Genomic DNA, 57671 nt, shown 5'->3' on the forward strand with positions numbered 1-57671 from the left:
AATGCAATAAGATTGTCGTTATTCATGGTGTATCCTCGTCTGGTCTTTTTCCTTATCCAGCAGGATACGCCGTTTCTTCTCCTTTACTCATACACCACAAATAAACATAGCTCGTTCTTGATTGGGAGCGTAGTTGATTACCTGCCTATCTTTAGTTGAACGGACAAAAGGGCTGCATTTCTCAGCCAATTATCAGGTTGCTTGCTGTTCCTCTATCCTTTCCTAAAATGAATTCTCCTCACCCTACAGTAATTGTCGGAGCGGGCTTTACGGGGCTTTTTACAGCGTTGCATCTGCGCCACCAGCATGATCTTCGCTCGGTCATTCTAATTGATCCGCAAGAGCGGTTTGTCTTCAAGCCTCTATTGTATGAGCTACTGACAGATGAATTGACAGAAGATAGCGTTTGTCCGACCTATAAAGAGTTGCTGCAAGGTAGCAATGTCAGCTTTGTACAGGACAAAGTAGTGGCGATCGACCTGGGAGCAAAACATCTCATGTTAGCTTCTGGCTCAGACTATACGTATGCTCATCTTGTCCTGGCCGTTGGTAGTATTCAGGGATACTTGGGAACAGAGGGTGCACAGGAAAATGCTTTTGCCTTTCGGACACGAGAGGATGTAATTGCCCTGAAACACCAGTTACGAGAGTGCTTACAAAGCGCCAGCCAGATGAAAGATGAGGTGCAACGGCGATCGCTGCTGACATTTGCTGTAGTTGGAGCAGGCCCAACAGGGGTAGAAATGGCGGCAACACTGGCGGATCTATTGCCTTATTGGTACGCTCAACTGGGCGGCGACATGCGTGAAATTCGCATTGTCCTGGTCAATCATGGCAAGACAATTCTTGCAGGCGATGTTAATGCCGGTTTAAAGGAGAACGCTCTCCATGCTTTCAGAACTCGAACCGTGCCCGTTGAATTGATATTAGGTGTAAGCGTGAAGTCCGTTGATGCAGACCATCTGGAGTATCAACCTGCTGGCAGCACTGAGACAAAAATGCTGTTGGCCCAAACTACCATTTGGACAGCAGGGACTGCAGTGAACCCGCTCATTCAAACTCTCAAGTCCCAGATTCGTGCCGATCATCTAGACAAACATGGTCTACCGCTCGTCAGCCCAACTCTGCAACTGCTAGATTTTCCAGAAGTGTTTGCCGCAGGAGATTGCGCGGACGTGCAGCAGCAACCCCAGCCTGCTCTGGCACAGGTCGCATACCAACAAGGCGCGAGTATTGCGCATAATCTGATCATGCTGACCAACGGTGCATCCCCTAACCCAGCCCGTGTGAGTCTTCGCGGTACTCTAATGAAACTGGGATTAAACAATGGAGTCGCAAACTTATTTGACGAAGTGCAGGTGACAGGTAAACCCGCTGATCTAATCCGTAGTGCTGCGTATTTGGAACTACTGCCCACACCACTACATGACTTTAAGGCAACTACTGAATGGCTAAAGCAAGAAACTTTTCATCGCTACCACCGACCTAAATTGGAGTCGGAAACCGCTATAAAACACCCTCTCTCTCCTGTCGAGAAACGAGAGCGATCGCTCATCAAAGCGTTAGCTGTCGTCGCGCCAATCATCTTCCTGATTGCTGCTTATTTTGGTTTACGAACACCACCCTCCGAAGAACTCAGACAACCACAGTCATCAACTACGCAACCTGTTCCATAGTTCTATTACCAGGAGAACACGATGCCTCTACCGCTGTTGAATGACCAGAACCTTCCCTATCCAGATACTATTCATCCAATTATTGTTCATTTTGTAATTGCAATGGTATTTTTTTCTTATTTTTGTGATGTTACTGGTTATCTTAGCCGTAATCACCGTATGTTTGAAGTAAGTTGGTGGAATCTAGTTGTAGCATCAATTGCGGTTTTTGCTGCTGTAATTCTCGGTGAGTTTGAAGCAGGATTAGCACAACCCTATTCGGTTGTTCAACCTGTATTGAATTGGCACACCGTCAATGGCTGGTCAATTGCCGTGATTCTAGTTGTGATTACGGCATGGCGCGGCATCATTCGAGTGCGTGATCCACTAAAAGTACCCGTGGTTTACCTGGGTACAGCTACATTTTTGATGTGTCTCGTTTGTTTACAAGTTTATCTTGGTAGCTTGGTGGTCTGGGTGTATGGGCTGCATACAGTTCCTGTCGTTGAGGCAACGAGACAAGGGCTTCTAAAATGAATCCACAGTTAATTGACCAGTTAAAGCAATTGGGAATGGAACTAGGAATAAATGGATTACCCTATCGCTTTCCACTGCATCCTAACTTTGTTCATCTAACGTTAGGTTTATTTATTATTGCAATTGCTTTTGATTTTGCAGGCTCGTTGTTTCCATTAGAGCGCTCAGTGCTAAAGTTTTTCTCCATGCCAGTCAGCCGGTCTAACTTTTTTGACGTAGCATGGTACAACGCCGTCGCCGCATCCGTCATTACGTTTTTTACTGTGGCAGCAGGCTTTTTCGAGATGCTGCTGGCAAATCCTCCTGTAGACGTGAAGAGTGACTGGGGGTTGGGAGCGGGAACGACCATGCTGTTACATGGCGTTGGCGGAGTGCTGTTGCTCACTTTCATTGTGGCGATGACAATCTGGCGAGGATACCAACGATTTCGCTGGCGCAAAAATCATCCTCAACAGGTGCAGTGGAGCTATCTGCTGGTCGGCGTTTTCATCTTGGGTTATATGTTTGTTCACGGCACCTTGGGGGCGCAATTAGGAGCCGAGTTTGGTGTACATGGCACGGCTGCTGGGCTGATTCAGCAAGGTAAAAATCCCAATCAAGTTCTTCAGCCTTAAATGTGATTATCATGCGAACTTTTAACATTGTGCTATTGGCAATTTATGTTGGCGTGATCATTCTTACCAGTCATGCCATGGGACAGCAAGCCTATGATTGGCTCCCGATCGCCGCTGCTGTAGAAGCCGAACCGGTGGGCCATTTGTTTAGCTTTCTGGTGACACTAGGAACGATCGTCTTTCTAGCTGTATTTGGCGTACTGGTTTATTCAATCCTGTTCTACCGAGCCGCTAGCCAGGACACGAGTGACGCACCTCCCATTCGAGGCAATCTAAGGTTAGAGATTACCTGGACGGTGATTCCAATCCTGTTAGTGATCTGGATTGCCACTTATAGCTACAATATTTACCAGCGCATGAATACGCTCGGTGCCTTGCCCCTAGTCCATCTACATCTTTTAGGAACTCCCGCCTACGCTGCTGATACAGTCACTAGCGAAACGCAGCCTGCTGAACAAATTGAAGTAATTGCGAAACAGTGGTCTTGGTCGTTCCGCTATCCTAACCACAGTGTTACCAGTACGGAATTACATCTTCCCGTTAATCGACCCGTCCACTTAATGTTGCAGTCCGAGGATGTCGTACACGGCTTCTTTGTACCTAACTTTCGTATCAAGCAAGACATCATTCCGGGCCAGACGATCGCATTCAAATTTACTCCAAATCGCATCGGTCAATATCAACTACACGACTCTCAATTTAGTGGCACTTATTTTGCCCTCATGGAAGCAACTGTGTTTGTTGATTCTCCTGAACGTTACAGCCAGTGGTTGGCTCAAACCACGGTCCGTCCGCCTGTTGCGGCAGTGAATCTCGCAATATCTGAACACACTCAATCTCCCGCAACCCCAATGAGAAGCAATTGGCGCACTGTTCCACCTGCCCAGCCTTCCCTTGTAAACAAATAGCAGTGAACAATCAACATAAAAAGGTAAGTGATGACGAACATTCCTGTTGAAGGTACTGGTAATTCGCTCAAACCCGAACAAGTGAGCTGGAAACGCTATTTCAGCTTTAGCACCGACCATAAGGTAATTGGTGTTCAGTATCTCGTCACTGCCTTTCTCTTCTTCCTGGTGGGTGGCTTGTTTGCCATGATTGTGCGTGCCGAACTGCTCACCCCACAATTGGATCTCGTCGATCGCTCCTTATACAACGGGCTGTTCACGATGCACGGCACGATCATGATCTTCCTGTGGATCTTTCCGGCAAACGTGGGACTAGCAAACTATCTGGTGCCGCTGATGATTGGAGCGAGAGAGACAGCATTTCCAGTGCTGAATGCAATTGCCTTTTGGCTCATTCCAGTTGTAGGGGTCTTGCTGTTGTCCAGCTTTTTTCTGCCCAGCGGTGCAGCTCAAGCAGGTTGGTGGTCATATCCTCCCGTAAGCATTCAAAATCCGTCGGGGCATCTGATCAACGGGGAGTTCATCTGGCTACTAGCGGTCGCACTCTCTGGAGTATCGTCCATCATGGGTGCTGTAAATCTGATCACAACGATCGTGCAGATGCGGGCTCCAGGGATGACCTTCTTCCGGATGCCAGTTTACGTCTGGACGACATTCAGTGCTCAATTGTTACAACTGTTCGGGTTGCCTGCCCTGACAGGTGCACTGGTTATGCTGCTGTTCGACCTCTCCTTTGGTACAGATTTTTTCACCCCTTTCAATCAAGGTGATCCGGTAATCTACCAGCATTTGTTTTGGTTTTACTCTCATCCTGCGGTGTACGTCATGGCATTACCAGCCTTTGGCGTCTTCTCAGAAGTGATTCCTGCCTTTGCCCGCAAACCGCTATTTGGCTACAAGACTGTCGCTGTTTCCTCTCTACTGATTAGCCTCATTAGTACTTTGGTTTGGGCCCATCATATGTTTGCTAGTGCCACTCCCAACTGGATGCGAATCTTGTTTATGGCAACATCAATGATGGTGTCAGTACCAACGGGAATCAAAGTGTTTGCCTGGACTGCAACCGTTTGGCGAGGTAAGTTGCATTTCCAGACCCCGATGCTGTTTGCGTTAGGAGGTGTGGCAATGTTTCTGTTCGCAGGCATTACCGGAGTGATGCTGGCTGCTGTACCCTTTGACATTCACGTTAACAATACTCACTTTGTTGTTGGTCACTTTCACTACGTGGTGTTCAACACTGTCACAATGGCACTTTATGCTGGGATTTACTTCTGGTTTCCCAAAATTACCGGGCGCTTGTATTCTGAGGGGTGGGGCAAGCTGCACTTCTGGCTCACCTTCATTGGCGCAAACCTCAACTTCTTTCCCATGCATCCACTCGGCTTACAGGGAATGGTGCGCCGTATCGCGTCCTACGATCCGCAGTATACAGGATGGAATGTGGTTGCCAGCCTGGGAGCTTTTTTGTTAGGAATGTCTACCTTACCCTTTATTGCCAATATGGTCAGTTCCTGGTTACAGGGACGCAAAGCACCAGACAATCCCTGGAATGCTACCGGGCTAGAGTGGACAACCTCTTCACCACCGCCGATCGAAAACTTTGAGGAGATCCCAACCGTTACTTCAGAACCCTATGGTTACGGAGAATCTCACTGACGGATCGTCGACCTGTCCTCTATTTAGGGCATGCTTTAAAGCTCATTGGAAGGGTTATTTTTTCGTGTACTCGCACACAAAAATAACCTTTAAAGCAGACCTTAGATATCGTCATCAATTCTGTCTCAGGAACCCGTGATGCGAAACCCGATCCACTCAGGAGAGCCATCTTCAGATAATGACCACCTAATTTCCAAAGGGGATAATCTGGCTTTTGGTTTTCCGGTGTTTCTTCTATCGGAAAGTATCATCTTTGTTAGCTTTTTTGTCACCTATGCGCTGCTGCGTTGGAAAAATGCCAACTGGTTTCCACCGGGTGTTTCTGGATTAGACATTCCCAGAGCAACCATCAATACCGCAATTCTGCTATCCAGTAGCGTTGTAATTTATCTTGCTGAACGTGCCCTCGATCGACATCAGCTGATCAAGTTCCGTCGTTTGTGGTTACTAACTGTGCTACTGGGTATGATTTTTCTAATTGGACAAGCGATCGAATGGCGCAATATGCCCTTTGGTTTGGATTCAGGATTAGCAGGCGCGACCTTCTATCTGCTGACTGGTTTTCACGGGCTGCACGTTTTGACTGGTGTGCTCTTGCTGCTATACATGTATTTCCGTTCTCTGGTTCCCGGCAATTATAATGCTGGTCATCAGGGCGTGAGCGCAGTTTCCCTATTCTGGCACTTTGTTGATGTAATTTGGATTGTTCTGTTCCTATTGCTTTACATCTGGTAGCTATTTCCCATTCATCAAAGTTCAATTGGCTCTAACTCTTAAGTTCCTGTTTAACGTTGCAATCTTGGGTAGTTAGAAACCAGTTCATATTACATACTGCAATAAGTTAATATTCTCGCAAGTTTCAATATAAGAGCTATCAGTACATTTAAAAAATTAGAATTTCAGTTGCAGTAAAATCTCAACGTTGATTGAATATCTGCGTCTATAGGCGTGAAATTTATATTTCTGATTCGGCTTACTTCACATTAACAATAATCTAGGAAGTAAATAGCCATGCGTGCAGTTCGATTCGATCGCTTTGGTTCACCCTCAGAGTTACCGGTTCAGGATGTACCTAAATCCGAACCTCAAGAAAACAAAGTTTTGATCGAGATTCAAGCTGCCTCAGTGAATCCGAGTGATGTCAAAAATATCCAGGGCGCAATGAAAGGCATTAAAGCACGAGTGGTGAGTATGCCGTTTTTACAAACAAAAGGCTTTGAAGCTGACAGCTTCAAAAGACTCTTGATACCCGTCATCGTTTCTCTATCTTTAGGAATTCAAAACCAGTCAGTTTAAATTTTCGGCTGACGCAACTCATGTTAATTCAACAAGGATATGAACCAATGGTTACTGTACAAGTATCGCAAATAAAGAATTCTTTGCAAGCGTTACAATCCTACGGGCAGTCTGTCTGGTTAGACTATATTCGACGTAGTCTAATTACCAGTGGTGAACTCCAGCAGTTGATTGATGAGAATGGTTTGCGAGGTGTGACTTCGAATCCTTCAATTTTTGAAAAAGCGATCGCAGGCAGCACCGATTACGATACAGCTTTAAGTGTAAGTGAGCATACCCAAGATCGAGATGTCATGTCTCTGTACGAGTCGTTTGCCATAGCCGACATCCAGACAACTGCTGATATTTTGAAACCGATTTATGACCAGACCAATCGCCGGGATGGTTACATCAGTTTGGAAGTATCACCTTACTTGGCAAATGACACCGAGCGAACGATCTCAGAAGCCCGCCGTCTGTGGCGAGAAGTCGATCGCCCTAATTTGATGATTAAAGTACCTGCAACACCTGCGGGAATTCCAGCGATTCAACAACTGATCGGTGAAGGCATCAATGTAAACGTAACACTGCTGTTTGCTAAAGAGGTTTATGAGCAGGTTGCGAATGCCTACATCACAGGTTTAGAGATCCTTGAGGCAAAAAGAGGAGACATTAGCCGTGTTGCCAGTGTTGCCAGCTTTTTTATCAGCCGGATTGATACGGCCGTTGACAACTTGATTACGGCTCAACTCAAAGCTACTACAGATGCAGCGCAACGTGATTTACTCAAAGGCTTATTAGGTAAAGTGGCGATCGCCAATGCCAAGCTCGCCTACAAGCGTTACCAGGATATTTACAGCTCTAGCCGATGGCAGAAATTGACCCTGCAGGGCGCGCAGACCCAGCGGTTACTATGGGCAAGCACTGGTACGAAGAATCTCCAATATAGCGACGTGCTGTATGTAGAAGAATTGGTTGGTTCTGATACCGTGAATACCATTCCACCTGCTACGCTCTCCGCTTTCGGTGATCATGGTCATCCGAGGCCCAGTCTAACCGAAGGATTGGATGAGGCTCGATCGACAATCATAAAACTACAGCAAGCTGGAATTTCTTTGCAGCAAACTACAGATCAATTATTGGCACAAGGAGTAGAGCTTTTTCAAAGCGCCTTTGATCAATTACTGACTGCGGTTGAAAACAAGCGAACGGACATTCTTAGTACAAAGCTTAATCGTCTGACTTACAAACTATCTGATGCGTTGAATACCGCTGTTCAAACCTCCCTGAACGATTGGCAAGAGATCGGTAAGATTCGCCGCCTTTGGGCACAGGATTCAACGCTGTGGACAGGCACGGATGAAAATAAATGGTTGGGCTGGCTTGGTATTACGGAAGACCAACTGGCACACATTGACCACCTGAAGCAACTGGCGCAAGAAGTCCAAGATTTAGAATTTACTCATGTGTTGTTGCTGGGAATGGGCGGCTCGTCGCTTTGCCCAGAGGTCATGAAGCTCACCTTCGGCAACGTGCCAGGCTTTCCAAAACTGCTGGTTCTCGATTCCACTGATCCAGCTCAAATTAAAGCGATCGAAAACCAAATTGAGCTGCCCCGAACCTTGTTTATTGTGTCAAGCAAGTCTGGCAGCACACTGGAGCCAAATATTTTCAAACAATACTTCTTCGATCGCTTGCAACAAATTCGAGGGGCAGAATCGGCAGGTAACCGTTTTGTTGCCGTGACTGATCCTGGCTCTAAACTGCAACATATTGCTGAGGGCGATGATTTTCGTCATGTCTTCTTTGGGATGCCCAGCATCGGTGGCCGTTACTCTGCTCTCTCAAACTTTGGCATGGTGCCTGCGGCAGCAATGGGTGTGGATGTTGCTAGATTTCTGGATACAACTGAAGTCATGGTACATTCCTGTGCCTCGTCGGTTCCAGCGAAGGAAAACCCTGGCGTTGTGTTAGGAACAATTCTTGGTGTCTTGGCAAAGCAGGGACGAGACAAAGTAACGCTGATTACGTCACCAGGCATTGCCGACTTGGGTGCATGGCTAGAGCAACTACTAGCAGAGTCCACAGGCAAAGACGGGAAAGGATTGATTCCGGTCGATCAAGAGCCATTAGGAACTCCAGAAATGTATGGGAGCGATCGCATCTTTGCCTACATCCGCCTGGAATCTGCACCTGACGTTACTCAAGATACAAAGGTTGCAGCATTAGAACATGCAGGGCAACCTGTGGTGCGAATTTCAGTTGCTGATCCTTACCAGATCGGTCAAGAGTTTTTCCGCTGGGAAATTGCCACAGCAGTAGCAGGTTCCATCATTGGCATCCACGCATTCAATCAACCCGATGTGGAAGCCAGCAAAATTGTGACTCGTCAACTGACAGAGGAGTACGAAAAAACTAGAAAACTACCGCCCGAAAGTCCGTTTTTTGCAGCCGATGGCATTCAACTATTCACTGATTCAAAGAATGCAGCCGCATTAAAACAGGCTGTCGGAGAATCTGCAACGATAACCGATTATCTGCGTGCTCACTTAAATCGGCTCCAGGCAGGCGATTATTTTGCACTGCTAGCCTACATCGATCGCAATGACGCCTATCAAAAGCAGCTACAAGCCATTCGAGCAACCATTCGGGATGCTAAAAAAGTTGCAACCTGTCTTGGCTTTGGTCCGCGTTTCTTGCACTCCACCGGACAGGCTTACAAGGGTGGACCCAACAGCGGCGTGTTTCTCCAAATCACTTGTGATGATGCCATAGATATTTCTGTTCCTCAGCAGAAATACACGTTCAGCGTTGTAAAAGCCGCTCAAGCACGGGGAGATTTTCAAGTATTGGCAGAACGCGATCGACGAGCACTACGGTTTCATCTCGGCAAAGATGTTGAAGCGGGGTTAGCGGCATTGCGAACAGCGATCGAGCAAATTCTGTAGGTAATTCTGTACAGATAAAGTTGTTGATCAGGAATAGGTGAACACTGTCGTAATACAAATAAATCTTGCTCATCAACAATCCGTACTCGATGCAACCGAAAACCACATTGGAGAAATACAAATGCAACTTGGAGTGATTGGTCTAGGACGAATGGGTGCGAACATTGTTCGACGACTACTGCGAGATAAGCATGAATGTGTTGTGTTCAACCGTACACCGGACAAAGTGAAACAGTTGGAATCAGAGGGAGCAATTGGGGCATACACAATCGATGATCTTGTTCAAAAGCTCGACAAACCTCGTGTCATCTGGTTGATGGTGCCCGCCGGAGGTCCGACTGAACAAATGATGCAAGAACTGGCTGCAAAACTCGACTCAGATGACATCTTGATCGATGGTGGCAACTCTTACTACATCGATGATATCCGGCGAGCAAATGATTTGGCACAAAAGGGCGTTCACTACCTGGATGTGGGAACCAGCGGCGGAGTGTGGGGGTTGGAGCGTGGGTATTGCATGATGATCGGGGGACCGCAAGTGGCGGTTCAGTATCTCGATCCTATCTTTAAGTCATTAGCTCCTGGACGAGGTGAGATTCCGCGAACTCCCGGGCGGGAAAAGGTGAACAGCACAGCTGAGGAAGGCTATTTACACTGTGGAGCCAATGGAGCAGGGCACTTCGTCAAAATGGTACATAACGGCATCGAATACGGTTTGATGGCAGCCTATGCAGAAGGATTAAATATTCTGCATCACGCCAATGTGGGTAAACAGGAGCGAGCAACGAATGCCGAAACCGCTCCATTGCGAAATCCTGAGCACTATCAATACGACTTGAATCTGCCCGATATTGCAGAAGTTTGGCGACGGGGCAGCGTCGTTGCTTCCTGGCTGCTGGATCTAACGGCGATCGCCCTCCTCGAACAACCCGATTTAGCAACCTTTGGGGGTCGTGTGTCGGACTCAGGGGAAGGACGCTGGACGATCACTGCTGCTATTGACGAAGGCACTCCTGCCCCTGTACTCAGTGCAGCTCTGTACCAGCGGTTTAGCTCACGGGGTGAGAATGATTTTGCAGACAAACTGCTATCTGCCATGCGCTTCCAGTTCGGTGGACATCTGGAACAACATGCGGAGGCAAAATTATGACGGTCGTCACCGTACCTAATCCTCAAACAAAATCCCCAACTCGTCCGGCTACACCCTGTGCGATCGTCATTTTTGGAGCTGCTGGGGACTTAACCAAGCGCTTGTTAATGCCTGCTCTTTACAACCTGCGACGTAGTAATCTGCTGCCGCAGGAGTTCGCAATTGTGGGAGTTGCTCATACTCCTATGAGCCAGGATGACTTTCGCAGCAAGCTTAATCGAGATATTCACGAATTTGCAACGGTTGATGTAGATGATCAACTCTGGCAACAGTTTGAGCAACGATTGTACTATCTTCCCGGCGAGTTTCAGAATGCTAAAACTTACCAGCAGTTGCAAGAGCTGTTGACTCAGGTTGATCGAGACTGTGGTACACAAGGAAATTACCTGTTCTATCTGGCAACCTCCTCTAATTTTTTTTGTGACATTATCACTCAGCTCGGTACTGCCGGATTAGCGCGTGAGGACAATAAATGCTGGCGACGGGTAATTATTGAGAAACCATTTGGACATGACCTGGAGTCTGCTCGCACCCTAAATCAGAACATTAGCCATGTACTCGAGGAAAGCCAGGTTTACCGCATCGATCACTACCTGGGTAAAGAAACCGTCCAGAACATTCTGGTATTTCGTTTTGGTAATGGGTTGTTTGAACCGATTTGGAATCGAAATCATATTGACCATGTACAAATTACAGTGGCGGAAACAGTCGGTGTAGAAGGCAGAGGCAACTTCTATGAAGGGACAGGAGCAGTACGAGATATGGTGCAAAATCACCTGTTTCAACTGCTGACCATGGTGGCGATGGAACCTCCTGTCTCATTTGATGCTGATGCTGTACGCGATGAAAAGTCAAAGCTACTGAAGGCAGTTCAACCCTTTACGGCTGAGGCTGTGCAAAAACAGACCGTGCGAGGGCAGTATGGCGAGGGCGCAGTGAATGGAGAGATGGTACCTGCCTATCGATCGGAACCGCGTGTTGCTGCTGATTCCACCACTGAAACCTATGCAGCCTTAAAGCTCACTATTGATAACTGGCGATGGGCAGGTGTGCCGTTTTATCTGCGAACTGGAAAACGCCTGCCCAAGCGAGTGACTGAAGTTGCGGTTCAATTCAAACAAGTTCCTTCCCTCTTATTCCGAGATACATCGATTGATCACCTAACTCCCAATTTTCTAGTACTCCGTATTCAGCCGGATGAGGGCATTAACTTTCAGTTTGGTGCCAAGATTCCCGGCCCAACGATGCAGATGGGAGCCGTCAATATGAACTTCTGCTACGCCGATTACTTTGGCACAACCCCCAGTACAGGATATGAAACGCTACTCTATGACTGCATGATTGGCGATGCTACGTTATTTCAGCGATCGGACAACGTGGAATTGGGTTGGAGCATTGTATCGCCCATTCTTGACGCCTGGACAGCAACATCGCCTCAAAACTTCCCCAATTATGCCGCTAGTACCTGGGGTCCTAAAGATGCTGACGAACTGCTCTATCGTGATGGTCGGCGGTGGCGATCGATTAACTCATAAAAATAATCAGTGGAGACGTACACTTATGTCACTTACAGGCAAAAAGGTTGTCATCATTGGAGCGAGTTCTGGGATGGGGTTGGCTACTGCCAAAGCCGCAGCAGAGGCAGGTGCTAAGGTAATGCCGTTCTATTTTTGATGCAAAATGGTTTCACCACAGGAACAGTGCTGCATGTTGATGGTGGACATCGTTTGATTTGACGCAATTGTCTCTACTTTTTCCTATCTGATAAACACTTATCTTCAATCAATGAAGTAGTGTTTGTCGTTTATATTCTATTTCTAATTCCTCAGCAATTCTCGTAGAAGCATTGAAGGAGTGAACGCCAGATGGATCTTAAACTCACAGGTCACACGGCTCTGATCAGTGGCTCCACAGCAGGGATTGGATTAGCGATCGCGACTACCCTCGCTCAAGAAGGAGCAACCGTGATCGTCAATGGACGGACAACAGAACGTGTGAACAAGGCGATCGCTCAAATCAAACAAACTGTGACGGGTGCCAAACTTCAAGGGGTGGTAGCAGACCTCGGAACCCAGGCAGGAGCTTCAGAATTGTTTGAGCAAGTTCCAGAAGTCGATATTCTGATCAATAATCTGGGCATCTACGGCTCTCAAGCGTTTGGAGAAATTTCCGATGACGAGTGGATGAAGTTTTTGGAAGTAAACGTCATTAGCGGCGTACGGCTTTCGCGACATTATTTACCGTTGATGCTGAACAAGGCCTGGGGACGTATTATTTTTATCTCCAGTGAGTCTGCCCTAAACATTCCAGCAGAAATGATTCATTATGGCGTCACGAAAACCGCACAACTCGCACTTGCCCGTGGCCTGGCAGAGACAACGGCTGGCACCAATGTCACCGTTAATTCAGTGCTTCCTGGTCCCACTCGTTCGGAAGGGGTCGAAGGCTTTATTCAAGGATTGGCAAAAGATCAATCCATTACTCCCGTGCAGGTAGAGAAAGAATTCTTTGAGAAAACGCGGCCCTCGTCGCTGATCAAACGGTTCGCGGCACCGGAGGAAATAGCGGCGCTGGTTGCATTTGCCGCTAGCCCATTATCGTCTGCTACGAATGGTGCAGCCTTAAGGGTTGATGGTGGTCTAGTGCGATCAGTTGTATAAGTTTCATTCACTCAATTGCGTACCAACAATCAACAACCATTGTTTTATTATGAGCTCAATAAATTCTTCCAAGTTACCTAAAATTTCACTTCTGCTAGCAGATGTAGATGGCACACTTGTAACAAAAGAGAAAATACTGACTGATCGCGCTCGTGTTGCTGTTCATAAGCTTCGGGATGCAAACATCCGTTTCGCTATTACCAGTGGTCGTCCGCCCTTAGGGATGAAGATGATCGTGGAGACCCTGAAGTTGACTGAGCCGAGTGCGGCATTTAATGGTGGTCTGTTTGTCTACCCTGACTTCTCCACGTTGGAGGAGAACGTTTTGTCCAGCACCATCACTCAAGATGTTATTAAGATGATCGCTGCTCATCATCTAGATGTTTGGATTTATCGCGGTAAGGATTGGTATGTACATGAACGGCACGGTTCTCACGTCGACCGTGAAGAGTGGACGGTTAAGTTCTCTCCAACAGTTGTTTCTAGCTTCGACAATTTATTGGATAGTGTGGTTAAGATTGTTGGTGTAAGTGATGATTTGGATGCTGTCGCTAAGTGCGAGGCAGATATCCAGCAGGCGTTTAGCCAGCGCGTTCACTGTCAGGCAAGAGCCAGTTCGAATGGCAGCGAACAGGTTTCCGCAGCTCGATCACAGCCTTACTACCTGGACGTGACGCATCCTCACGCTAATAAAGGAGCAGTGGTCGATCGCCTCTCACAACTACTGGGGATCCCTAGACAAGAAATCGCCACAATCGGTGATATGCCCAACGATGTACCCATGTTTGAACGCAGCGGATTGAGCATCGCTATGGGTAACGCAAGTGCAGAGGTGCAGAAGCAGGCCCAGTACGTCACAACATCCTATGAAGATGAAGGATTTGCCAATGCGGTTGAACAATTCATTCTGGGAAATAATGCCATAGATGTCCCAGGAAACCGTCTTCAATCGGCGGTTTAGCGTTGAAATGAACAAAGCGGTCTGCCCCTGTTGTTCTAGCCTACTGCTGCGTCACATTCGCCATCATCAGCTGCATTGGTTTTGTCGAAGCTGCTGGCAGGATATGTGATGAGAGAAAAAGAGAAAAAATCGTACCAAGCAATATTTTTAGGAGAAATACAATGGCTCAACTGACTCAACGTGTCAAAGAAATTCTCAGTTGGTATGGCAGCGACAATCCTGGAACGCTGACCAACCTAGCGCGGTTACTGAATCATGGCAAGCTAGCTGGTACTGGCAAGTTCGTAATTCTGCCGGTAGATCAAGGCTTTGAGCATGGTCCAGCTAGTAGTTTTGCGCCCAATCCACCAGCCTATGATCCTCGCTATCACTTTGAACTGGCGGTCGAAGCGGGATGTAACGCCTACGCCGCACCACTAGGATTTTTGGAAGCGGGAGCACGAGAATTTGCAGGCGAAATTCCCCTAATTCTAAAAGCCAACGATCACGATATATTGCTAGATGAGGCAGACCCAACACAAGCGCTTACTGGCAGCGTAGAAGATGCGCTGCGGCTGGGTTGCGTAGGTATCGGCTTCACCATTTATCCGGGTTCAGCTCATCGATTTGAAATGTACGAGCAGGTTCGAGCCTGTGCCGAAGAAGCAAAGCGACATGGATTGGTCGTGATGATCTGGTCCTATGCGCGGGGATCAGGGTTGAGTAAGGTGGGAGAGACGGCGATCGACGTCATTGGCTACGCAGCCCAGATTGCAGCTCAACTGGGGGCTCACATCATCAAGGTAAAATTGCCAAATGAGCACGTTGAGCAGGAGGCAGCTCGTAAGGTGTATGAGCGGGAGCAGGTTCCGATCGCGACATTAACCGAACGAGTCCATCATGTGGTGCAATGTGCCTTTAACGGACGGCGGATTGTCATTTTTTCAGGTGGACCGATCGACGCTGATGAAGCCTTCCTCAATGAAGTTCGGGCTATTCATGCCGGACATGGATTTGGCTCGATTGTCGGCCGCAATTCTTTCCAACGTTCCAAACCAGACGCATTGCGATTGCTGAACGCAATCATAGATATTTATAGTGAACAGAGTACATCCATTCGCACGCCTGTCCTAACGTAATCATTTTTCGGGCTGTTTTGATCGGTTTACGATTAATCAAAACAGCCTGGAAATTAGGCTGTCTGGTTTAAGAGATACAGCGCTTTTCAAACACTTAAAATCTGGTTGTTTTTGTGAGAGCCGCGCTCCGCGCGGTTCTCACAAAAACAACCGTGGCTGACTCAAGCGCAAAGCGCTGTATCTTAGATCAGTTTCAATGGCCCCCTGAGTGCCGCCGGGCGATTCCATCGGACAATATCAACCCGATCGCTTACCTGCTCAAATCGTTCGCTTAACCCCAGGAAAAGTGGTATGGATGGTCGATCAAGTAGCAAGTTCCCTGTCCACCGCTGTTTCATCAATTTCTGGCTGAATTATGCGACCCATTCAATCCTCTAAATCAACCGTGATTGCAGCGTCTCTCTTGTCCGCTGACTTCGGTCGGTTAGGAGAAGAAGTGCAAACCGTGGATGCAGCAGGTGCGGACTGGATTCACATTGATGTGATGGATGGTCGCTATGTGCCTAACATTACGATTGGGCCTTTAGTTGTAGAAGCAATTCGACCGAAGACGGCAAAGCCATTAAATGTTCATTTGATGATTGTTGAGCCAGAGCGGTACATTGTCGACTTTGCTCAAGCAGGTGCGGATCACATCTTAGTACAAGTCGGGGCCACTACTCATCTTCACCGTACCCTGTCGCAAATCAAGGAACTGGGTAAAAGAGCAGGTGTTGTGCTCAATCCTGGTAATCCTTTAGAGGCGGTCGAGTGGGTGCTCGATCTGTGTGATGTGGTGCTAATTATGACCGTCAATCCTGGTTTTGGTGGGCAACATTTTATTCCAACCATGCTGCCCAAGATCCGTTGCTTACGGCAGATGTGCGATGAACGGGAACTTGATCCGTGGATTGAAGTGGATGGAGGCGTGAAGCCAGATAATGCGTGGCAAGTGTTAGAGGCAGGAGCAAATGCGATCGTAGCCGGATCAGCAATTTTTGAGTCAAAAGATTATGCAACAACGATCGCGGCCCTACGTCACAGCAAACGGTCCGAACCAGCCATAACGGACGGATAAAGGGATGATAAATCTACAAGGAAAAGTTGCCTTAGTCACCGGTAGTAGCCAAGGAATTGGCCAGGCAATTGCGATGCGTCTGGCACAAGAAGGAGCCGATATTGTCATTGATTACCGCTCTCATAGGGACGGGGCAAACGAAACGCTGGCGAAGGTAGAGGCAGCAGGGCGTAAAGGGCATATTATCCAGACAGATTTGAGCTTGGTCAACAACGTTCGCCAGCTGGTAACTGAAGGAGTTCAGCGCTTTGGCAAGCTCGATATTCTGGTAAACAACGCTGGTATAGATGGGAGAAATGTTGACTTCTGGAACATTACCGAAGCAGACTACGATGCGGTACTCAACACTAACCTCAAAGGCACATTCTTCACCACGCAAGCCTTTGTGCAACATTTAGTTGAGACGAAACGAGCCGGTAAAATCATCAACATCAGTTCTGTCCACGAGGAGATGGCGTTTCCTCACTTCACACCTTACTGCGCCAGCAAAGGTGGAGTGAAGATGATGATGCGAAATCTAGCAGTAGAATTGGCACCCCTAGGAATCACAATCAACAACATTGCCCCTGGAGCAATCGAAACTTCTATCAACACCAAACTATTGAATGATCCAGTGAAACTCAATTCGCTTAAACAGAATATCCCCCTTGGGCGGTTGGGGACACCGGAAGATATTGCTCCAATGGTCGCGTTTCTCGCTTCCTCTGCCGCTGATTACATCACTGGGGCAACTTTCTTCGTCGATGGGGGGTTGATTCGGAATTATCATGAGCAGTAGGAATTGGTATGACGCAAGAAGAAGCAAGGTTGGCAGCCGATCGCGAACGCACCGCCTACTGGAAACGTTGGGGGCCGTATCTGAGTGAACGGCAGTGGGGCACCGTGCGCGAAGACTACAGCACCAACGGAACGGCCTGGGAATACTTTCCCCACGACCATGCGCGATCGCGGGCTTACCGTTGGGGAGAAGACGGGATTGCTGGCATTTCGGATACGCATCAGCGGCTATGCTTTGCGATCGCCTTGTGGAATGGTGAAGATCCAATTCTTAAAGAGCGATTGTTTGGGTTGACGGGGAATGAGGGCAATCATGGAGAGGATGTCAAAGAGTACTACTTTTACCTCGACAATACTCCTACGCACTCCTATATGAAGTATCTCTATAAATATCCACATCGTGCGTTTCCTTACACTCAGTTAGTGGAGGAGAATCGTCGTAGAAGTCGGCAAGATTTTGAATTTGAACTACTGGATACAGGAATATTTGAGAGTAACAACTATTTTGATGTATTTGTTGAATATGCCAAAGCATCATCTGAGGATATCCTAATCCAAATTAATGTTATCAACCGGGGAACTGAAATTAGAACGCTGCACTTACTACCGACTTTGTGGTTTCGCAACACCTGGGCTTGGGGTTTTGAGAAGGAAGAAAAACCTTGGTTGGCTGTGAGCCAAACAACCGATCATCTCAGCGTTATTGAGGCATTTCATCCCACGCTGGGAAGGCGATGGTTTTACTGTGAGGACATCCCCAATCTATTGTTTACGAACAATGAAACGAATTACGAACGTTTGTTTGAAGTAAGCAACGCTTCGTCTTATGTCAAAGATGGCATCAACGATTATGTGATTCACAACCATAAGGATGCGATTAATCCTAGCCAAACCGGAACAAAATTCTCGGCTCATTATCAGCTTGCCATCGCGCCTGGTGCAATGCAAACGGTACGGCTTCGATTGAGGGACTCTTACTCTGATCCCAGCAACAGCAGGACAGAGTTGTTCGGGCAGGAATTTGGGGCCACCTTTCGCAATCGTCAGCAAGAGGCAGATGAATTCTATCAGCGTATTAGCCCTTCTTCACAGTCTGAGGAGATGCAAAATATTCAGCGGCAGGCCTTTGCAGGAATGCTTTGGAACAAGCAGTTTTATCATTACGTGATACATGATTGGCTACATGGCGATCCAACAAATCCTGCACCGCCGGAACGTAAATATGGAAGGAATCATGAATGGACGCATCTTTATAACGATGATGTTCTCTCAATGCCCGACAAGTGGGAATACCCCTGGTTTGCTGCATGGGATTTAGCCTTTCATTGCATTCCTTTAACCCTGCTCGATCCGGAGTTTGCTAAACGTCAGTTAAGTGTCTTGACGCGGGAATGGTACATGCATCCCAATGGGCAACTGCCTGCCTATGAGTGGGCATTCAGTGATGTCAATCCACCGGTTCACGCCTGGGCGGCCCTGCAGATCTACGAAATTGAGCAGAAAATGTATGGTCGAAGCGATCGCCCTTTTCTAGAGCGAGTGTTTCAGAAATTACTGCTCAACTTCACCTGGTGGGTGAATCGCAAAGATATCGAAGGCAAAAACGTATTCCAGGGTGGATTTTTAGGGTTAGACAACATTGGAGTATTTGATCGCAGTGCATCGCTACCTGATGGTGGTTACATTAATCAGGCAGATGGAACAAGCTGGATGGGCATGTACTGCTTAAATATGTTGGAGATTGCCTTAGAACTGGCAAAAGAAGATTCTACCTATGAAGACGTTGCCAGCAAGTTCTTTGAACACTTTCTCTACATTGCCGATGCTATTGACGGAGTGGGTGAAGCCGAACTATCCCTCTGGGACGAAACAGATGGGTTCTATTATGATGCACTGCATTTGCCTGACGGACAGCACTTTTTGATGAAGGTGCGATCGGTTGTAGGGCTTGCTCCGCTATTTGCCGTTACAACTCTAGAACCGGAGACCCTGAATCAATTCCCTGGTTTCAGAAAACGAACCGCATGGTTTATGCAAAATCGTCCTGACTTGACCCGAAAAGCTATCTGCCTGGAGACAAGAGGGGGCCAATCGAGAAGCTTGCTGGCGATCGCAGGACAACATCAATTGCGACGAATTCTGCAAAAAATGCTGGATGAAGCTGAATTTCTTGCCCCTTATGGTATTCGATCGCTCTCCAAATTCCATGCCAGCAATCCCTACGTTCTCCAAATTCATGGCAACGAGTACCGAGTCGATTATGAACCTGCGGAATCGACAACAGGTGTTTTTGGAGGCAATTCTAACTGGCGTGGACCTGTTTGGTTTCCCATGAATTACCTGGTCATCGAGTCCTTGCAGAAGTACTATCACTATTTGGGGGATGAGTTCAAAGTAGAATGCCCAACTGGCTCTGGTCAAATGATGACGCTCTGGCAAGTCGCAGCTGAGCTATCCCAACGGCTGCTTCGGACATTCTTAAACGATGTCAACGGAGAACGCCCTATCTATGGCGGAACAGAAACCTTTCAAACCGATCCCCATTGGCATGATCTGGTTCTATTTTATGAATATTTTCATGGCGATAACGGTGCAGGCATTGGAGCGAGTCACCAAACGGGTTGGACTGGGCTAGTCGCAAAACTGATCCACCAATATGCAAAACATGGCGAGAATCCCACAGCGTAGAATAAAGTCGAGTTAGGGGTTACAAGAACTTCACTCTGGCAGAATTTCAATTTGATAACTGTAGCCCTGCTCTGCCAAAAATAACTGCCGATGCCGGGCAAACTCCTCTTCGCAGGTTCGCAGCGAAACGAGCGTATAGAACTGGGCGCTACGACCATCCGATTTGGGACGCAATACCCGACCGAGCCGCTGCGCCTCTTCCTGTCGCGAGCCGTACTTGCCCGACACTTGAATCAACACATCAGCATCGGGTAAATCGAGCGCAAAGTTGCCTACCCGCGAGAGGATCAAGCCCGAAATCTCACCCGATCGAAACTGTTCGTAGCGGCGATCGCGCTCAGCCTGCGATGTTTTTCCCGTGACAAGTGGTAGTCCGGTTTGGGCAGCGAGTTGATTGAGTTGATTGAGGTATTCGCCAATAATTAAGATGCGATGTCCGCTTTCCTTCTCCAAAAGCGATCGCACGACTTCTTCTTTACGAGGATTTTCCGCCGCAATGCGAAACTGATGACGTTTCTCGGCAACGGCATATTCCATCTGTCTTGCCATAGTTTGCGGCACGCGAATTTCGGTGCATTCAGCAGCAGCAATAAAGCCCTGTCCTTCGAGTTCGCGCCAGGGCACATCGTACCGTTTGGGGCCAATTAGGGCAAACACATCCCCTTCTTTGCCATCTTCGCGGATTAAAGTCGCTGTCAACCCCAGGCGACGGCGGGCTTGCAGTTCGGCCGTAATGCGAAAAACTGGGGCGGGCAGCAGATGCACTTCGTCGTAAATAATTAAGCCCCATGATCGGGCATTGAATAGCTGAAAGTGGGGAAACTCGCCATCTTTGCTGGAGCGATAGCTGAGAATTTGATAGGTCGCCAGTGTAATCGGAGCCGTTTGTTTTGACTCGCCGCTGTACTCCGCGATCGCTTCTGGCGGCAATGTCGTTTTATCTAGCAGTTCACGCTGCCACTGCCGCACCGAGGTCAGGCTGCTTGTTAGCACCAGGGTATTTTCCTGAACCTGCGCGATCGCCGCCAGTCCCACCATTGTTTTTCCAGCTCCGCAGGGCAACACAATGACGCCGCTGCCACCCTGTACCCGGCCGGCCTGATAAAAAGCTTCCGCCGCTTCCTTCTGGTAGTCGCGCAAAATAAATGGCATTCCCACTGTTGAAATCGTTCGCAGCTCCAAGTGCAGAGCATCACCGGTAACATAACCCGCCAGATCTTCCGCCGGATAGCCTGCCGCCAGCAATGCCTGTTTCAAAACACCGCGATCGCCTGCCTCTACTGCAAACACACAGTCTGCAAGACGATCGCCCAAATACTTCGCCACCTCATCACTGCGGCTAAGGAGTTCCGCTAAGGGCAAATCAGCAATTTTGAGCAACAGACGATCGCTGTCTCGCTCAATCACCGTCAGACCGTAGCGGCTGCCCAATGCCGTAATTTCTTGCGCCACGGCATCGGGCATGGGATATTTTGCGTAACCCCGCAGCGCCGCAATCATGTCGACAACAGGCATTCCGGCAGCGCGGGCATTCCAGATGCTCAGGGGCGAGATCTGGTAAGTGTGAATATGCTCTGGACTCTTGATCAATTCTGCAAACGGGGCGATCGCAGCACGGGCAGCATCGGCATGGGGCGAATGCACTTCCAGCAGGACGGAGCGATCGCTTTGAATAATGAGTGGATTTTCGGGAACGTAGGACATGATTCAACCCAACCCCGGCAAGCTATAGCCCATTTTCTTCAAACCGTTGCGAAACTTGGTTTCCGTCTCGGCCGGCACGACGAGGTAGCACGCCCCACCTGTACCGATGGCTTTGGGCTGGTCAGCGAGAAAACAGTAGGCTTTGGTGCGCGAATCGCTGGCAATTTGGGCAGCCAGGGCAGCATCGGCACAGCGAATCAAACGGGCAGCTCCCAGGTCTTGCAGGCTGGTGGTGCGGGTTTGCAGGTCGGCAAGAAACTGTGTGACGGGTTGTGGTAAGGGTTCTCCGCTGCTGGCCATGAGCCAGTCCTGTAATTCCTTCACGGTGCGTCCCTGGGCGATCGCATCCAGCAATTTTGCCTGATCTAGTTTCCACACCACATCGGACACGGACACGAGAAAACTATTGAGCAGTAGGCGATCGGCACGGGACAATTCGCTGACCGCAACGACCTCCAGATTTGGTAGAACGCGCAGAATTCGCTTGGGGGTGGGGGCGGCAGGCTGGTAACGATCGCTTAGCCCCAAAAGATACGCACCTAGCGGCGTGAGCCGAAAGTAAGCAAGCCCGTCATAGCGGCTGAAAGTGGCTTCGTGATAGTGGTCCATAGGCAAGATGAGAAAGCCCTCATCTGGGTGCAGATACGCAACATCAATCAAGCCTAAGGTGGCAACGTATTCAAATAGAAAGCACAGAATGTATCGTGCTTCCAGAAGCATCCAACTGTTGTAATAAAAGGAACCGTAATCTTCGAGCGATAAACTCTCCGGGTTGCGACTGACTTGGAAATCGTAGCCTGCGGCGACCATGTAGCGCAAAAAGGCAGAAAACTCTACCCAGCGATCGATCGCACAGTCTTTAAGGGCACTAACAATCACGTTCCGTCGTCCTGCGACGGCAGTAAGGCTACGCTTGGCCTTCCCGGTTTGACCTTTGATGCTGTCAATGCGGCGCAGTTCATCCAGAAACGTCGTTTTAAGCCACTGTTTCCATAGGGTTTGCAGCGTCTTCTCGGATGGTTCATTCAGTGCTTTTTGTCCGGCTTTGGTCAATGCCAACCGTTTTCCGTTCAGTTCAACTAGCTTTCCCGCCTGCAATAGCATCGTCCAGGCAAACGGCTTGATCGAGCCAATGTCATATTCGTAGTCCCAGCCCGCAGGCGATCGTTTTGCTGCCCAACCGCTATAGTAATCGCCGTCTTCCAGAACTTCGGCGATCATGTTCAGCGTTGCCCCTGTCGGAAAGAAGGTTTTGTCACTCACCGCAACTTTGCCCAGGTCCACCAGTCGCAGTACGGTCTGAACATCGCGTCGGGCAATCGCTTCAGTTTCTCGAACGGTAAGGGGAAATTCGACAGTGGTTTTGTACTGTTTCCGTTCGCGGTTGTCATATGTCATCAAGGTTCGGGGTAGGCTGGACGGCAGAGTTTCAAGGCTGTCCATTTGCGTCGGTTCTGGCGGTGGCACAAAGGCTTTAAGCTGCGCTTTGAGATCCTTCGGCATCGTGCCGCTATAGAAAAATAGCCCCAAAATGGTTGGGCGGAAGGAATAGTAGGAGGGGCGATCGTCCTGCTGCCACTTGGCTTCTGCGCCATATTTACTCACAAACCGCTGCTGCTGATAGCGATCGTTCCGGCTGTGAACCACTTCAGCGATCGTGGCTTGCTGGAGGCGATCGCACTGCTGCCACAGCCTTTGGAGCGCTTTGCCTTGCAGTCGTTGCGACACATAGCTTACGAGCTCAGCTTTGCGCGTGGGAATGGTACCACTGGGCAACAGCTGCGCCAGTACCTTCAACTGATCAACGGTACAGTTGTTGAGGGCTTCAAGTAAAGTAGGAATTTGTTCCGGTTGGCTATAGTAGGGCATTGCCTTGTCCCTGCGCTGCTTTTCATTAGAATACAGATTTTCATGAGAAAACGAAGAGGTTAAGCAGCAAACATAGCCTGACAATCTTCAAGATGTTAGCAGGAATAAACCTGAGCATCGTCACTCCCCTAAGACTGAAACTTGTTGGTTCTATCGCAATATCTCTAAGTGATACACTTTCTGTATAAATCACGTTCTCTTACAGCAGCACGGTCTACAGAGGTGTATCTTATGGGTCTTTCTCTGTCACATTCACGTCCAACTTAACTGATGGAGGATTCAGATATGGATAACAATCCCAGCATTCTCTCACACGTTTCGATTGGCACCAATGATTTTGAGCGATCGATCGCCTTCTATGATGCTGTGTTGCCAACGTTGGGCTGTAAGCGGTTGATGGAGCATCCGGGAGCGATCGCCTATGGCAAACAGTATCCCGAATTTTGGGTGGGAAATCCATTTGATAGGCAACCTGCAACAGTTGGGAATGGCACTCATATTGGCTTTATCGCGCCCACTAAAGAAGCCGTCCACGCCTTCTACGAGGCAGCATTAGCGGCAGGAGGCAAAGACGAAGGTGCCCCCGGTGGTAGATCTGAATACAGTGAGCCCTATTACGGCTGCTTTGTGCGCGATCCGGATGGACACAAGATAGAAGCCGCATTTTGGGATGAGCAACTTGAGCAGGAACTCAACCAGCGCAATGTTTGACCAGCGTATGAGCCGTCTTTAACTTGCAGGATAAGACTATGGAATTCCATTGAGGTCGCCTGATTGATCATGTTCTATCAGGCAGGACTGGCAGCGGCCGGTCGAGACAATGGTGCGTACCCGGTGAACTATTCGAGTAGGTTCTGACCTAATATGCACAGGCATCTGCCTTTAGAGAGATATTTAATGCGTATGAATTCGGTTGATAGCCTCAAAAATTAGGAGAACTTTCTCCGGAATTTCAGAACTAATGAGTGTAGTTCTAACGGCTCGTAACTCCAGGTTGAAGTGTATGATTCAAGGGATGCAAAGAGCTTCGCTTCGCTCATTTTGTTTGTTTTTTCTGACTGTTTTACTCACTGTTAGTTGTACAAGCATTAACTCCAATAACGGGGAAACAAACTCCAATAGCCAGACCCGTGCGCCAAGCGAAATCACAACATCCGACACCGATCGCAACAACGAGTTACGCGATCGCATTGAACAAATTTCTCAAATGGCTCAAGGGCGGGTTGGGGCAACAGCCACCGTGCTAGAAACTGGAGAGTCAGTATCTCTGAATGGAGATCAACAATTTCCAATGCAGAGCGTTTACAAGTTTCCGATCGCAATGGCGGTTCTGGCTCAAGTCGATCAAGGAAACCTGGAGCTAGACCAGACGATCCGAATTGAAGCCAGCGATATTGTTCAAGATAGCCAGATTCTGGAGGAGAATTCCCAAGGAAAGGAATTCCGTTTAGCCGAATTGTTGCAGTATATGGTTTCTGAAAGTGATAGTACGGCTTGTGATGCGCTATTACGGCTCATCGGTGGACCACAACAAGTCACGGCGTATTTAAGCAATCTTGGCATTAATGATATCGTTGTCGCGAACACAGAGAATGAGATTCAGTTTGGGCAAGATCCAACCTTGCAATATCGTAACTATGCAACGCCAGATGCAGCCGTTCATTTATTACGTGCTTTTCATGAAGGGCAAGGGCTTTCAGATTCTAGTCACGCCTCCCTGCAAGAATGGATGACAGAGACCTCGACTGGTCCAAACCGGATTAAGGGACTGTTGCCTGAGGGAACCGTTGTCGCGCACAAAACAGGAACTTCAGCGACGGTCGATGGAGTAACGGCTGCAACTAATGATGTGGGAATTGTGACGTTGCCGAATGGGCAGCATTTAGCGATCGCCGTCTTTGTTTCAGATTCTAGAGCAAGCGGTACAGTCCGTGAAGAAGTCATTGCAAAGGTGGCAAAGGCAGCTTGGGACGAATGGAGTCAATAAGCTTTCTTTAGCGTTTGCAAATTTTGCTCAGTTGCGGTCTGCTCATGCTGATTTACGACATTCAAAATCTGGTTAAGGTTTATCCAGGGCAATCTCAGCCTGTCAACGATCGCATTACCCTCCAAATTCATCAGGGTGAACTTTTCGGTATCTTAGGCGATAACGGGGCAGGTAAAAGCACGCTAGTACGCCAGATGGTTAATTTATTGCCGAGTAGTTCAGGGACGATCGCATTTCTGGGTAAATCGATTACGACCATTCCCAAAATTGTGCAAATGAACGTAGGCTACATGCCTCAGGAAAGCGGAGCCGTAAAAAATCTGACGATCGCAGAGAGTTTGTACTTTACTGCCCATTTACGCGGCATGAGTCGGCGAGAAGCTGGTGAGGAACGCGATCGGCTGCTGCACCAATGGAAGATGACCGAATGGCGCCATCAACCTGCGGCTCGGCTTTCCGGTGGACAATTGCGACTCCTAAGATTAGCGGTGGCAATGGCGGGTTCTCCTCCTGTCTTGATTCTGGATGAACCCACCAATGATCTAGATCCACAACGACGTAAATTAGTTTGGGATAACCTGCGGCAACTCAATCGCGAACAGGGAACCACGATTATTCTGATTACCCACGATGCGATCGAGGCAGAAAAAGCGATTCAGCGAGTCGGAATTTTACGCGCCGGAAAACTGGTCGCGATCGGCCGCCCAAGTGACTTGAAGCAACAGGTCGATCGAATGCTGCGTCTGGAGCTATTCTTTGAGCCTGATCGTCCTCCAATCTTGCCTCCAAACTTGGTGTGCGATCGCCATGCTCCGGGGCACTGGCGCATTTTTCTAGAATGGGATCAAGTTGAGCAAACGCTGAACGGTCTTGATCTCAAGCAGGTTGACGATTTTCGCCTCTATTCTGCCACTTTAGAAGACCTGTATTTGCACTATGCAACTCAACCGTAGACCTCTACCACTCTTGCTGCAACTGTTCGATCTGCTGTGTATGGAGTTGAGTAACTGGCGGTGGTCATGGCAGGTGATGGTATTAACGGCAACCATCAGTCCCGTGTTGAGCATTATTGCGTTAGGCAGTTTTGTCACTAGAAATGATGCTGAATCACTCCATGCCATTCTCGCAGGAAGTTTGGTGATGTCTCTCATGTTTGGCAATTTGGATAATGTGTCTTCCCGATTTGCCTATATGCGGTTCTCTGGGGCGTTGGACTATTACGCTACATTGCCGATTCGGCGATCGCTGCTCATGGTTGCCGTTGTTCTAGCATTCTTTGTGTTGTCACTACCATCTTTGCTGGTGACAATCGTTTTTGGTGCATGGTTTCTGCATTTGTCTTTGACCATTCACCCGTTGATTCTACTGATCATTCCGCTCTGTGTCTTGCCATTGGCTGGTGTGGGAGCCGCGATCGGGGCAAATTCCCCCAGCCCCGAGGTCGGCGGGGGATTAACGCTATTGGTAACTATGCTGGCCCTGTTTGTTGGACCCGTTTTATTGCCTGCCAGTCGTCTCCCAGAAATCGTTCAAACGATCGGATACTTTAGTCCGGCGACCTATGCGGCATCAGCGTTAAAACAAACGTTGTTAGAGCCTATGACACAGCGCGTCGTGATTGATCTGGTTGCGCTGATAGGATTTTCGGTTCTTACTTTCTGGCTAGTGTCTCGCAAGTTAAAGTGAATGATAAAGGTTAATTTTTCAAACATGATTTAAGAACTTGAGGAACCCCTGTTTTATTCCCGCGACGGAGAATCGCATCAATAGGATCAATCCCTGTTGCTTGAATCAAAGAATTGTTGGAATTGAATTCAATTGGCATACACTCTAATTCTGTAACAGGGCTTTAGGAGATTTCCAGATAAGAACTTCCCCATTATTTGGGAAAAAGGCGCGGCGAAGCCGCGCCTTTTTCCCAAATAATGGGGATATTGTTTCCCAGAAATCTCCTTAGCGATCGCCTCAGGGATTGATCGTAAACTTGAAGACGGTTCCCTGGTCGTGGTTGCCACCCATCAAAGTCGTGCCATAGAATGTGCCGTTCTCAACTTCGACCAAGCTGTTGGGCTGGCTACCGTTGTTTCCTCTAAAGTAGCCCAGTGGAGTCATTTTTCCCTGGGGGGTGAGACGAAAGACTATACCCGGATCAGGCGGTTCAGGACCGATCGCCGTGCCGTAAAAATTGCCGTCGCTGCCCTGAATCAGGCGATTAAATAGAAAATTGCGATCGAGGGTGGCGATCGTTGTTTTTTGTCCGTCGGGCGTTAAACGAAAGAAATTCCCGAACAGCGTCACCCCATAAAAGTTGCCGTCCTGTGCTTCCACTAAGCGGCTCGGATAGGCATCCCGGCTCAGGTTTTCGTTTAACCCTGCGAATCGGGCGAATGGCTCTAACGCCTGATCATTGTTCAATCGAAAGATAGTAGCCGCACCATCTGCCATGTATTCTGTGCCATAAAAATTACCGTGAGTAACATAGAATTTGCCGGATCGATCCTGAATGAGATCCAGTGCCCCTGGAAATCGATCGACATTGAAATGAATCAGGGTGGTCAGTTCTCCTGCAGGTGTCAGCCGAAAAACAGTGCCTTGCTGATGGTCGCCGCCCGTGTAGGTCGTGCTGTAGAAATTGCCGTCCTGTGCCTGCATCAGGGGACGTTGAGGACTGGAGCCATTTTTGTGATCGAACACGGCCAGCGTCGTCAATTCTCCCCCCGTGGTGACACGAAAGACTGTACCGAATCCCTGCCCATTTGCACCACCGCCCGATGTTGTGCCATATAGATTGCCATCGCGCCCCAGAATTAGCTCGGCTTCAGGGTTGTAACCTTGAGTTTCACCGTGGAGATGCACGATCGGCTGAATCTGTCCGTTAGGGGTGAGGCGAAAGATGACGCCAGGTCCAATTCGTCCACCTTCGGTGATGCCGTAAAAGTTGCCGTCTCTGGCTCGCACCAAGCCAAGGGGATTGCTGCCGTTGTCACCTTGAAAATGGACAATTGTCGTTACTGTTGCCGCTTCAGAATTCGAGGATGAATTCGATTCAGCAGACGGAGGAGATGGAATAACATTGCCAGGTTGACAGGCAGAAAGACTGATACACAGACCCAGCAGAATATAAAAATGACTTTGGAGTACAGAGCTTTTTTTCACAAACTAATATTACTGAGAGAACAACGTCGAGATATTCCCGCGAAATGGGGGTTCCGTACAAGTTGCTCCATCTTGACAAGAGAGATTCGCTTCAAAGGAACGATGATCTATCCATTTGAAGCTGCTTAAATCAACCGTTGCCGCTGTTTGCTCAAACATTTTGGATTCTCCCGTCTGTAAGTCGAGCGCGACAAACCAGGACACACCTTCCATAGATTCAACAAACAGGGCATACCGTTCATCACCCGTCCACTGCACCCAATTTAGCCCACCATATTTCGCAATATCAATTTTCCGAGCAGTTCCCGCCTGGCGATCGGCCAGAAACACCGACCAGCACAGTCCCGATTCAGCCGTCGCATCTTCACAGGCCTTCACAATATTAAATCTGCCCGATGGAGACACATCAGAAACAATCAGCCGTTGAGCATAGGTGATGTCACCATTACTCACATAGCTAACGGGAATCTCGGTCAGCAAAATCTTGTCTTGATATAACAGCCTGCCGTCTTCGGTGAATGCTAGCCCCTGCGCGGATTCGCCCTTTAAAATCTCGGCCCATTCCTGTACTCCTGCCATCTTTGGTAGCGCTGGGGAATCGGCGGGTGTGGGAGCGGAGGTATCAACGGTTTCAGGACTGGGTGAAGGGACTTGAGATTGTGGCTGGGATTTTGTGGCGGTGCATCCGGCGATCGCACTAGTCACCATCCAGCATCCAATCACACAGGCAATGAATTGTTTTTTGCTACAATTAAAGTTCATCTGATTTCGCTCAACAAGTTAGAGTAAGTCAATACGGCTATCGTGAATCCAGCAGTTGCCATCAGGATTGTGAAACCAGGATTCACCATTGTTATCCACCTGACGGCGATCGATTTCAATGAAGGAATTGCCCGAAAAACGAGTCGCCACTCTACCCCAGGGCGCAACGCGGCAGTTTGATTGCTCCTGCTCATTGCCTGCAATTTTTCCCATCCGGGGAAAGACATCGGCATCATCGGGCAAATTGTCGCGTTCGTGGTAAATATTATCTGAAGGAACTGGGTTAGAGTCGGGCGATCGTTGAGCTACAGTCGGCATCTGCACGGCGATCGCAACACCTAAAGCCGCGCTGCTCCAGAGAAATGTTTTAAGCAAGGAGCTGAATGTTTGCTGCATGATTTCAATCCATGTTACTCAAATTTACTCAGAAGATCAGTTGGGAAGCCTCAGCATATATGATTTCAAATTTGAAACTGAGGTTTCCGATTTAATAACAATTGCCCTTTCGAGTGCCTCAATCTGGGCTGTAGATTAGTCTTCTCCTAACCTTTGTCTTACAACCAAGATAAGCAAACTGCCCTACTACTTTGGGTTTTGTGCAAGAAATTACACAGGACTCCTCACCTTCAACGCTTAGATTTGATAGGAGCCTTGGAAACATCGGGAAAAGTTCAGGGGGCATTTGAAGTAAGAATTGTGTGGGCTTGAGGCGGTTTAGAAAGCATGAGAGAAGCCGAATTTAAGGTTGTTTTTGAAGAGCTGACACCAAAGCAACGTAAGGTCTTACAGCGGTTCTTGGCAGCCGAGACCGACGAAGCAATTGCCTCTGCTCTGTATTTAGAACCCTCGACCATTCGTCGTCATATCGCTAATATTTGTAAAGCCTTTGGATTAAATAATGCGGAGGGAGAACATTATTCCTACCGAGATGAATTAATTGAGTTGTTCGCGCACCATCGACCCGAACTCGTGAATCCAGAATTAGTTTACCGGGGGAAGTTGGCGAATTTAGAATTCCCCGGTAGTCCCCTCACTTTGAAGTCACCGTTTTATGTGGAACGCCCTCCCATTGAGGAACAATGCCTTCAGGAAATTTGCAAACCAGGCAGCTTAGTTCGGATTCGTGCTCCACAGTACATGGGTAAAACCTCTCTACTGCATCGAATTCTGGCGAGGGCTAGCGAGATGAATTACGCGACAGTGCGACTCAACCTGCGGCAAGCAGAGGCGGCAGTTGCGGCTGATTTAGACACCTTTTTGCGCTGGTTTTGTGTGAACCTCAGCCGCAAGCTAAATTTACCCGGACAACTCGATGAGTATTGGGATGGCGATCGCTTCGGCAGCCTGGTCAGTTGCACGACCTATTTCCAATCTTGCATATTAGAGCAATTGCATCAAAATTTAGTTTTGGGACTGGATGAGGTCGATTGGCTCTTTGAATTTCCCCCCGTTGCTCAAGGATTTTTTGCCCTGCTACGAAGCTGGCACGAGGAAGCCAATAACTTAGACATATGGCAACGCCTGCGCCTCGTTGTTGCACATTCAACTGAAGTTTATATCTCGCTCAACCTCAACCAGTCTCCCTTCAATGTGGGGTTGCCCATTCGACTACCCGAACTTTCGTTGATACAGGTACAGGGATTGGCAAAGCAGTATGGTTGGCACAGTTCAACTCAAGCTGTGCAATCGCTGGTTTCAATGGTTGGTGGTCATCCCTACCTGTTGCAGTTGGCATTCTATCATTTACAACAGGGGATGCCGTTGGAGCACTTGCTGCAAACGGCTCCAACTCAAGCGGGGATTTATCGGGACCATCTCCGTCGCCACTGGCAGATGTTGCAAGACCACCCAGAGCTACAAACGGCCCTTGATCTCGCCATGGTCGAGGAATCCCGGGGAATTTCTCTCGATCCCGTTCTCGCCTATAAGCTTGAAAGTTCGGGCTTGATCAAACTGGAGGGAAATCAAGCCAGGCTCAGCTGTGAACTCTATCGACAATACTTTAGCGATCGCTTATAACCTATTGAATCCTGTTCAAGTTCCTGCACAAACCACGCAGAAGGTTGAATGCGTCTCTAAGGTGAAAGTGCATACTTCATTCAGGTTTGATCACAATGGTCAGTTACGAGTATCAAGTAGGTGGAAGCCTGCGAGTGGATGCACCAAGCTATGTTGAACGGCAAGCTGACCATGAGCTGTACGATGCTTTGAAAGCAGGACAGTTTTGCTATGTGTTTAACTGTCGGCAAATGGGTAAATCGAGCCTGCGAGTGCGGGTCATGCACCGTTTGCGATCGCAGGGATTTTGCTGTATTGCGATCGACATGACCCGCATTGGCAGCGAACACCTGACGCCTCATCAGTGGTATGAACGGGTGATTTCAGAACTCTGGCGGGGAGCTAATTTATTAGGCAAAGTTAATCTCAAAGCCTGGTTAGATGAGCATCAAAATCTTAGCCCTGTACAATTGCTCGATCGCTTTATTGACCGTGTTTTACTGGTACAGCTAGTCGATCAACCCATTGTCATCTTCATTGATGAGATCGATACGGTTCTCAGCCTGGAGTTTTCAATTAACGACTTCTTCGCACTCATTCGCTCGTATTACAACCAGAGAGCTGACCAACCTATCTACGATCGCCTTACCTTTTGCTTATTGGGTGTAACAACACCTTCAGATTTGGTAAAAGACAAAACGAGAACGCCATTCAACATTGGCGAAGCGATCGCTCTTCATGGCTTTCAGTTTGAGGAAGCTCAAGCGTTAGTTCCCGGGTTAATGAATCATGTCAATGATCCATCGTCCGTCTTGAAAGAGATTCTAGGATGGACCGGAGGACAACCTTTTCTAACGCAAAAGATTTGTCGTTTGATTGTCACAAAACAAGACCAAAGATCTTTCAAGTTTTCAGCAACACAACTGATTCAAGAACACGTTGTACACAACTGGGAATCTCAGGATGAACCAGAACATCTGAGAACCATTCGCGATCGCCTTTTGCGAGATGAAACGCAAGCAGGGCGATTGCTTGGGCTTTACCAACAGGTGCTAGCCAGTACGGATGAGAGCCTTCCTTCACTGGTATCTCAAATTCCATCCGATGACTCACCAGAACAGGTGGAACTGCGGTTATCGGGATTGGTGATCAAAGAAAAAGGTTTACTTTGTGTCGCCAATCGTATTTACCGAAACACCTTTAACAGTCATTGGGTTGAAACAGAATTGGGGAAACTCCGCATTTATTACGACTCGCTGCGAGCCTGGTTTGCGTCTCACTGTCGGGATGAATCGCATTTACTGCGAGGACAAACCTTGCGAGAAGCAATGGCATGGTCAGCCGGTAAGCACTTGGGAAATCAGGATTATCAATTTTTAGCGGCCAGTCAGGAAGCAGAAAACCGCAAGATTCAGCTTGAGAAGTTAGAAACCCAAATTCAGCTTGAAACGGAACAGCAAGAAAAAAAAGCCATTGCGCGTGCGAGAGAAATTTTGGCATCGGCGCATCAAAAAGCTCAAAAACGGATCCGAATTGGGTCTCTCGTGCTCACCGCTTCTTTAATAGGGGCAGCGATCGCTGCGGCATTCACCAACACTGCATTCCAAAAACAACGAGCCGCCCAGATCGGCACGCAACTGGAGCGAGAAGGAGTCAGCATCTTACGCCAATTTGAAACCAATCAAGTGGGTTCTTTAGTCGCTGCCATGGAAGCAGGGCAAACACTAAGGACATTGGTTAAAGCAGATCAACCCGTTACTGATTATCCTGCAACTAGCCCAGTTTTGGCGCTCCAGACAATCCTGGACACCATTCATGAGCAGAATGTTCTACGACTGCCCGGAGGCTACCGGGTGGCACGTTTCAGCCCGGATGGAGAACTTTTCGTGACAGCTGCCGATCGCAATTCTCCTAAGTTATGGAATATGCGAGGAGAGCTGATTGCTCAACTGAACAATCATGGGGAGATTATGTATGCGCTGCAGTTTAGCCCGGATGGAAATTATCTGGCGACTAGCGGTTATGATGGCATCGTTATTCTGTGGAACCGCCAGGGTCAGCAGATTCGATCGTTTCAAGCCACAACCAACGAACCCATTTCAGATGTCCAGTTCAGCCCGGATGGAAACTATTTAGTAACGGCTGGTTTCCAAACGGCCACCATTTGGACAACAGAAGGAAAGCAAATTGCAAAACTAAAAGGGCATGAAGGTTCAGTACATCGCGTATTGTTCAGCCCGAGGGGCGATCGCCTTGTTTTAGCCGATGAACGCGGCAAACTTTATCTGTGGACGCTGGAGGGGCAGCGTTTAGCATCCATGCCTGGGCATGACGGTAGCATAACGACATTGCAGTGGAGCCCTGATGGTGAGCAATTGCTGTCGATTGGTGGATTTTCTAACTCGGTCAAGCTCTGGGCATCCAGTGGACAATTACTCAGGCAATTACGAACTGCTAAAAGCTTTATCACAGCGCAATTTACGCCAGATGGAAATCGCATCGCTACGGTGATCAATGATGGCACTGTCGATATCTGGAGTGTACAAGGTGAGATGATTCGTACACTCAACTCCTCATCCAACATGATAGATGTACACTTCGATGGCAATGGTCAAGTGGCGACCGCGGACATGAATGGCAGCATTCGCATTTGGAACTTAGATGGAGCCTTAATCACAGAGCTAAAAGGTCATCAGGGTAGCATTCTTGACCAATGGTTTAGCCCCAATGGCGATCGCCTGGTAACCCTTGGAGTGGATGGAACGGTTAGAGTCTGGAATTTACAAACGGCTCCACAACGTCGAATCCAACTAATTTCTGGTAGAACGAACCAGGCAGAGTTAAGCCCAGAGGGAGAACTTTTTGCAACGATCGATGATGATGCGATCGCTCGGTTATGGAATGTGGATGGAAGGTTAATTAAAGAGTTCAGAAGACCGCTGAACCCATTGCAAAAAACACCCTATGTTTCACAATCAATCGCAAGATTTAGCCGTGATGGACGTTTTTTAGTGACAGTTAGCACTAACAATAGCATTCAGATCTGGAATCGAGAGGGTGAATTAATTACAAACATCCAAGGGCTGTGGAGTCAGGTAATTGATCTGCATTTTAGTCCTGATGGGCAGCAATTCGTTACGCCAACCATCGATGGGCCTACCTATATTTGGAATTTTCAAGGGCAAAAGTTAGCAGAATTAAAGGGCGATCGCGATCACAATTTAATTTCACGAGCGCAGTTTAGCCCCAGTGGAGAATTTGTTGCGACTCTCTCACCAAACGGAGAATTACGTCTATGGACAGCCACAGGAACCCGCATTACCGGCTGGCAGGTTTCCTCTCAAAGTGCCCATGTCTTGCAATTTAGCCCCGACGGCCAATCCATTGCGACAGCGGGTGAAGATGGAAGCATTCGATTGTGGAATCTCAAAGGACAATTGCTTCAGGAATTCAAAGGGCATGCTTCAGTGACGCAATCGGTTCAATTCACCCCAAATGGTCAGTATCTAGTCACCGATGGCGTAGACGGAACCGCTAAAATTTGGTCTATTCAAGGGCAACTCGTCACGGAGTTGAGAGGGCATCAGGGACCCATTTATCAACTCAAGGTAAGTCCAGCAGGCGATCGCGTTGTAACCCTAACAGTGGATGGGATCCTTCGATTGTGGACGCTTCAGGGCCAGCTTCTGGGTGAGTTCAAAAATCCGCAGGGCATAGCTGGCTTTTGGTTTAGTGGGGAGGGTCAGCAGTTAACTGCCGTCCGACAGGATGGCACAATCAAGACGTGGAATGTTGATGACTTGGAGCCTCTTATGAAACAGGGATGTGATTGGCTCCAGAGTTACTTTGTCAGCCACCCAGACGCGCTTCAAAGGCTGTCAATTTGCCAAGCGACTACTCCTCTAAATAAATGAGCAATGTTGATCGGATTCCAGCTATGTTAACCTGAGTTCGGGTTAAGGGCGTTTTCGAGTGCCGCGCGTTGCGTGGCACTCGAAAACACTCATTTTGGCGTGCGCAAAGCGCACGCCAAAATGAGCACTTCAGCTTATCCTGAACTGAGGTTAATTAAGTTTCAACTCAAACAGAGCCTCGACTGCTGAGCGGTAAGCGGCCAGTTATAGCCTCTGCTATTGCAAGCATTCTGGCTTCTTGTACCATTTGCTGGTTTTGAAATCAGTCAGTATCGACTCTAAGGGTTCTCGTTTTATCCGTAGCGATAGAGGGTCTGCTGAGCTGCGATCTGCGCGCCATCCCTCCGTACGGTGGTAGCGATAGATTGGGCACGAGCAGCCACATCGGATTGAAGAGCTAGTTTGAGGGCACTCGTTAATGAATCGAGAGTTGGTGTGCCAGGCGCATGCGCGGTTCCGATGCCGAGGTGGTGAATTCGTTGGGCCCAGTAGTGCTGATCGTACATCTGCGGAATAACGACTTGGGGAACGCCAGCAAGCGCAGCGGCAGTTGTAGTTCCCGCGCCACCATGATGGACAACGGCAGCAACCCGTTTGAACAGGGCCTGTTGATTGACCTCATCGATGATCAAGCAATCGGGTTCATCATCCACCAGCCATAGGTCAGCCCACCCACGAGAAATGATCGCACGGTACCCAACTGATCGAGCGGACATGACCATCACCTGGCTGATGTTTTCCGGTGCACGGACGCTGCCAAAGCCGAAGTACACAGGGGGTTCGCCAGCGTCGAGGAACACCTCCAGTTCGGGGGACAGAGGACACTCATCCGGCAGAATCCAAGCACCCGTCTGAAACACCGACTGATCTGCAGAGTTAGGCCAGGGTGCCAACGTTGGGTCGGCTGCCAACCAGGGGCGATCGGTCAAGATGTGGCTGCGCACGTCACTGACCGGGACGAGACCGAGGGATGCCCGATGCGAGTTGAGCAGGGTACCCCACATGTCATTCCAACGCTGGGCATCCTGCACCCAACGTTCGTGGTAATCGACATCTGCAGGCGTCAGTGTGTCTCCTAACATGCCCAGTACGGGTGGCGCATGATATGGCGATGGTAGAACAGCCGGGCAGTAGGCGGCAAAGACATACGGGATGCCCATCTTCTCGGCCACCGAGGGAGCAGCGATCTGGAGGGCTGTTGCTCCTACAATGAGGTCGCAGCCTTGGGCTACCACTGCAATCGTTTCAAATTGTGTGGCAACTGTGCCTTCCATCATCTGACGCCGCTGTTCGGGAGTGGGTAGAACTGCCGTTGGGTTGACTTTCCCGGTTGATCGCAGTTGAGGCCCGATAGACGTGACGGGTATTCCTAGCCCCTCAATCCAGTTGCAGGAGTCGGGCGGCACGCACAGATGAACCTCCTGGTCGAGGGCTCTTAATGCCAGCGCGAGCGATACCAGTGGTTGAACATCGCCTCGCGTTCCGATGGTCGATAACAAGACGCGCATCAGAATCTCCTTTGGTACGAGTTGGCTGGTTGGCGAATTGCAAGCATGACCCACACTGGAGCTTTGCCGCAAGTTCCTTTGTTGCAGCCCAAGATCGTTTTGAAATCGCTAAAGCACATAACCCCTGAATCTAGCTGTACAGCAGCCTGTGTGAAGCCGTGAACACGGAAGAGCCTTGGGTTGTTGCATCAGTTGCAACGATTCGTTAGAAAACCGGCGGGGCGGGTGTGCTCTCCCCACTTCCACTCTCAGGAGCAGGCAACGGTGCGCACAATCCTAAGAGTGTGCCATCTGGGGCACGGACGTAGGCAACCTCCTGCCCCCAAGGCAGCACGTAAGGCTCAGCGAGCACCTTCGCTCCTGCCGCAACAGCGCGCGTGAACGCACCGCGCACATCATCTGTCGTGAAAGCCACCTCAATGTTTGAGACGCGCGTCCCCAAGTTTGGTCGTTCATACCCGACTGGCATCAAGCGCTCGCCCGTCACGTGTGCCGCTACTGCCAACGTGCTCGCTCCGCACCCCGTCAACTCCCCAAACTGATAGTCAGGGTCGTAGAAGCGACGCGTCAGCCCAAGCGCACGCTCGTAAAACTCAAGGGCGGCTGGCACAGCGCCATCATCCACATAGACCACTATGCTCGTTAATTCCATCTGACCTCCTCGTGAGTAGCAGGTTATCCCTCCTGTACAACCAGCTAACAACCAAGCTCACCTGTCACAGGAAGAGAGCAAGGCACGAGCAGATTGTAGGGAGTTGTGCAGCATCTTGTTCTGCCTCATGTTAATCCTTTACGGCAATTTTCAAGTGACTCAGATCTAGTCAATTTTGTGAGAGCCACGCTCAGCGCAGCTCTCACAAAATTGACTGTGGTTTACTCAAGCGGGAAACGCTGTAATTGAGCCATCGTTAAATGTTGCCCCGTTTGAGGAGGTTTTGCATCAAAATGCCAAACCACAGTTCAATTTGGTTGGGCCAGGAACAATGCTTCGGTATGAAATGGAAAACAATGCAAAGGATTGGGGTACTCAAAAACGCCCTTCTGATTGCTATGGAATTGAGAATACCGCGTGGTGGTTGATGATTGCAATTGGCAATTGTATTGGCATTACGGCCGCTTCAGTAAAGTGAAGCGATCGCCCCCTCGCCCGTCAGATACAACCTGAACAAGAATACCATTGCCGACGCGATCGCCTGTTGGCAGAAATTGCACCTGACCATTCGCTCCCGTAGCGGTAAAACCAGCCTTTTGCAACACCTTCTGTAACCCATCGCGAGTTGTATTTTCTTGCAAACCAGCAATGACAGCCTGGGCTGCATCATAACTCATAGCCGTGCGCCAGTTGACTCTACCTGCCCAGCGCTGTTGAGCCTTAGTGGCGAAAGGTTCTGAAGGAAACCAGGGAACGGATAGGATGAGCCCTGAAACATGGGAACCGCCCTCTTGTAAGGTTTGCATGGTGTAGAGAGTGGGGCTTCCAAACAGCGGTAATCGGGTTGAATTGTTTTGCATGAGGGCGATCGCACGATTAATCCGATCAATATGGGGGGCAAAGACAATACCTTGGGCTCGACTACGAATAATGTCACGCATAACCATTTGAGGATTAAACGTAGGACTTGCAAAATCGCAAGCGACAGAGACAATCTTTCCTCCTAAACCGGAAAGCGCTGGCACAAACTCCTCATAGAACGATACATTATCTGGAGCTTGAGAATCGTAGCAAATCGCTATAGTTTGCAACCCCTTTTGTTTAACCATGTGTTCTGCTAGAGGAGTTGCGATCGCCCCAATATTAGGAACGGTCCGGAAGATATAATCACCAAAACCCGATAACGAGTTGGCAAAACTAGTCGGAGAAACCATCACCAATCCTTCTTTTTCATAAATCGGGGCAGCCGCTAGAGAAGCATCGGTTGCATTATGCCCAATCACCGCTAAAATTCTCCGATTGTTTGTGAACGCTTCGGCAATTTGTTCGGCAATTTGCGCGTCGTTATCATCATTTGCAATTTGGACTTGCAGCCCTACTCCCTTGATACCACCCTGGCTGTTAATTTCATCCTGAGCTTGGGCAACTCCCCGCAGTATTTCCTGAGCCACATTAGGGTTGCTGCCGATGGGTACGCTTACCGCGATCTGAAGGGTAGGGCGATCGCCCACTTTGGCGTTATTCAAATAGATTAGCGTTTCCGGGTCATTAGGGCGCTGCTCTAGAGCGATTTGAAAGTGCTTAGCAGCAGTGGCATAGTCTTTTCTAGCAAAGGCTTCAACCCCCTTCTGTTGATCAGATGTATTTCCAGATGTCAGGAGCAAACGTTCACCAAAGCTCATGCGGCTCATGACCCGAGAGGGTCTAGAGGCGATCGCTTCAAGGAAGGACCTGGGGAATGTTCCTTCCCACGACTGCAACCACGGCACCAATCGAGGCACAGCAATAAAGAGTATGAAACCGAGCACGATGAAAACGATGGGCGGAGGAGTCCGCCGCTTAGAATGAGTTGCCATTCCATTGCTCCTATCATTCAGATGTTGAGTCGATTTGTTGCAACCGCTGGTTAATCTCGTCGTCCAGGGTGAGTTTTTCCAGGTCGGAGTTAAGTTTTTCCGTTGGGCTTTCCGAAAGTTCAGCTAAAGCATTGGTTCTCAAATAACGCCGTTGAATAGAGGATTGAGCGGCTTCAAATTGCGATCGAGCTGATGTCACTTCAAGGCTGTTGTTAATCTGTGTAATGGTTTTCAGCGCTTCGTTTACCTCTGACAAATCCTTGAGATTTTGCATCTCAAGTTTGTAAGTTTCCAGGCGTTGCTGTTCTCGTTGCAAGCGTTCACGATGAGTTGTCAGGATTTGCTCTGCTTGCGAAACCTGTTCCCCCAGGATGGGTAAGAGCCGTTCAATTAAAATAGCCTTTCCCATTGCTAGACGAGCCGCTTCGACGTTGTTTTGGCGCTGTGCCAGGAGCGCCTGTTGTTGGATACCCTCCAATTCCTTCTGTTTGGCGTTATATTTCTGCTGTGCCCGTTGATAACTGGCAGTCATCTTTGCCACCGATTCGGTGAGTTGCTGCACAGCCTCCTGCATGGAATAGAGAGATTCCTGGGCTGCTTCTACGGCAATTTTGCCGCCGGACTCGATCGGAATTCCCCACAACCAATTCCACAAAGCAATCAGCGTTTGGGCAGCGCGATCGCCCAGCAACCAATAAACAACACCTCGTCCTGTCTTGTCACCCAGAAGCCAGTAAAATAATTGCTTCATATCGTCAATTAGATCCTTTTGTCATGACTGGTCTGTCGTTTTGACAGGCCTTTTAACACGTGCTAGTACAGCAAAACGAAAGTTTTGAAAGGGGTGAAGGGGTCCCACCCCTTCTTGGGGGCGAAGCCCCCAAACCCCAAGTTGCAAAATTTGGTGTTTGCAACACTAAATACGCAAAAAGACCGACTTATAGACACAATTGTCTACAGGTCGGTCATGTCAGAATTGCACTTGATCAGAACCGAATAGTTAAAGTTGATGTTTGGATTTGAGAGCCTACTCAGGCAGGTTGGGCGATCGCCTGTTCCTGCTGTATCCAACGCTGAATCTCCTGCTCATTAAGATGGAAACAGTAAGAAGGCGCACCACCAATAATGATTCGCGTTGTATTGCGACCACTACGCTCACAGGTAACTTCCAGACAGCCACATCCTGTCTCTGTCCAAGTTCTTAGCAGACGTTGTTCGAGACATTGTAGAACTTGTTCAGGCTGGTCTTTCATCTCAGGTTGGGGTTTGAAAGGACGCCTAGTCATGCGTGTTTTCCATGTTTCAATATCCTCGCTTGTAAAAGCGAAAGAGTATTGTGTTGAGTCGCACAGGAAGACTAGCTGGCGTGTGTAGGAAATACCACGCTGGCTTGTGATGGAGAAGAAGCCAAACCCACTGTGCTGCAAGGTTTCCCTCAAAGTAGTTTGCAAGGTCTGAAATAGGTCATCGATCGTTCCAGGTCGGGAATACTTCACGCATCACCTCACAAAGGGGCAAACACTAAAGGCAAGTCATTTTGAGTAGCGCTATTCTTTTGAGCCTAGAAGCATCCTAGGTAACATCATCAAAGATGTCAAGTAAGTAATGACTAAATCCTATTTATAAAATGACTAAGTGCTGTCTTGAGGCTCCCCGACCCTTCGCCTATACCGACGAAGCGTGAAGGATGACTGGGAAATACCAGTAATGGGTAGGTTTCACCTTGAAAAACTCTTTCTTGGGTGTGAGTTTTAAGAGAAGTAGCAAGTAAAGCTAGTGTATAGTCTATTTAAGGGCTATTTGTCTGCGAATGTTATTGCCCTACCAAAACAGCGGTTCTATGGCTAAACCCTCCCTAGCTGCCTCTCAGATCGGCATTCAACTTGCGAAGCAATCCATGACAAAAGCAGGATGGACTCAGAAAAGACTGAGTACGCTCGTTGATTGCAGTCGGCAGCCCATTACCAACTTCTTCAAGGGAGAACCAGTCGCCCAACCCATTTTTGTCAAAATTTGCGATCGCCTCAATCTCAACTGGCAAGAAATCGCTGACTTCTCTGCCCTTACACCGACAGTTTCAACGATAACGAATGTCTCATTAGAATCCTTTGATCATGATCCAATCGCGTTAGTGCAGAACCTGCGACGGCAAACCTACGCTGCCCTTGAGGAGCGGTGCGGCACGATGCGAATTCTGGATATGTCCTACCCCATTGGCATTGAGGACATCTATACGGATGTCAATATTCTGGAGCAACTCAGTGGGCGCAGGCGCAAAAAGCTAGATGACCTGCTGGAAAGTTGCGATGTTGAGACGTTCGATCGCCTGGGTTTTGGGCAGGCCACTGAAGAACGAATTTCTGGTATAGAAGCAGTTCAGAAATATCGCAGGCTGATTATTTTAGGTAAGCCTGGAGCAGGAAAAACAACGTTCCTGAAGCATTTAGCCATCCAGTGCAATGAGGGAAAATTTGAATCGGAACGGTTGCCTATCTTTGTTACTCTAAAGGATTTTGCAGAAACTCCCGACCAACCTGAGTTATTACAATACATTTGTCATCGGGATTTTCATGATGATCCAGAGGCTTCGCAGGCGATCGCCGCCATTTTTCAGCAGGGTCGAGCGTTGGTTCTGCTAGATGGATTAGATGAAGTTCGCGGTGAGGATCACGATCGCATTGTGCGAGACATTCGCACTTTTTCGGAACAATATTACGACAACCACTTTGTTATTACCTGTCGTATCGCCGCATGGGAATATACCTTTGAAAAATTCACTGAGGTCGAAATTGCTGATTTTGATGAGGTACAAATTGCGGCATTTGTAGCTAAATGGTTTAGCCAAAAACCCATCAAACCTGAAAGTTTTCTTCGGGCATTGAATCAAAACCCTAAAATATATCAATTGGCTGTCAGTCCCTTATTGCTGACATTGCTCTGCCTTGCCTTTGAGGAATCAGGTGAGTTTCCAGCAAGCCGCTCCGAGCTATATAAGGAAGGTATTGATGCACTTCTCAAGAAATGGGATGCCAAACGGGGAATTCAACGAGACCAAGTTTACAAGAAGCTATCACTCCAGCACAAGCAAGATCTACTCAGTTATATTGCGTTGGTCACGTTCAAACAGCAATCCTATTTCTTCAAACAATCGGTACTGGAGGAGTACATTGCTGACTATATTGCTGATTTACCCGATGCTCAGTCTGACCCTGAAGCCCTAAAACTTGATAGCGAGGCTGTTCTGCGCTCCATCGAAGCACAGCATGGGTTATTGGTAGAACGGGCAAAAGGCATTTATTCCTTCTCCCACCTCACCTTTCAAGAATACTTTGCAGCCCGTGAAATCGTTTTCAACGCGGCTCATCTTGATGAGGCCATCCATAACTTACTAAACCATCTTCATGATCGCCGTTGGCAAGAAATATTTCTCCTAACAACAGAGATGTTGCGCGATGCTAGTCGCTTAATTCTGCCTATGAAGCAAGCCATTGACGGCCTCTTAGCCCATGAAGCAAAGCTTCAGCGTTTTTTGCACTATGTTCACGATCGCGCCACTTCGCCAGAATTCTCTTTTTGTAAACCACTGGCTGCCCGTGCCTTTTGTTTTGATATCGACTTCGACATAGACAAGCGACGAGCGATCGCCCTCCTGGCAGATCCCACCGCAAAAATTCTCGTATGCGCCAGTTTCTTTACTCGTATCCTCAATATTAGTCTCGAACAGGCCATTGCGATCGCCCAGGATTACGAAGCAAGCGCACCGAGTGATCAAAAAATCACGGCAACTCACTCCGCTGATGAAGCTATGTGGATTGGTGTTCGGGTAGCATTACAGTCAGAAAAAATTAAACCAGACTTACATCGACGATTAAAAGAATTTACGCAACGGGAAAATTTAATACTACAAGATGATAAGGCGTTAGAGCAAATGGCGGATGATGCCAGAAAAGTTGCAAAAGACAATCTAAATCATATCGGAAATGACGCATGGAAATTGAGCAATCGTCAGTTTACTGATAACGAGAAAAATCTTTTACGTCAATATTACAAAGCTAATGAATTACTCCTGCGCTGTCTTAAGAGCGAGGGCTGCCGAATGGATCGCAAGACGCGCCAGCATGTTGAAGAGACTTTACTGATGCCAAACTAGCCCTATGGATATCCATTCAATTCAGAAAACCCTAGTTCAGAACCTCAGTCCAATCCTAACCCTGACAACCTGGCAGAACAATGTCGTCGAACTTCCTGGGGATGGAACTCATTGGGGCTTTGTTTATCAGGGCAATCCGCAACTTCAGCGTCATTGGGCAGGACAAACCTTCTCACTGTACCCCGACATGTACTTTTGCTTACCCGGTCAGGGTAGTATTGGCGGCGAAAACTCCTGTGGGATGGTGATTACCTGCTTGAATGCCGAAGGGATGTTTAGCATGGGAGGACCCGTCGAATCCAGGGGACGTTTTGCTTACATTGATGGTGGAGCCAACAGTGTATTAATTCCGCCGATGCGCTCCGGTGAACCCTGCCTTAATGCTCTCTATTTCCCATCAGGTTGTGATCAAACGATGCATACCCATCCCAGCGATCGCATTGGTGTCGTCCTCAATGGAGTTGGGGAAGCCGAAACACCCGATCGCATTGTGCAACTCCAACCCGGCATGCTCTTTATAATTCCTTGCCATAGTCCCCACAAATTTCGCACTAAAAATAGTGGTCTTGCCCTCGTTGTATTCCATCCTGATAGCGATACTGGCTTTACCCATCGCAATAACCCTATGCTAAATCGCACCCTCGTAGAAGGTGTCAGTGCTGCCAATATTCCGGAAATTCAAACGCCCCTTAACTCCCAATTTGAGTAGATTACAGAGGAACGTTTTAGGCATACTTCATACGCCCAAAACACTCTAGAAACAAGGCATTTCGTGTGCCGTTTTCCTCCTCCCGTAATTCAGGAGAGCGATTAACTAATTGTACAAGGCAACCGTAGGTCGAGCAGAAGATACAGCAGTTATGCTGTAAGCAAAGCCGTTACCTTATGTTGTCAACACCACGAGACATTTCACCTATCCATTCCTTAACCGCAGATGTAATAGAGGAAATGGCTTACCCATGCCATCCACCTCCGATCGCCCTTCTATTTCAAACCCCATTCGTAAATAAAACCCTACTGCCTGTTCATTCTGTTCGTTCACATCCACTTTTGTCACGCCCAACGTCCCAATGGCATGCTGAATGAGCTGCCGTCCAATCCCCTGCCCGTGCCATGCCGGATCAATGAACAGCATTTCGATTTTGTTTCCGACTACACCAATGAAGCCAACAACTTCTCCTTGATGATTCCGTACACCATCTAACTCTACTATCTGAGAGAGTGCATCAAATATCAGAGGTTTAAAAAATTGGATATGGGATTCAGTAAGGAAATGATGGGTTGCCCGAACAGAGGCTTCCCATACTTTAACAACCTGTGGAAAATCTCCGGTGGAGATTGAGAAAATCCCCTCTTGCAATTGCATCACGTTCTAATTCCTCATTTCATTCAGTTCACTTAGAAGAGCCAATTTATTAACACCTTGAATTATATGTAGCAAATACAGCAGAGCTGCGCTTTCTATATAATCCAGGTTTTATTTTATAGCAATGTGCAAGTGCGTTAAGTACAGCAACGGTGGTGTGGGGCACTAAGTGCCCCACACCACCGTACTTAATCAACCCGCACAGCGCTATAATTTGTATGTGTTCCTAAGAAATAAAAACTTACTCCTTTCGTCTAATAAAAATTAGAAGAAACTGTCAGATCTGAGTACTTAAATCGTAGCTCAGGTTCTTTTTCCTTCCGCTTACAACTGCGCGTTTGGTCGACACGATCGCGATGCCGCACCTAAGATCTGCGGCTATACAAACGGATGGATTCTAGCATCCATAACCATCCGCTCCGTGCAGCACTTGAGACTGCTCGGCTGATAGCATGGCACACTTTCAACATTTATCCGGTAAGCTTCTTGCCATGTCGAGCTACCGCAATTGGTTGAATAAATCCATCAGCTTACGCTTACGGCCGTAATCCACTTGCAATCGATTGAAGTAATCAGTCCAAGTCGATTTCTGCCCTGATTGCTCATAGGCAGTTTTGGCTTGCTGTAACCACTTCACCGCCTCCTGGTAGCGATCGGATTTTCCCTGTGACATAATCGGCTCTGCTTGTTTACGTGCCGTTTTAATGACCCAATCCGAATGGGTGGATGTCGTTGCTTGCATCACCCGATATAGCAATTCAGAGCGGTAGTAGGTATCCGTTTCCACTGCACGAATCGCATCATCCAGTAGTCCCTCATACAGAAAAATATCAACCTTGGCTTCCCGGTTCTGCCAGTCGGAAGATTGCCGTAGCATGTTGAGCAAATCTGGTTTAATACACTCCCACTGATCCGTTGCAAGATGGGCAGCCCGTCGATAATCAGAGAAGTTCGGCTGCAACTGAAACGCTCGAATACTAGCTTCCAGAGCAACAGACAAATTTCCCATACCTTCTGCCAAATTACTCGTCCAATCTGCCAGGGTGTAACAACAATTGCCTGTCAGAGGAAGACCGGCTTGGGCGATCGCCAACGCCTCTGTTAAATGTTCACCCTCCCGCAATACCTGCGCCAGAGCAAAGGCTTCCTCCGCTGTCGTCATCCGTTCCTGAGCCACTTCCATAGCCGCTTCAATCTGGCCCGTCTGCGCTAATCGCGTCAGGTATTGCAGGATTAATCCTTCAACCCGCGCCAGGTTCAAATACTCCTGTTGTCGTCCCTGACGATCCAAAATTTGCAGTCGAATCTGAGCCAGTTTTTGCCCGAAAGAAGATTCCAGTCGAGCTGGGTCAGAATACCCACGGCCTTGGTTCAGTACTCGTTGAAGTTCTGGGTCGTCCCAGCCCTGCTGCAAGGCTGCAAGGCTCATCGAGAAGTCTGCATCCAGGCTATCCTGCCATTCATCCAGCATGACGCCCAAATCCACGGCTTCTGACTCATTCAAATCCGTACTGAGGATCGCCTCTGTCCAGGCCTCATCCAAAGGGTCAGTAATTGAAAAGGAATCCCCACCATACTCACAAAGCTCGTCCCATTCCCCAACATAGGTTTCTGTGATGGCAGACAAGATGGCGATCGCATGATAGCCATCACCATTTCTGGCAAAGTTCAAGGTTTTCTCAACAACGTTCAGCAAGGCATCGGTAAAGGGATCATCGTCATAGCCATCTTCCAAACATCGCACGCCTTCTCGCAAAATCTGCTTCACCTGCCGCCGAAAAGGAGTCGTATCGAACGATGCACGCCGACGCGCTGGCGTTGTCTGAGCCGGTGCTGCCGATGCTGATAGCAGCGTCACCTGGCGATCGATGACATCAATGAGTGTGGGTTGTTCCTCGACTAACGCTTGTACTAACTGCTGAGTTTTTACATGATCCAGGCGATCCAGAAGCTGTGATAATGTAGGCCGTTGTTGAATGCGCTTGGGCTGGCGCACCGAGGTTAGAGCCGCCGCTACGATATGTTTACACCAGCCTTCGTAAACATAGGGACAGCTACAATGAGCAGATTTGACACCCCCTGCATCAAGCTGAATATCAATGCGATAGGGTCGAACATCACTCCCTTCCACCTCAGCAGAAATGGTGTTTCCTCTTTGCACAATATCGGTAACGGCTCCCCCCTGGTAGTAATCTTCTCCCTGGTTCCAGGAATTTGCCGTTGTATGATGCCGAATCATCGCTTCAGAGATAGATGCTGCCATATTGATTAACCCTTGTTATTTCACGTCGCGCAGTGGTGTAAGAAGCCGATCCATCCACTAGCCCTCCGATTCGGAGAAAGTTGGTGGCGGAGTCTAACGGTCATTAATGGATAAATCATAAGCCGCTTCCTCATCAATAGCCGTGAACGCCTCGTGTCAATCCGAGTTCTCGTTTGTTGACGGGTGAAAGAATTTTAATACAAGAGACTAGTACGCTGAGGCGGAAATCCATCACCTATGTTTTTGTGTAGGGTGCTTCGCACCCTACACAAAAACATAGGTTGTGAACTTAGGCCGCAGCCTACTAGCATACTATTGGCCGCATCATGAATTTCGACGATTGGAATCCGAATATCAATGGGAGCAAGCATCGGCAGGGTTAAAGGGACCGTTGTGATGAAAACCAATCGCCCCTCCGGTCCTCCAGTTTTATCAGCAATGTCAGCAATCTGTCCCCCTGCTGAAGACATTACACGCAAAACTTCCACGTTTGGATAGAGGATACCAATTTCACTTTCTGGAGCGATGTCTTCTACCATGTAAATTTCTAATCATGCCGTATAACGGGGTCACAGATGGGATACCCATTGCTGCCGAATTTTACTCGCTAGGGCATTGTGAACATCTACCCAGAGATAGCCTCCAAGGCAAGGATTCATACCTGGAAACGGCGACAGCATAGCAACCTCAAACGTAAATATTGCCTCGACTGTATCGCATCCCCTGATTTCGCAACTTACAGCGCTTTTCAAGCGCCTAAAATCTGGTTATTTTTGTGAGGGCCGCGCGGAGCGCAGCCCTCACAAAAATAACTGTGGCTAATTCAAACGCAAAGCGCTGTAACTTGTCTGATGAGTATCATATTCCGGATAATAATTCCATGTCGAGAATAGTGACTCAAAGAATAAGTATTTTTACTTAGCTAGGTCTGTCTACACGTCTTCATTCTCGTTCTCCTCATCTCGCGCTTTAATCAAGAGGAGAGGAGTATCTAGCAGTCACTTGTTGTTATCTAACGATCGCCATGAAACGCACAACTATTCCTGATCCCATAATTGTGTCGCTGACCGGTGGCAAAGAAACTCCTAGAGCCCCGACTACTAATTTGGAGTCTCCGAAGGATCTCAGAGAGGTGAAGGTGGATGAGTTCATCGCAGCGCGATCGCTCAAGCCAAAGAGTGAGAAAGCTTACCGCCGAGACTTGCAGTATTTTATGGACTGGACAAGACAGACCTGGGTCGCTGTTACCCGAAGACAGGTAGCACAGTTCAAGCAATATCTCTTGCAAGAGCGGCAACTGGCTCCTAATTCGGTCAACCGGATTTTGCGCACACTGAAAACCTTCTATAAGTGGATGCTGGAGTCAGAGTACCTCTCTCATGACCCGACAACGGGCGTGAAACAGGAGAAGGTTCCGGAGGCGCAATCCCAGGAGCTTGAAGATGACGAAGTTGAGCGGATTTACACAGCCATTTCAGAAATCAGTCGTGACCCAGTGCGCGATCGCGCACTATTCTCGGTTTTGCTACATGGTTTGCGGGCAGAGGAATCCATCAACCTCAACTTTGAGGATTACGATGGGTCGCAGGTTGTGGTTCGAGAAGCAAAACACAATAGTGTGGGAGAAGTGCCACTCACTCGGCAGGCACGAACTGATTTAGATGCTTACATCCATCAACGGCAAGTTCAAGCACGATCAACAGGACAGGAAGTTCTACCACAGAGCCCCTTATTCATCTCCAACTCCAATCGGAGCAAAGGGCAACGGTTAACATACTGGGGGGTGCAGGAGGTCATGAAACAACTGGCTGAGTACACAGGGATTGACTTGCATGCACACCGTGGGCGGCATACCTTCTGCACCAATTTAATTGTCAAATTGGAAATGGACACAGCTTTAGCGATGGAACTATCGCGGCACCGAGACATTCGCAGTTTCAAACGCTACACCAATCGCAAGAATAAATTGGCCGCCAAACGAGCTTTTCTTAAGGCAACGGAGCAGTTGGATTAAAGGTCTTACAGCGCTTTGCGCTTGAATCAGCCACGGCTGTTTTTGTGAGAGCCGTGCGCGGCACGGCTCTCACAAAAACAATTAAATTCTAAGCACTTGAAAAGCGCTGCATATGAAACTAGTAGGCTGCGGCCTAAGTTCGCAACCTATGTTTTGTGTGGGGTGCGAAGCACCCCACACAAAACATAGGTGATGGATTTCTGCCTCAGCGTACTAGGGGCTGCTTTAAAGGTTATTTTTTCGCGCGTTTCACGCACGGAAAAACGACCTTTAAAACATCTTGTAACGTTCTGGCGATCACACTAGCAATTAAATTTCTATAATTCTGTCGGTCTAACTGTAAATCGGCAGAAATGGGTAGCCCTCATCTAGAAGCAGAACGCGCACGGCTTCTTCAACTTATTCATGGCATCCGGAGGTCTGGCAGTATCGCTCCCATCAATGTCTGGATTAGTCCTGTGCCTAAGGGGAAGTACCTCTACTACAAGCTCAGCAGCAAGAATCCTGAATATAAGAATCAGCACTTGGGCAAAGCAGGTAGTGAAAAATATCGCGATTGGAGGTCAAGAATCCAGCGACGGGAAGTACTTACAGAATTAGAACAGCAGCTCTCAATGCTTCAAGCCTTAATCGATCGCCAAGCAGTAGCAGATATCGAAATCCCAGAGGAATAGCCAGCAGGAAGCGCTCTCTAAATTGAAAGTGTTTCGTAGGGTGACCAAGAAGACAGTTCTCAGCATTAGAGATATAGGGCTTACACAAATCCACTTTATGAGCAAATCGAGAGCGATCGCATCACTATCACTACCAAGCTGGCTGCTAACGCCTTGGTATAGAGAAGCACGGCACTAGCACACGAATACTAAAGGCTATCGACCAGGGCTGTAAGGGCTTGCTTCTGCTAATGAAGAGAGCTACTTGATGAAAATGGAACTCATCATAAGTTTTTTCGCAATCATAAATTATTTAGAAGCATTCGTTGGGAACTGCTCATTTCAGTGATAAATTCAGCCATCTTCGCGTCTACCTAGAGTATGGGTTTTGTAATGTATAGACGATCGCTTCCCATTTCGATCTTCGTTCTACTGTTGACTCCTGTCCCACTGCTCGCACAATCCATCACTCCTGCTAATGACGGAACTGGGACGCAAATTATACGGGAAGGCGATCGCTATACCATTACTGGTGGCACCCGCACTCAGGAAAATCTTTTTCACAGCTTTCAGCAGTTAGGGTTGAGTACCGATGAAATTGCTACATTTCTCACACAACCTGGTATTGAGAATATTTTAGGACGGGTCACTGGAGGTAATGCTTCCATCCTGAATGGCCTAGTTCAAGTGCAGGATGGCGCAAACCTTTATCTGATGAACCCTGCTGGGATTGTCTTCGGTCCCAATGCTCGATTGGATTTATCCGGGTCATTCCTGGCCACCACAGCCAACGGGATGGGATTCGGTAACAACTGGTTCAATGCCTTTGGCGACAACAGCTATGCTGATTTGGTGGGTAATCCCGATAGCTTTGCATTTTCGTTAGCTAATAGCGGAAGTATTGTTAACTTCGCTGACCTCAGGGTGCCTTCCGGTGAAAGTATCACCTTACTGGGAGGAACCGTAGCTAATACGGGCACCCTCACCGCACCCAGTGGCACCATTACCTTAGCAGCTGTTCCCGGTGAGAACCGAGTGCGCTTGAGCCAGTCAGGTAACCTGCTCAGTCTGGAATTAGAAGCGGTCAATGGTACCTGGGATGCCGCTTTGAATCCTGTAAATCTCACACCTCTATCGCTTCCCCAACTACTGACAGGTGGCAATGTAGCCGCTGCCTCACAAATTACAGTGAACCCGGATGGTACGGTTCGGTTGGGTGGCGCGAATGTGCCTGTGCAAGATGGAACAACGCTGGTAGCGGGAGCGTTGAATGCGGCGGGGACGGGCGGGGAGATTAATGTGTTGGGCGATCGCGTCGCACTCCTCGACGCTAACCTCAACGCCTCCGGCACAAATGGCGGCACTATCCGCATCGGCGGTGACTACCAGGGCCAGGGTAATGTTTTCAATGCCTCGCGTACCTACGTCAGTCAGGATTCGGCGATCGCCGTAGATGCCTCCGGTCAGGGGGATGGGGGACGGGCAATCATTTGGGCAGATGACACAACTCAATTCCTTGGAACGGTTTCCGCTCGAGGTGGAGCTATCTCAGGTGATGGCGGGTTTGTGGAGGTATCGGGTGCCCAAAATTTGCTGTTTAATGGTCAGGCGGATTTGACAGCCGTCAACGGTCAACTCGGTACCCTGTTGCTTGACCCTACCAATATCACCATTGTTGATGGTACGGGGGGCGTCGGTACCGGGGGCAATAGCAATAATGATACAGAAATCCTTGATGGACAGGTTCTCTTTACAGATTCCCCTGAGGCATCCTTCACCCTTTCAGAAGGCGCTCTAGAAGCCTTAGCAAGCAGTACCAATGTTCTTCTGGAGGCGAGTAACGATATCACCGTCAATACACTGAATGATGGAGCAATAACCTTTCAGGCTAGCTTTGGGATTGGAACAACTGGAAGCATTACCTTCAGAGCCGATGCCGACAACTCTGGAGTGGGTGACTTTGTGATGAATGAAGGTAGCTCAATTATTGCTGCTGGAAGGGATATCACGATTTCAGGGGCTAACATCAACGTCACCACTCTCGATACCAGTTCAGCCGCCGGGAATGGAGGCGCGATTACCCTCTCTGCCGGTGGCACCCTCACAACGGGGAATTTGAACACTTACTCCCGTCCGCGCTATAGCGCAGGAAACGGAGGCGCGATCACCCTCACAGCAGGTAGCGACATTACAACAGAAAGTATAGATTCATCCTCACTCTCTTCCGATTCTGGTGCGTTTTTCATCAGCACAGCAAGCAATGGAGGGGCAATCATCCTCAATGCTGGAGGCAACATTACGACCAACAACTTAAACTCCTCGTCAGAATCCCGCTCTGGCACAGCAGGAGATGGTGGAGCCATCAGCCTAACCGCTGACGGAGACAGTACAACAGGTTTCTTGAATTCGGCTTCCAACTCATCGTCAGCGAATTCGGGAAACGGAGGAGCCATTACCTTAACCTCTACAGCAGAGGGTGGCGACATAGAAGTTAACTCCATCAACGCTGATGGAAGTGCTGGAGGTATCGGTGGCACCGTCGATATTACAGTGGGTCGATTTTTCCGGGCAACCGGTTCGACGCTAAATCGAGATGGGGTCGTCAGCAGCATTTCTTCCACGGGTGGTCAGGGTGGTGGTGCCATTACCGTTCTCCATGGCGGCAACGGTAATACCCCCTTCGTCATTGGCGAGAACTTTGGGGAGAATGGGAGTGTAGGAGCGATTACCGATGGAGTAAATACCTTTGCGGTTGGCGAATCCATTCCTGGTAGTGAGACCCGTGGCAATGTGCAAATCCTAACGGAATATTCCAGCCCTCCGTCTGGCCCTCCGTCTGGCCCTCGGCCCCGCCTGCCCCGTATTAATTGTTCTGACACGGGAGATTGCGGTGGAGGAGGCAATGAGCCCAGAGTCATTACGGACGAACCCCTGGAGTATCCTCAGATCTCGGCAACTAGAGACACATTGCTAGCCCTGGCAGATCAGACAGGCATTCCCCCTGCCCTGATCTATATCAGCTTTGCTTCCACGAGCATTTCCCTGCCCAATGGCTACGCCCAACGTGAGGCGATCGCGTCCCAGCAAATCACCAACTATCTGGGACAGCCTAATTCCACTGAATCTCCCCTACTCACAGCACAACCCCAAGCTAGTGATGAGCTAGAACTACTTCTGGTACTGCCCAGCGGAGATGTGGTGCGGCATCGTGTAGAAGGCGTCACCCGTGCCATGGTGCTCCAGCAACGACAACAGCTCATCAATGAAATTACAGCACCGAACCGCTTGCAATCGAACCGTTATCGAGTTCCTGCCCAGCAGCTTTATGAATGGCTTATTGCTCCTTTAGAAGCGAATTTAGAAACTCAGAACATTGGCAATCTTGCGTTTATTTTGGATACGGGATTGCGATCGCTCCCCCTCTCGGTTCTCTACGATGGTGAGCAGTTTTTGATTGAACGTTACAGTATCGGTCTGATGCCTAGCGTCAGTCTTACGGACACCCAGTACCACGACCTCCGCCAGGTGCCTATTCTGGCTATGGGGGCATCCCAGTTTGATACCTTGCAGCCCTTACCTGCTGTTCCTATTGAACTGGAGGCTGTCACAGCAGCCGTACCCAATAGCGTGGCCTATCTCAATCAAGACTTCACTGAGGTAAATTTGCTCAAGAGCCGATACGAGCGGCCCTACAGCATTGTGCACTTAGCCACTCATGCCGAGTTTCTGCCGGGGCAATTGGAAAACTCTTTTATTCAATTTGGCGATCGCCGCTTACCCATGGATGCCTTGCGGGATCTGCGCCTCAACAGTCCGGCCGTGGAACTGCTTGTGCTGAGTGCCTGCAAAACGGCGCTAGGAGATGAACAGGCTGAACTTGGGTTTGGTGGTCTGGCTGTGCAGGCTGGGGTGCGATCGGTGCTGGCTAGCCTCTGGTATGTGAGTGACACGGGTACGCTGGCTTTTATGAGCGAGTTTTATCAACAACTCCAGGAAGCCCCAACTCGTTCCGAAGCCTTACGACAAACGCAGCTGGCTCTGCTACGTGGCGAAATTCAATTAACCGATAACCAACTGATCACCACACGAGGCGCAGTCGTTTCCATTCCTTCTGACATTGCTGATACTTCTATTGACCTCACTCATCCTTACTTCTGGGCATCCTTTACGATGATTGGTAGTCCTTGGTAGCTTTAGCAAGCTTATATTTCAACTGTATAAATGGGTTGTAGTGAAAGGGGTACCTTGTATCCCTTTCACTACAACCCATTCATCCGTCTAGAGCAATAACTCATTGATAGGTTTGCCGAATTTTACTGGCCAGAAACCAGGATAAAAGGTTTGATATAGCAACGTGCGAGTGCGTTAAGTACAGCAACGGTGGTGTGGGGCACTTCGTGCCCCACACCACCGTACTTAATCAACCCGCACATTGCTGTAGAACCAGGAAAATTGTTGTTGAATTTGGGTTTGAATGCGGGGTGAAATGGAGTGGGGCAGAGGAACCTGAATCTGCGATCGCCGTTTATGGAGATACTTAAACCGGTAGTAGCTATCGCTTTCGTGAGGTATTACTACCAGGTTTTGGGGATTGAACTCGAGGGGGGATAACTGCAACCAGAGTATCAATATCTTGCAAGGCTTCGATAGCGCGTAGAGGTGCGCCAATACTCCCCTAAGTTCAAAGAGATGATCTGCACGATGGTAACGGGAGAGATTAGCCAGGTGGTCGGGAAAGTCAAGCAGAATTGTTTTTTGGTGCTGAGTTTCGATAGATCTATAAATCTGGCCCAACTCGCGCACACACTACCAGCATCCGCACGTTTGGGTTGAGTGTGTGTAGCGTTTCGATATGATGCAGCCAAGCCCGATTCTTGTTCACGAAAATCTCCAATCTATGTGGGTTTGAAGCACCACGTTATCCAAAGTTTTCTAGCCTGGATTATTCATCACCTTCTGAAACGCTTGTAGGCGATGGCTGCACAATCACCTGAAGTTAGAGCAAACTCCCTAGGGGGTAAGGGTCATCCTCTGGTAATGAATAGTCAGTGAATCATTTACACAGCAGAAAAGGGCAATGATACATCACCGGTTGAAAACGTAAATTAATATCCCACCAGGGCCAGGACGTATGTATTGCTTAGTGGCACCTAACAAAATTTTCATGCAACCACCTTAGTTTCACATCGTGTTATGTAACGTGACTATAAGCAGTACCCACATAAGATCAAAAAACTTGATCGGTTTTGTGTAAGTGCGATCGCCTAGCAGCTCTATAATTTCATTTGTGGATTAACGTTAGTCCACATTAACGTAACGCTCCCATGCCTTTTACTGTAGTTCTAAGCTTCTGAAGTGCCTGGGTAGTGCAAACATAGCTTTCTTGCAATTACCTGTGATTTAGTATTGCACTCAATAAATTTTGTGGACTAACGTTAGTCTCGCCTGCCAGGCACAGTTTCATGTTGGCGGATGTTAGCTCACTCGCTACAGCAATCCTTTTAGGTTCTATGAGAAAAAAGACAGCAAAAAAACAAGTTCGGTTGACAATCGCGAGTAATGCCGGAGGTTCAGGTAAAACAACATTGGCCGTTCATCTAGCCTACGCAGTAGGGCTAAAAGGCTATAAAGTAACCTTGATCGAATTAGATCAAAACGCCTCACTACGTATATTTGCACGGCTTGATTCTGCTTCATATGAAGAATCTGTTGCAGCAGTGCTTAAAAAAAGCTTCGATGGTAACTATCCGCTCACTCCCCTATGGACTAACCACGTTTCTACGGTAACGGCAATTCAGGGAGGAAAAGCACTAGAAGAAAGTATTCGAGAGGTCTATCTCTACGATCGCCGCCACTATAGCCTCAAAGACAGATTGGATGACTATCCCATTAATTCCGACCTGGTCATTTTTGATACTCCTGCATCTTTAGAACCGATGGGCTTATTAGCTTTAGCAGCCAGTACCCATGTTCTTGTACCCATCAAGCCAGAGTACAAAGATACTGGAAGCTTTGCAGGTTTTTTGGAGTGGTACTACAGCAAAATTAATGATTTGCGATTAAAGCCCGAACCTCAAATTATGGGATTTGTTCCAACGCGAGTTGATCTCTACGAAGTTGGAACCCATCGAGATATTTTAGGGCTAGACAAAAAGGGAAAACCCAGAAAAGACATTGACACTAGCGAAACATTGCCAGCTTTAATTGAACAAATGGGAATTCGCTGTTTCCCCTATATCAGGGAGTCAAATTACTACATCAAAGCCTGTGGAGTTGGTTTGCCACTTCATCTATACCGCCCGGGTAGTAATGCGGTGAAAGATTTCAACCCGATTGTGAATGATTTAGTGAAGTTGATGACGGAGGAATAGAAGATGGCAGCACCCAAACCAGTCGGTATGAAGCAGTTATTTGGTGAGGCGGGGCAATCTCATCAAGTTCACCAGTTAAAGAATCGAGTTGAAGAGCTTGAGGCCGAGCTCACTCAACTCCGGTCAGGTACATTAAGCTCACAGGAAAAAGTTGCTCTAGAACAACAAATAGAAGAATTAACAAGCCAGCTTGCAGCTACAGGCGGAACCCATGAAATTAGCCTTAGTCTGATTGAGCCTGATCCCAACCAACCCAGAGCAACTTTTCCGAAAATACTGATTCAAGAAAGAGCAGAGAGTTTGACCCGGCATGGCCAGAAAACTCCAATCATTGTTGTTCCTCAAGCCAACGGACGATACGTTTTATTTGAGGGGGAGCTGCGGTGGCGAGCTGCTAGCCTGTTGGGTTGGAAAACTCTTAAGGCCGTCTTTTTGCTAGAAGAAGCAGTAGATGAAGGAGATATTTTTGAGGGACAATTGGTTACCAGTATTCACTCTCAAAAATTACATGATCTAGATTTGGCGGCGGCTCTGGTCCGGCTCATTACTCACCGCTATCCTTACTTTGAGGATCAGGAAAAAACAATTCCTAAAACCCTTAAGTCTGTTATTCGCAGGCTTGAACGAGGTGGACAGTTATCAAAGCTATCGGAAATTAGAATTGCAAACCATGAAGAGCAGGAACTATGGCTTGAATCAGTTGGATTTAAGCAGGTAGAAGAACGAGATATTTTTGCTGTCCTTCTGGGGCTGCAACTCCATCCAGTATCCATTAGTAACAACATCTTTCCTTTACTAGATCTACCAGAAGATTTGAAGCAGGTTATCAAATCGGAAGGACTCGAAAGTAGTAAAGCCCGAGAGTTGAACAAGCTGACAGCGGAGCTATTAGAGGTGAGTGAGTCAAAAGCTCGCTCAATTCGATTGGAAGTATCAGAAAAAGTTGTTCAAGAAAAGCTGCCGCTAAGCCAGACTAAAGCTTTAGTAAAAGACACTTTAAAGCAGTATCAAACAACTAACTCTAAGGTCAAACAACCTAAAGTAGCTGAGAAGGCAATCAAAACCATTCAATCTATTGAGCTACAGGAAATTGAGCAAGACCAATTAGAGGAATTGAGGCAAGCTCTGAAAAATAAGCTCCAAGAAATTGAAAGGATGATCGGAGCTGTGTAAGCACAGGCCCTTATTGAGGGCTCTATTTGGGTGGGTGTTTATTGAAAGGATCATGGGCAGTAAGCTATCTTAGGGCAAGTATGAAAGCTTTTTCCAGTCTTTAAAAGAACGAATTCAACAGGCTCAACTCTAAGTCGCTCTTTCAGTTAATCGAGAACTGAGGAGATTTCTGCGTAAGAATTTACCTGTGATGTGGATGCTTTGCCCGCAAAGCGGGCAAAGCATCCACATCACAGAGGTAATTTTATTGCTGGAAATCTCCTGAGTTTTG

At 48.3% G+C, this 57671-nt stretch carries 45 protein-coding genes; 30 read left to right on the forward strand and 15 right to left on the reverse strand.

What is annotated here, in order from left to right:
• Positions 1 to 227: 227 nt before the first annotated feature.
• The 14 genes from NDI52_RS22610 to NDI52_RS22675 all read left to right on the forward strand — a co-directional run bounded on the left by NDI52_RS22610 (position 228) and on the right by NDI52_RS22675 (position 15482).
• A complete protein-coding gene (locus NDI52_RS22610; protein ID WP_190789246.1) occupies positions 228 to 1676 on the forward strand; it encodes an NAD(P)/FAD-dependent oxidoreductase in 1449 nt (482 codons plus the stop codon).
• 21 nt (positions 1677 to 1697) lie between these two features.
• Entirely contained in the window at positions 1698 to 2192 is a 495-nt protein-coding gene (locus tag NDI52_RS22615) for a DUF2231 domain-containing protein (protein ID WP_190775665.1), read from the forward strand.
• Entirely contained in the window at positions 2189 to 2806 is a 618-nt protein-coding gene (locus tag NDI52_RS22620) for a DUF2231 domain-containing protein (RefSeq protein WP_190775664.1), read from the forward strand. The genes NDI52_RS22615 and NDI52_RS22620 overlap by 4 nt, the downstream gene beginning before the upstream one ends.
• An 11-nt stretch (positions 2807 to 2817) precedes the next feature.
• Positions 2818 to 3714 (forward strand): cytochrome c oxidase subunit II, encoded by an 897-nt coding sequence (locus NDI52_RS22625; RefSeq protein ID WP_190775663.1) that lies wholly within the window; start codon positions 2818 to 2820, stop codon positions 3712 to 3714.
• Positions 3715 to 3744: 30 nt separating this feature from the next.
• Positions 3745 to 5370: a cbb3-type cytochrome c oxidase subunit I gene (locus NDI52_RS22630; RefSeq protein ID WP_190775662.1), complete on the forward strand. Its 1626-nt coding sequence runs from the start codon at positions 3745 to 3747 to the stop codon at positions 5368 to 5370.
• Between the two features lie 138 nt (positions 5371 to 5508).
• On the forward strand, positions 5509 to 6105 hold the full coding sequence (locus NDI52_RS22635; protein ID WP_190775661.1) for a heme-copper oxidase subunit III: 597 nt from the start codon (positions 5509 to 5511) through the stop codon (positions 6103 to 6105).
• Positions 6106 to 6381: 276 nt separating this feature from the next.
• Positions 6382 to 6666, forward strand: a complete 285-nt coding sequence (locus tag NDI52_RS22640) for a hypothetical protein (protein WP_190775660.1) — start codon at positions 6382 to 6384, stop codon at positions 6664 to 6666.
• 47 nt (positions 6667 to 6713) lie between these two features.
• On the forward strand, positions 6714 to 9593 hold the full coding sequence (locus NDI52_RS22645; protein ID WP_190775659.1) for a bifunctional transaldolase/phosoglucose isomerase: 2880 nt from the start codon (positions 6714 to 6716) through the stop codon (positions 9591 to 9593).
• Between the two features lie 121 nt (positions 9594 to 9714).
• The gene (gnd, locus tag NDI52_RS22650) at positions 9715 to 10743 is read left to right on the forward strand and encodes a phosphogluconate dehydrogenase (NAD(+)-dependent, decarboxylating) (RefSeq protein ID WP_190775658.1); all 1029 of its coding nucleotides are present in this window, start codon (positions 9715 to 9717) and stop codon (positions 10741 to 10743) included.
• Complete coding sequence (gene zwf, locus NDI52_RS22655; RefSeq protein ID WP_190775657.1) at positions 10740 to 12278, forward strand: glucose-6-phosphate dehydrogenase; 1539 nt, start codon at positions 10740 to 10742, stop codon at positions 12276 to 12278. The genes gnd and zwf overlap by 4 nt, the downstream gene beginning before the upstream one ends.
• Before the next feature lie 25 nt (positions 12279 to 12303).
• Positions 12304 to 12417 carry a hypothetical protein gene (locus NDI52_RS22660; RefSeq protein ID WP_347280068.1) on the forward strand — a complete coding sequence of 38 codons (114 nt, stop codon included), beginning with the start codon at positions 12304 to 12306 and terminating at the stop codon, positions 12415 to 12417.
• Positions 12418 to 12608: 191 nt separating this feature from the next.
• Positions 12609 to 13403: an SDR family oxidoreductase gene (locus NDI52_RS22665; RefSeq protein ID WP_190775656.1), complete on the forward strand. Its 795-nt coding sequence runs from the start codon at positions 12609 to 12611 to the stop codon at positions 13401 to 13403.
• Between the two features lie 49 nt (positions 13404 to 13452).
• Positions 13453 to 14364, forward strand: a complete 912-nt coding sequence (locus tag NDI52_RS22670; protein ID WP_190775655.1) for a Cof-type HAD-IIB family hydrolase — start codon at positions 13453 to 13455, stop codon at positions 14362 to 14364.
• Between the two features lie 170 nt (positions 14365 to 14534).
• Positions 14535 to 15482, forward strand: a complete 948-nt coding sequence (locus tag NDI52_RS22675) for a class I fructose-bisphosphate aldolase (RefSeq protein ID WP_190775669.1) — start codon at positions 14535 to 14537, stop codon at positions 15480 to 15482.
• A gap of 182 nt (positions 15483 to 15664) precedes the next feature.
• Here NDI52_RS22675 and NDI52_RS22680 read toward each other — a convergent pair whose 3' ends face one another.
• Complete coding sequence (locus tag NDI52_RS22680) at positions 15665 to 15820, reverse strand: hypothetical protein (RefSeq protein WP_206758214.1); 156 nt, start codon at positions 15818 to 15820, stop codon at positions 15665 to 15667.
• A gap of 17 nt (positions 15821 to 15837) precedes the next feature.
• On the opposite strand from NDI52_RS22680, the gene rpe reads away from it, so the two are divergent.
• Genes rpe through NDI52_RS22695 form a run of 3 tightly spaced genes read left to right on the forward strand, consistent with a single transcriptional unit; the run spans position 15838 to position 20004 of the window.
• A complete protein-coding gene (gene rpe, locus NDI52_RS22685; RefSeq protein ID WP_190775654.1) occupies positions 15838 to 16539 on the forward strand; it encodes a ribulose-phosphate 3-epimerase in 702 nt (233 codons plus the stop codon).
• A gap of 7 nt (positions 16540 to 16546) precedes the next feature.
• On the forward strand, positions 16547 to 17317 hold the full coding sequence (locus NDI52_RS22690; RefSeq protein ID WP_190775668.1) for a glucose 1-dehydrogenase: 771 nt from the start codon (positions 16547 to 16549) through the stop codon (positions 17315 to 17317).
• Between the two features lie 8 nt (positions 17318 to 17325).
• Positions 17326 to 20004 (forward strand): glucosidase, encoded by a 2679-nt coding sequence (locus NDI52_RS22695; protein ID WP_190775653.1) that lies wholly within the window; start codon positions 17326 to 17328, stop codon positions 20002 to 20004.
• A gap of 30 nt (positions 20005 to 20034) precedes the next feature.
• Here the strand turns inward: NDI52_RS22695 and NDI52_RS22700 are convergent, their stop codons facing one another.
• Together NDI52_RS22700 and NDI52_RS22705 are read right to left on the reverse strand one after the other, a co-directional pair.
• Complete coding sequence (locus NDI52_RS22700; RefSeq protein ID WP_190775652.1) at positions 20035 to 21708, reverse strand: DNA repair helicase XPB; 1674 nt, start codon at positions 21706 to 21708, stop codon at positions 20035 to 20037.
• Positions 21709 to 21711: 3 nt separating this feature from the next.
• Positions 21712 to 23577, reverse strand: a complete 1866-nt coding sequence (locus NDI52_RS22705; protein WP_190775651.1) for a helicase-associated domain-containing protein — start codon at positions 23575 to 23577, stop codon at positions 21712 to 21714.
• 285 nt (positions 23578 to 23862) lie between these two features.
• Here NDI52_RS22705 and NDI52_RS22710 point away from each other — a divergent pair, with 285 nt between their 5' ends.
• The 4 genes from NDI52_RS22710 to NDI52_RS22725 all read left to right on the forward strand — a co-directional run bounded on the left by NDI52_RS22710 (position 23863) and on the right by NDI52_RS22725 (position 27250).
• On the forward strand, positions 23863 to 24288 hold the full coding sequence (locus tag NDI52_RS22710; RefSeq protein ID WP_190775650.1) for a VOC family protein: 426 nt from the start codon (positions 23863 to 23865) through the stop codon (positions 24286 to 24288).
• A gap of 292 nt (positions 24289 to 24580) precedes the next feature.
• A complete protein-coding gene (gene bla / locus NDI52_RS22715) occupies positions 24581 to 25564 on the forward strand; it encodes a class A beta-lactamase (RefSeq protein WP_190775667.1) in 984 nt (327 codons plus the stop codon).
• A 44-nt stretch (positions 25565 to 25608) separates the two neighbouring features.
• Complete coding sequence (locus NDI52_RS22720) at positions 25609 to 26517, forward strand: ABC transporter ATP-binding protein (protein ID WP_190775649.1); 909 nt, start codon at positions 25609 to 25611, stop codon at positions 26515 to 26517.
• Positions 26501 to 27250, forward strand: a complete 750-nt coding sequence (locus tag NDI52_RS22725) for an ABC transporter permease (RefSeq protein WP_190775648.1) — start codon at positions 26501 to 26503, stop codon at positions 27248 to 27250. The genes NDI52_RS22720 and NDI52_RS22725 overlap by 17 nt, the downstream gene beginning before the upstream one ends.
• Before the next feature lie 279 nt (positions 27251 to 27529).
• On the opposite strand, the gene NDI52_RS22730 is transcribed toward NDI52_RS22725, so the two are convergent.
• The 3 genes from NDI52_RS22730 to NDI52_RS22740 are packed head-to-tail and all read right to left on the reverse strand — an operon-like array spanning position 27530 to position 29878.
• Positions 27530 to 28720, reverse strand: a complete 1191-nt coding sequence (locus NDI52_RS22730) for a choice-of-anchor tandem repeat GloVer-containing protein (RefSeq protein ID WP_190775647.1) — start codon at positions 28718 to 28720, stop codon at positions 27530 to 27532.
• Positions 28721 to 28729: 9 nt separating this feature from the next.
• Positions 28730 to 29482 carry a hypothetical protein gene (locus tag NDI52_RS22735; RefSeq protein WP_190775646.1) on the reverse strand — a complete coding sequence of 251 codons (753 nt, stop codon included), beginning with the start codon at positions 29480 to 29482 and terminating at the stop codon, positions 28730 to 28732.
• An 18-nt stretch (positions 29483 to 29500) separates the two neighbouring features.
• The gene (locus NDI52_RS22740; protein WP_190775645.1) at positions 29501 to 29878 is read right to left on the reverse strand and encodes a hypothetical protein; all 378 of its coding nucleotides are present in this window, start codon (positions 29876 to 29878) and stop codon (positions 29501 to 29503) included.
• Positions 29879 to 30205: 327 nt separating this feature from the next.
• Here NDI52_RS22740 and NDI52_RS22745 point away from each other — a divergent pair, with 327 nt between their 5' ends.
• A complete protein-coding gene (locus NDI52_RS22745) occupies positions 30206 to 31501 on the forward strand; it encodes an AAA-like domain-containing protein (protein WP_190775644.1) in 1296 nt (431 codons plus the stop codon).
• A gap of 95 nt (positions 31502 to 31596) precedes the next feature.
• A complete protein-coding gene (locus NDI52_RS22750; protein WP_190775643.1) occupies positions 31597 to 35394 on the forward strand; it encodes an AAA-like domain-containing protein in 3798 nt (1265 codons plus the stop codon).
• A 293-nt stretch (positions 35395 to 35687) separates the two neighbouring features.
• Here the strand turns inward: NDI52_RS22750 and NDI52_RS22755 are convergent, their stop codons facing one another.
• The 5 genes from NDI52_RS22755 to NDI52_RS22775 all read right to left on the reverse strand — a co-directional run bounded on the left by NDI52_RS22755 (position 35688) and on the right by NDI52_RS22775 (position 40696).
• A complete protein-coding gene (locus NDI52_RS22755; RefSeq protein ID WP_190775642.1) occupies positions 35688 to 36902 on the reverse strand; it encodes a glycosyltransferase in 1215 nt (404 codons plus the stop codon).
• Between the two features lie 205 nt (positions 36903 to 37107).
• Entirely contained in the window at positions 37108 to 37554 is a 447-nt protein-coding gene (locus tag NDI52_RS22760; protein WP_190775641.1) for a VOC family protein, read from the reverse strand.
• 455 nt (positions 37555 to 38009) lie between these two features.
• Positions 38010 to 39410 (reverse strand): ABC transporter substrate-binding protein, encoded by a 1401-nt coding sequence (locus NDI52_RS22765; protein ID WP_190775640.1) that lies wholly within the window; start codon positions 39408 to 39410, stop codon positions 38010 to 38012.
• A 13-nt stretch (positions 39411 to 39423) separates the two neighbouring features.
• A complete protein-coding gene (locus tag NDI52_RS22770) occupies positions 39424 to 40161 on the reverse strand; it encodes a PspA/IM30 family protein (protein WP_190775639.1) in 738 nt (245 codons plus the stop codon).
• A 280-nt stretch (positions 40162 to 40441) separates the two neighbouring features.
• Positions 40442 to 40696, reverse strand: a complete 255-nt coding sequence (locus NDI52_RS22775) for a hypothetical protein (RefSeq protein ID WP_190775638.1) — start codon at positions 40694 to 40696, stop codon at positions 40442 to 40444.
• Positions 40697 to 41250: 554 nt separating this feature from the next.
• On the opposite strand from NDI52_RS22775, the gene NDI52_RS22780 reads away from it, so the two are divergent.
• On the forward strand, positions 41251 to 43560 hold the full coding sequence (locus tag NDI52_RS22780) for an NACHT domain-containing NTPase (protein WP_190775637.1): 2310 nt from the start codon (positions 41251 to 41253) through the stop codon (positions 43558 to 43560).
• A 4-nt stretch (positions 43561 to 43564) separates the two neighbouring features.
• A complete protein-coding gene (locus tag NDI52_RS22785) occupies positions 43565 to 44269 on the forward strand; it encodes a cupin domain-containing protein (RefSeq protein WP_190775636.1) in 705 nt (234 codons plus the stop codon).
• 204 nt (positions 44270 to 44473) lie between these two features.
• On the opposite strand, the gene NDI52_RS22790 is transcribed toward NDI52_RS22785, so the two are convergent.
• The 3 genes from NDI52_RS22790 to NDI52_RS22800 form a co-directional block, all read right to left on the reverse strand.
• Positions 44474 to 44926, reverse strand: coding sequence for an acetyltransferase (locus NDI52_RS22790; protein WP_190775635.1), 453 nt, complete (start codon positions 44924 to 44926; stop codon positions 44474 to 44476).
• A 499-nt stretch (positions 44927 to 45425) separates the two neighbouring features.
• Positions 45426 to 47189, reverse strand: coding sequence for an SWIM zinc finger family protein (locus NDI52_RS22795; RefSeq protein WP_190775634.1), 1764 nt, complete (start codon positions 47187 to 47189; stop codon positions 45426 to 45428).
• Between the two features lie 194 nt (positions 47190 to 47383).
• A complete protein-coding gene (locus tag NDI52_RS22800; protein WP_190789469.1) occupies positions 47384 to 47728 on the reverse strand; it encodes a hypothetical protein in 345 nt (114 codons plus the stop codon).
• 485 nt (positions 47729 to 48213) lie between these two features.
• Between NDI52_RS22800 and NDI52_RS22805 the strand changes: the two genes are divergently transcribed.
• From NDI52_RS22805 to NDI52_RS22815, 3 genes are all read left to right on the forward strand, one after another.
• Complete coding sequence (locus NDI52_RS22805; RefSeq protein ID WP_190773553.1) at positions 48214 to 49203, forward strand: tyrosine-type recombinase/integrase; 990 nt, start codon at positions 48214 to 48216, stop codon at positions 49201 to 49203.
• Positions 49204 to 49556: 353 nt separating this feature from the next.
• Positions 49557 to 49877: a hypothetical protein gene (locus NDI52_RS22810; protein ID WP_190773554.1), complete on the forward strand. Its 321-nt coding sequence runs from the start codon at positions 49557 to 49559 to the stop codon at positions 49875 to 49877.
• Between the two features lie 360 nt (positions 49878 to 50237).
• A complete protein-coding gene (locus NDI52_RS22815; RefSeq protein WP_348250397.1) occupies positions 50238 to 54047 on the forward strand; it encodes a CHAT domain-containing protein in 3810 nt (1269 codons plus the stop codon).
• Positions 54048 to 54272: 225 nt separating this feature from the next.
• Here the strand turns inward: NDI52_RS22815 and NDI52_RS22820 are convergent, their stop codons facing one another.
• Positions 54273 to 54659 carry a hypothetical protein gene (locus tag NDI52_RS22820; protein WP_190773556.1) on the reverse strand — a complete coding sequence of 129 codons (387 nt, stop codon included), beginning with the start codon at positions 54657 to 54659 and terminating at the stop codon, positions 54273 to 54275.
• Between the two features lie 659 nt (positions 54660 to 55318).
• Here NDI52_RS22820 and NDI52_RS22825 point away from each other — a divergent pair.
• Together NDI52_RS22825 and NDI52_RS22830 are read left to right on the forward strand one after the other, a co-directional pair.
• Positions 55319 to 56227 carry a ParA family protein gene (locus NDI52_RS22825; RefSeq protein ID WP_190773557.1) on the forward strand — a complete coding sequence of 303 codons (909 nt, stop codon included), beginning with the start codon at positions 55319 to 55321 and terminating at the stop codon, positions 56225 to 56227.
• 3 nt (positions 56228 to 56230) lie between these two features.
• Entirely contained in the window at positions 56231 to 57400 is a 1170-nt protein-coding gene (locus tag NDI52_RS22830) for a ParB/RepB/Spo0J family partition protein (RefSeq protein ID WP_190773558.1), read from the forward strand.
• The last annotated feature ends 271 nt before the right edge of the window (positions 57401 to 57671 follow it).

It is taken from the genome of Leptolyngbya sp. PL-A3, from assembly GCF_039962325.1.
Lineage (GTDB): Bacteria > Cyanobacteriota > Cyanobacteriia > Elainellales > Elainellaceae > Vacuolonema.

Bases quoted from the DNA above. Each gene is read 5' to 3' on its own strand.
- NDI52_RS22610 (WP_190789246.1), top strand. From the start codon at position 228: ATGAATTCTCCTCACCCTACAGTAATTGTCGGAGCGGGCTTTACGGGG.
- NDI52_RS22615 (WP_190775665.1), top strand. From the start codon at position 1,698: ATGCCTCTACCGCTGTTGAATGACCAGAACCTTCCCTATCCAGATACT.
- NDI52_RS22620 (WP_190775664.1), top strand. From the start codon at position 2,189: ATGAATCCACAGTTAATTGACCAGTTAAAGCAATTGGGAATGGAACTA.
- NDI52_RS22625 (WP_190775663.1), top strand. From the start codon at position 2,818: ATGCGAACTTTTAACATTGTGCTATTGGCAATTTATGTTGGCGTGATC.
- NDI52_RS22630 (WP_190775662.1), top strand. From the start codon at position 3,745: ATGACGAACATTCCTGTTGAAGGTACTGGTAATTCGCTCAAACCCGAA.
- NDI52_RS22635 (WP_190775661.1), top strand. From the start codon at position 5,509: ATGCGAAACCCGATCCACTCAGGAGAGCCATCTTCAGATAATGACCAC.
- NDI52_RS22640 (WP_190775660.1), top strand. From the start codon at position 6,382: ATGCGTGCAGTTCGATTCGATCGCTTTGGTTCACCCTCAGAGTTACCG.
- NDI52_RS22645 (WP_190775659.1), top strand. From the start codon at position 6,714: ATGGTTACTGTACAAGTATCGCAAATAAAGAATTCTTTGCAAGCGTTA.
- gnd (WP_190775658.1), top strand. From the start codon at position 9,715: ATGCAACTTGGAGTGATTGGTCTAGGACGAATGGGTGCGAACATTGTT.
- zwf (WP_190775657.1), top strand. From the start codon at position 10,740: ATGACGGTCGTCACCGTACCTAATCCTCAAACAAAATCCCCAACTCGT.
- NDI52_RS22660 (WP_347280068.1), top strand. From the start codon at position 12,304: ATGTCACTTACAGGCAAAAAGGTTGTCATCATTGGAGCGAGTTCTGGG.
- NDI52_RS22665 (WP_190775656.1), top strand. From the start codon at position 12,609: ATGGATCTTAAACTCACAGGTCACACGGCTCTGATCAGTGGCTCCACA.
- NDI52_RS22670 (WP_190775655.1), top strand. From the start codon at position 13,453: ATGAGCTCAATAAATTCTTCCAAGTTACCTAAAATTTCACTTCTGCTA.
- NDI52_RS22680 (WP_206758214.1), bottom strand. From the start codon at position 15,820: ATGAAACAGCGGTGGACAGGGAACTTGCTACTTGATCGACCATCCATA.
- rpe (WP_190775654.1), top strand. From the start codon at position 15,838: ATGCGACCCATTCAATCCTCTAAATCAACCGTGATTGCAGCGTCTCTC.
- NDI52_RS22695 (WP_190775653.1), top strand. From the start codon at position 17,326: ATGACGCAAGAAGAAGCAAGGTTGGCAGCCGATCGCGAACGCACCGCC.
- NDI52_RS22700 (WP_190775652.1), bottom strand. From the start codon at position 21,708: ATGTCCTACGTTCCCGAAAATCCACTCATTATTCAAAGCGATCGCTCC.
- NDI52_RS22705 (WP_190775651.1), bottom strand. From the start codon at position 23,577: ATGCCCTACTATAGCCAACCGGAACAAATTCCTACTTTACTTGAAGCC.
- NDI52_RS22710 (WP_190775650.1), top strand. From the start codon at position 23,863: ATGGATAACAATCCCAGCATTCTCTCACACGTTTCGATTGGCACCAAT.
- bla (WP_190775667.1), top strand. From the start codon at position 24,581: ATGATTCAAGGGATGCAAAGAGCTTCGCTTCGCTCATTTTGTTTGTTT.
- NDI52_RS22720 (WP_190775649.1), top strand. From the start codon at position 25,609: ATGCTGATTTACGACATTCAAAATCTGGTTAAGGTTTATCCAGGGCAA.
- NDI52_RS22725 (WP_190775648.1), top strand. From the start codon at position 26,501: ATGCAACTCAACCGTAGACCTCTACCACTCTTGCTGCAACTGTTCGAT.
- NDI52_RS22735 (WP_190775646.1), bottom strand. From the start codon at position 29,482: ATGAACTTTAATTGTAGCAAAAAACAATTCATTGCCTGTGTGATTGGA.
- NDI52_RS22740 (WP_190775645.1), bottom strand. From the start codon at position 29,878: ATGCAGCAAACATTCAGCTCCTTGCTTAAAACATTTCTCTGGAGCAGC.
- NDI52_RS22745 (WP_190775644.1), top strand. From the start codon at position 30,206: ATGAGAGAAGCCGAATTTAAGGTTGTTTTTGAAGAGCTGACACCAAAG.
- NDI52_RS22750 (WP_190775643.1), top strand. From the start codon at position 31,597: ATGGTCAGTTACGAGTATCAAGTAGGTGGAAGCCTGCGAGTGGATGCA.
- NDI52_RS22755 (WP_190775642.1), bottom strand. From the start codon at position 36,902: ATGCGCGTCTTGTTATCGACCATCGGAACGCGAGGCGATGTTCAACCA.
- NDI52_RS22760 (WP_190775641.1), bottom strand. From the start codon at position 37,554: ATGGAATTAACGAGCATAGTGGTCTATGTGGATGATGGCGCTGTGCCA.
- NDI52_RS22765 (WP_190775640.1), bottom strand. From the start codon at position 39,410: ATGGCAACTCATTCTAAGCGGCGGACTCCTCCGCCCATCGTTTTCATC.
- NDI52_RS22770 (WP_190775639.1), bottom strand. From the start codon at position 40,161: ATGAAGCAATTATTTTACTGGCTTCTGGGTGACAAGACAGGACGAGGT.
- NDI52_RS22775 (WP_190775638.1), bottom strand. From the start codon at position 40,696: ATGACTAGGCGTCCTTTCAAACCCCAACCTGAGATGAAAGACCAGCCT.
- NDI52_RS22780 (WP_190775637.1), top strand. From the start codon at position 41,251: ATGGCTAAACCCTCCCTAGCTGCCTCTCAGATCGGCATTCAACTTGCG.
- NDI52_RS22785 (WP_190775636.1), top strand. From the start codon at position 43,565: ATGGATATCCATTCAATTCAGAAAACCCTAGTTCAGAACCTCAGTCCA.
- NDI52_RS22790 (WP_190775635.1), bottom strand. From the start codon at position 44,926: ATGCAATTGCAAGAGGGGATTTTCTCAATCTCCACCGGAGATTTTCCA.
- NDI52_RS22795 (WP_190775634.1), bottom strand. From the start codon at position 47,189: ATGGCAGCATCTATCTCTGAAGCGATGATTCGGCATCATACAACGGCA.
- NDI52_RS22800 (WP_190789469.1), bottom strand. From the start codon at position 47,728: ATGGTAGAAGACATCGCTCCAGAAAGTGAAATTGGTATCCTCTATCCA.
- NDI52_RS22805 (WP_190773553.1), top strand. From the start codon at position 48,214: ATGAAACGCACAACTATTCCTGATCCCATAATTGTGTCGCTGACCGGT.
- NDI52_RS22810 (WP_190773554.1), top strand. From the start codon at position 49,557: ATGGGTAGCCCTCATCTAGAAGCAGAACGCGCACGGCTTCTTCAACTT.
- NDI52_RS22815 (WP_348250397.1), top strand. From the start codon at position 50,238: ATGGGTTTTGTAATGTATAGACGATCGCTTCCCATTTCGATCTTCGTT.
- NDI52_RS22825 (WP_190773557.1), top strand. From the start codon at position 55,319: ATGTTGGCGGATGTTAGCTCACTCGCTACAGCAATCCTTTTAGGTTCT.
- NDI52_RS22830 (WP_190773558.1), top strand. From the start codon at position 56,231: ATGGCAGCACCCAAACCAGTCGGTATGAAGCAGTTATTTGGTGAGGCG.